At 49.9% G+C, this 57671-nt stretch carries 26 protein-coding genes and 2 pseudogenes (1 of these 28 running past the window's edge); 27 read left to right on the top strand and 1 reads right to left on the bottom strand.

Annotated features, from left to right (window positions below):
* The 19 genes and pseudogenes from KXG62_RS23565 to KXG62_RS23475 form a co-directional block, all read left to right on the top strand.
* Positions 1-3795 carry the 3' portion of a PA14 domain-containing protein gene (locus KXG62_RS23565; RefSeq protein ID WP_218094471.1) on the top strand. It extends 1704 nt beyond the left edge of the window, so 3795 of the gene's 5499 nt are visible here — the last part of the coding sequence; its start codon lies off the left edge, out of view; it ends in the stop codon at positions 3793-3795.
* Between the two features lie 77 nt (positions 3796-3872).
* Entirely contained in the window at positions 3873-7040 is a 3168-nt protein-coding gene (locus tag KXG62_RS23560; protein ID WP_425517372.1) for a fibronectin type III domain-containing protein, read from the top strand.
* A gap of 28 nt (positions 7041-7068) precedes the next feature.
* On the top strand, positions 7069-8013 hold the full coding sequence (locus KXG62_RS23555; protein WP_218094469.1) for a hypothetical protein: 945 nt from the start codon (positions 7069-7071) through the stop codon (positions 8011-8013).
* 16 nt (positions 8014-8029) lie between these two features.
* Positions 8030-8986, top strand: coding sequence for a hypothetical protein (locus KXG62_RS23550; protein ID WP_218094468.1), 957 nt, complete (start codon positions 8030-8032; stop codon positions 8984-8986).
* A 49-nt stretch (positions 8987-9035) separates the two neighbouring features.
* Entirely contained in the window at positions 9036-18941 is a 9906-nt protein-coding gene (locus KXG62_RS23545) for an RHS repeat-associated core domain-containing protein (RefSeq protein WP_218094467.1), read from the top strand.
* A gap of 2 nt (positions 18942-18943) precedes the next feature.
* A complete protein-coding gene (locus KXG62_RS23540; protein WP_218094466.1) occupies positions 18944-19267 on the top strand; it encodes a hypothetical protein in 324 nt (107 codons plus the stop codon).
* A gap of 415 nt (positions 19268-19682) precedes the next feature.
* Positions 19683-20462: pseudogene (locus tag KXG62_RS23535) on the top strand (recombinase family protein).
* A 414-nt stretch (positions 20463-20876) separates the two neighbouring features.
* The gene (locus KXG62_RS34190) at positions 20877-21155 is read left to right on the top strand and encodes an IS110 family transposase (protein WP_246627608.1); all 279 of its coding nucleotides are present in this window, start codon (positions 20877-20879) and stop codon (positions 21153-21155) included.
* A 973-nt stretch (positions 21156-22128) separates the two neighbouring features.
* Entirely contained in the window at positions 22129-22974 is an 846-nt protein-coding gene (locus KXG62_RS23525; RefSeq protein WP_218094465.1) for a hypothetical protein, read from the top strand.
* Between the two features lie 85 nt (positions 22975-23059).
* Positions 23060-24004 carry a helix-turn-helix transcriptional regulator gene (locus KXG62_RS23520; protein ID WP_218094464.1) on the top strand — a complete coding sequence of 315 codons (945 nt, stop codon included), beginning with the start codon at positions 23060-23062 and terminating at the stop codon, positions 24002-24004.
* A 79-nt stretch (positions 24005-24083) separates the two neighbouring features.
* A complete protein-coding gene (locus tag KXG62_RS23515; RefSeq protein WP_218094463.1) occupies positions 24084-24389 on the top strand; it encodes a hypothetical protein in 306 nt (101 codons plus the stop codon).
* A gap of 57 nt (positions 24390-24446) precedes the next feature.
* On the top strand, positions 24447-24821 hold the full coding sequence (locus KXG62_RS23510) for a hypothetical protein (protein WP_218094462.1): 375 nt from the start codon (positions 24447-24449) through the stop codon (positions 24819-24821).
* Positions 24818-25294, top strand: a complete 477-nt coding sequence (locus KXG62_RS23505) for a hypothetical protein (RefSeq protein ID WP_218094461.1) — start codon at positions 24818-24820, stop codon at positions 25292-25294. The genes KXG62_RS23510 and KXG62_RS23505 overlap by 4 nt, the downstream gene beginning before the upstream one ends.
* A 168-nt stretch (positions 25295-25462) precedes the next feature.
* Positions 25463-26386: an ankyrin repeat domain-containing protein gene (locus KXG62_RS23500; RefSeq protein WP_218094460.1), complete on the top strand. Its 924-nt coding sequence runs from the start codon at positions 25463-25465 to the stop codon at positions 26384-26386.
* A 6-nt stretch (positions 26387-26392) separates the two neighbouring features.
* Positions 26393-26587 (top strand): hypothetical protein, encoded by a 195-nt coding sequence (locus KXG62_RS23495; RefSeq protein WP_218094459.1) that lies wholly within the window; start codon positions 26393-26395, stop codon positions 26585-26587.
* Positions 26588-26692: 105 nt separating this feature from the next.
* Complete coding sequence (locus KXG62_RS23490) at positions 26693-28240, top strand: Sir2 family NAD-dependent protein deacetylase (RefSeq protein WP_218094458.1); 1548 nt, start codon at positions 26693-26695, stop codon at positions 28238-28240.
* The gene (locus KXG62_RS23485) at positions 28237-29421 is read left to right on the top strand and encodes a WG repeat-containing protein (RefSeq protein WP_218094457.1); all 1185 of its coding nucleotides are present in this window, start codon (positions 28237-28239) and stop codon (positions 29419-29421) included. The genes KXG62_RS23490 and KXG62_RS23485 overlap by 4 nt, the downstream gene beginning before the upstream one ends.
* Positions 29422-29523: 102 nt before the next feature.
* Complete coding sequence (locus KXG62_RS23480; protein ID WP_218094456.1) at positions 29524-30237, top strand: hypothetical protein; 714 nt, start codon at positions 29524-29526, stop codon at positions 30235-30237.
* Between the two features lie 128 nt (positions 30238-30365).
* Entirely contained in the window at positions 30366-31256 is an 891-nt protein-coding gene (locus KXG62_RS23475; protein ID WP_218094455.1) for a hypothetical protein, read from the top strand.
* 209 nt (positions 31257-31465) lie between these two features.
* On the opposite strand, the gene KXG62_RS23470 is transcribed toward KXG62_RS23475, so the two are convergent.
* Complete coding sequence (locus KXG62_RS23470) at positions 31466-31753, bottom strand: hypothetical protein (protein ID WP_218094454.1); 288 nt, start codon at positions 31751-31753, stop codon at positions 31466-31468.
* A 148-nt stretch (positions 31754-31901) separates the two neighbouring features.
* Between KXG62_RS23470 and cysD the strand changes: the two genes are divergently transcribed.
* From cysD to KXG62_RS23430, 8 genes and pseudogenes are all read left to right on the top strand, one after another.
* Positions 31902-32834 (top strand): sulfate adenylyltransferase subunit CysD, encoded by a 933-nt coding sequence (cysD, locus tag KXG62_RS23465; protein ID WP_218094453.1) that lies wholly within the window; start codon positions 31902-31904, stop codon positions 32832-32834.
* Position 32835: 1 nt separating this feature from the next.
* Complete coding sequence (locus tag KXG62_RS23460) at positions 32836-34548, top strand: GTP-binding protein (RefSeq protein ID WP_218094452.1); 1713 nt, start codon at positions 32836-32838, stop codon at positions 34546-34548.
* Between the two features lie 394 nt (positions 34549-34942).
* A complete protein-coding gene (locus tag KXG62_RS23455) occupies positions 34943-42730 on the top strand; it encodes a SpvB/TcaC N-terminal domain-containing protein (protein WP_218094451.1) in 7788 nt (2595 codons plus the stop codon).
* A gap of 120 nt (positions 42731-42850) precedes the next feature.
* Positions 42851-49774 (top strand): neuraminidase-like domain-containing protein, encoded by a 6924-nt coding sequence (locus KXG62_RS23450; protein WP_218094450.1) that lies wholly within the window; start codon positions 42851-42853, stop codon positions 49772-49774.
* 13 nt (positions 49775-49787) lie between these two features.
* Positions 49788-53030, top strand: coding sequence for a Tc toxin subunit A-related protein (locus KXG62_RS23445; RefSeq protein WP_218094449.1), 3243 nt, complete (start codon positions 49788-49790; stop codon positions 53028-53030).
* 505 nt (positions 53031-53535) lie between these two features.
* Entirely contained in the window at positions 53536-57078 is a 3543-nt protein-coding gene (locus tag KXG62_RS23440) for an NACHT domain-containing protein (RefSeq protein ID WP_218094448.1), read from the top strand.
* A gap of 33 nt (positions 57079-57111) precedes the next feature.
* Positions 57112-57402: a transposase gene (locus KXG62_RS23435; protein WP_218094447.1), complete on the top strand. Its 291-nt coding sequence runs from the start codon at positions 57112-57114 to the stop codon at positions 57400-57402.
* A 59-nt stretch (positions 57403-57461) separates the two neighbouring features.
* Positions 57462-57671 (top strand): annotated as a pseudogene (locus KXG62_RS23430) (IS3 family transposase); the annotation flags it as partial.

The raw sequence follows: 57671 nt of genomic DNA, 5'->3' as shown, positions 1-57671 counted from the left end.
CTGGAATACAAAGATAACCAGGGAGCCGCCAAAATCACGCTGCTATGGTCCAGCGCGAGTCAGACTAAAGAGGTTATTCCAAAGAGTCAGTTGTATCCACCCTTTATTCCTGGAGTTCCAACGAATGTACAGTATTCATCTAACAGCAGCTCCATTACGATAGCATGGGATGCAGTTCCAGGAGCGTCAGGATATGACGTCGAGGCAGACGGACAGATTGTCGATATCGCATCGGGATTAACTTATGTGCACCAGCCGCTTGCCGCCGATTCAGCCCATACCTATCGCGTGCGGGCGAAAGTGCCTGAGATTACGGGAGATTGGAGTTCTGTACTGAACGCAACAACATTAGGAGGCGTTCCTGCGAATTTTCAAGCGAATGCAGTCGATCGGACGGTAAACGTAACGTGGGATCCTGTACCCGGTGCTCTAGGATACGAACTTGAGGTGGATGGAAATATCATCGATCTTGGGACAGCCACGAAATACGAGCATGCCGATTTAATGTCCGGTACTACGCATTCATATAGGGTGCGCGCTATTAATGAACAGGGAGCAGGCGATTGGACAAGCCTCATCAGCCTCACAGTTCAGTCTGAAATACCAACGAACCTAAAGGCAACCAGTACGGCGAGAAGCATAACCTTGTCTTGGGATGGAGTTCCCGGGGCCTTGAACTACGAGATCGAAGCGGATAATACAGTCATTGCAAGTGAAACGGAAACCGTCTTTACCCACAATCCATTGGAGCCGAATACAGGACATAGTTATAGAGTGAGAGCTATTCTGCCTGGAGGGCCAAGACCTTGGAGTCCAGTCATTTATAAATCGACTTTGCCCGAAGCCGGAAATGGGACCGGATTGAAAGGCGATTATTTTGCGCAGATAACATTGGTGGGCCTTAAGCATACCCGCGTCGATGGTCAAGTCGATTTTAATTGGAACCATGCTTCTCCTGCACCTGGCGTTCAAGGTGACAAATTCTCTGTAAGATGGACCGGACAAATCGAACCGCTCTATTCCGAAACCTATACGCTCATCACCGAATCGCATGGGGGAGTGAGGCTCTGGGTTAACGAAAATCTGATCATCGATGATTGGGATGCACATAATTCTAGCGTTAAGCAAGCGACCATCCCATTTGAAGCAGGGAAACGATACGATATACGGCTTGAATACCGCGAGACAAACGGTACTTCACGTATCCAATTATCTTGGAAGAGCACATCACAACCACTAGGCGTTGTACCGAAATCACTTTTGTATCCAATCGGCGTACCGCAACAGGTCGGTACTTCTTCTACGGAAACGACCGTCACGGTTCAATGGAACCCTGTCTCTTATGCCGCAGGATATGATGTGGAGATCGACGGAACCACCGTTGTCAGTGTGATCGATCCGATCTTCGTGCACCAAGAGGTTATGCCTGGAACGTTGCATAATTATCGGATAAGGGCAACGAACGGAATGGTTATTGGCGAATGGAGTTCTTCCATATCCGAAATTACAAAACTTGGACGCACGACCATCCTAGAGATTACGCCAACGGAGACTTCGCAAGGCATACTGTGGGAACCTGTGTACGGCGCTGCCGGTTACGACATCGAGGTGGACGGAGTAATCGTGAATAATGATAGCCGCACAACCTATCTTCACGAGCCGCTGCTCTCTGGTACCGAACACAGCTATCGGGTCAGAGCTAAGACACCGTATCGAATCGGGGATTGGTCGGAATGGAGCAGGAAATGGACGCTGCCCGGCTTGCCGGAGGGCATTACGGCTACAGCTATAAGCACTTCTGTGACGGTGGTATGGATGCCCGTAAGAGGGGCTACAGGCTACGACATCGAGACGGCCGGGACGATTATAGACAATGGAACTACAACCCGCTATGAAGAAACCGGATTAAACCCGAATACGCAGCACATCTATAAAATCAGGGCGAAAAATAGTAGCGGTGTCGGTAAATGGAGCTCTGTCATCGCGAAATCTACGCTAACGGGGGCTCCGGCCAGTTTGCGCGGGGAGGCAACTGAAACCTCCATTGGTCTATTTTGGGATGCTGTCGCCGGAGCTACTGCTTATGAGCTTGAAATCGACGGAACAGCGATTCAGGCTGTTGATAACGCGAAGTATATCCATACCGGATTGCAGCCCAACGAGACGCATCGTTATAGCGTTAGATCAAAAAATGCGGAAGGTGTTAGCCCGTGGAGTTCAGCGATAGAAGTGACAACACTTCCAACGATCCCTACCGGATTATATGCTGCAGCAGATACGCAAAGCGTACATGTACAGTGGGATCAAGTACAGGGGGCAGCAGGGTATGACATAGAAGTGGACGGAACTGTGATTTCGACCGGAACGGTAAGTGCGTATTTACATACGGGACTTGTGCCGAATTCCGAACATACATACCGAGTTCGAGCAAAAACCGCTAAAGCTACGGGGCGCTGGAGCGAGAAGTTAACCCAATATACACGGCTATCCGCTCCAACAAACATACACGCGTCGTCCACCGGCAGAGCGATTACACTGACTTGGGACCCCATTGCCGGAGTAAGCGGTTATGAGGTGGAAGTGGACGGAAGTCTTATCCAAACGGGTCCAACTCCCATGTTTGAGCACAGGGATCTTGCTCCATATACTACGCATCAATATCGCGTCAGGGCACAAAGTGCTGGCGGAGCGGGTGACTGGAGCTCTATCGTGTCGGTGAAGACGATGCTAGGTACAGCGGGGTTGGCGGTTGATTCCGTCACCGTCTCATCGATATCGATTCGATGGAATGCAGTTGCCGGAGCCGAAGGATATGACTTATTTATCGATGGTGAAGTCGTTGATGCAGGAACCGGTACAAGTTATACGCATACGGGTCTTACGCCGTACTCCTGGCATGTATACAGAGTTCGGGCTAGAGCCTTGGATTCAATAGGTGAATGGAGTGAGGCTTTAAGTAAATCAACGTTACTGGGAATTCCGGGAAATATTCGGGCCTCGACCACGAGCTCTGAAATAACCGTTAGCTGGGATGAGGTGTCTGGGGCTATGGGATACGATATCGAAGCGGACGGTACCGTCATAGATAATAGCCCGGATACAGTGTTTGTTCATCGGGGTCTGGCGCCGAACAGCCAGCACACGTACCGCATTCGGGCCAAGAATGAAAATGGGGCTGGCGAATGGAGCGAACTACTGAGCAGTTGGAGCGAATCCGTTATCGTTATAACGGCCCCAGATAAACCGCAAAATGTGAAGGCAACGGCTACTACGGGCTCCATTACGTTAACTTGGGATTCATCCGCATTTGCGAACGGATATGATATCGAAATCGATGGTCAGGTGCTCGAGGGCATCGCAGGAACCAGCTATACGCATGGCGGTCTGGAGCCGAATACGATGCACGTTTACCGAGTGAGGGCCACGAATGGTCTGGCGTCCAGCGAATGGACAGACATGGTGCAGAAAGTCACGACCCCTGAGTTAACGGTAACCGTGGAGAAGGATACGATGTTTAACTTTGTTGTGGTGGCTCCCAAGAAAAATGGCGTAACCGAGCGCAAGGTGACGGTTTCGTACCGGCCGAATGAGTTGGAAGTGCTCGATTTAAGCGCTATTACTCCGGAATTGGAGCTGTCTTCTGGGGACATTACTGGAACGAATATAACGGTAGAGGAGGTTACCCCGGGAAAAATCATCTTCCGGATCCGCAACGCGGACAAGACGGTTGTGAATAGCATTAAATTCATTTCCAAAACAAGTGAATATTCGAAGATTACTTATACCATAGAGTAGGGCTAAAGATTCCGGCGGGGGTATGATGCTTCCCGCCGGGTTTATCCGAAGCGAGTTGGGAGTCGATTTACGTGCGTATGCTTCTTAGAAAAGTTTGGTTGCTCATTTTGTGTTTGATAATGATACATATACCCACGTTTCAGGCGAAGGCGGCACCCGCTTACTATCAATATGATCGGCATTACTCTGTCAGCGGATGGGCAGACACGGCTTCCTGGGAATACGAAAATGGTGGTCCTTCAGTCAGTAGTGGATCATCTTCCTACAACTATGATCCCTATACGAACACATATTCGGAATCTGGACCCGGTGCGGGATGGGGGGACTGGTATTTTGTTGAAAACGGAAACTTGCATATGTTTAACACCGAGCCTTACTGTACTGACTGCGAGTCGGGGGATACTATAACAACTTATCTTGGGACGAAATATCCTTGGAAAAACGAGCAAGCTCAGTTAAGAGGAGAGTTTATAGAAACCATAATCGCGATCGATGGCACCCACCCGAACGATGGTATAGATTCTGACGGCTACTGGTACGTTAAAAAGAACAGTTACTGGAATCCGCTTCAAATCATATCACCTATTTCGAATCAAAAAATAAGCGAGGTTACTTCTGTCATTCCGACGGTAACGGCAATGGATGACGGGGGACGCCCTCTTAGCTTGGCCTATTATATCGATTCCGAGATGACACCAAGGGATACGAAAACCATCTCGAATACGGCCACAGCGCAAACAGTGAGTTTTAGTGCACTCGACATTGGTGGGTTATCGGAAGGAACTCATACGGTCCGATTTACGGCCGGTGACGGTATTCATTCCGTAACACTGACAGTAAACGTAATTGTAGACAAATCGCCTCCTGTAATTGGTGAAGTCAATTTTACGTCTACCGATACAAGTATCCGCATAACAGGGGCGGCATCGGATGCCATTTCCGGATTGGATAGCGCTCCTTACCGCTATACCGTCGGCTCAGATATGAGTCCATGGACTGAGGATACCTCTTTTGAAAAGTATGGGTTAACGCCTAACACGGGCTATTTTGCAAAGTTTGAGGCAAGAGACGCCCTTATGCATATCGCTGCCCGGGAGCAGCAAATTTATACGAAAGCGCAGAAGCCGACGGTACTATTGAACCATACGGGTGAAGCGGAACTAAATCTGTCGATTAACGACGGCAACCCTGCGAATACCCGATACCAAATCGTATCAAATGGCCTCTATGTCGATGAATCGGGAAATCTGACGGCAATCCCTTCGTGGGTTACCCTAACAAATAAGAACGTAACGGTCGGAGGGTTAGCTTCAAATACGCAGTACTCGTTTCAAGCCAAAGCCCAAAATGAGATTGGCGAAGAAACAGCTTTCAGCCAGGCGATCTACGCGACTACGTTAGCAAAACCGCCGGCCCAGCTTTCTGCAGAGCCGTCCCAAAGATCGATCAAAGTCACATGGCCGGTGACTGCCGGAGCCAGCTATGATATCGAAGTGGACGGCATGCTGATCGATAACGGTACATCAGCTGCTTACCTTCATATCGGTCTTGGACCCGTTACACAGCACAGTTACCGGGTAAGGGTGCGAAATGCCGGAGGATCAGGCGAATGGAGCCAGCTTATTACTCCGTTCACCTTGCCGGATCCTCCACCGATTCCCGGAAACATTCAAGTTTCTCCACTGCAGACGGAAATGACGGTCACATGGGATACCGTCGCTCAAGCCACAAGCTACGATGTGGAAGCCGGCGACACTGTATATGAGAACCTTACACAGACCTCATTCGTACACCGGGGACTACAGCCAATGACGGAGTATACGTACAAGGTTCGATCCAAAAATCCGGGCGGAAGCAGCAATTGGAGCCCACTCGTCATGGGCAGGACGTTGCCTTACCCACCATCGACGCCCGCGAACGTTGACGCACAGCCCTCCATTCGTACGGTCACCGTTACATGGGCCGTGACAGAAGGGGCATCTGCTTATGAGATCGAAGCAGACGGACTCATTATCGATAACGGCGCTGCAACGACATACATTCATGAAGGGCTGGATCCGCTCACCGGGCATACGTACCGGGTTCGGGCTACAAATGCCGGGGGGAAAAGTGCATGGAGCAAACCGGTCGATGTCACCACGCACCCGGAGAAGCCAATCACTCCGAATAATGTCATGGCCACCTCGGATGAAACGGAAATCACCGTTATGTGGTACAAAGTACCTCATGCGGACAATTACGATATCGAGATTGACGGGCAAACGATTGAACCCGTGTCCGGAAATTCATACATCCATACCGGACTCAGTCCCGAGAGTAAGCATACGTACCGGATTCGCGCCAAAAATATTAGTGGGGAGAGTGCCTGGAGTACAACGGCTTCGATGGTAACCCTTCCCCGGGGCAGCGGAGAAAGCTTCTCCTTAACCAATATGGCGGCCATTGTAACGAACCGGTTCATCACGATTTCGTGGGATACGGTTGCGCCAAAGGCACAGTACGATATCGAAGTGGACGGTGAGCTCCGCAACAATGGAAAAGACACCATATTCCAGCATACCGGATTAAGAGCTAATGAATTTCATACATATAAAATCAGGCTCCGAAACGAAGATAAGCCCGGCGAGTGGGTTGCGATTCTCTCCTTATCTACACTGCCGGATCCGCCGGACGCTCCCGAAGGCATAGAAGCATTCGCGACGAACAGCTCAATTGAAGTGCGGTGGACGAAAACGCCGGGAGCCGACGGATACGAGATAGAGATCGACGGAAAAACGATAAGCGTTGGGGCCAATACCAATTACCTCGATGTTCCACTGGCACCGGGAACTGCTCATACATATCGTGTACGAGCCGGTAACATCACTGGCGTTACGGCATGGAGCCCAGCTTTGGTCAAGAGCACGACAAGCCCTACCTACATCGTGCAAGGCAAGAAAGACAAAACATTCGATTTATCCTTGATCGCATCGAATGTTCAAGATTTCAGCGAGCGCACTTTTGAAGTGACCTATAATCCGGAGCAGCTCGAGGCGGTTGACCTGTACAACTATACGCCCAAGGCCGACATCACTTCAGGGAAAATACCGGGCTCAAATCTGGAGGTCGAGTATGCTTCCGGGAAAATTATTTATCGCGTGAAGCAAAACATCGTGCCGGGTACATCCTGGTCTGGTGAAATTACGGGGATCTTATTCAAATCGAAAATCGACGGACAAGCTCTGATCGATGTCGTGGTGAAATAAGGGCCTTATAAATATGAGGTGAATTGCATTGAGACAACGTTTATCCAAGTCACAAAAGATCATTATCATCATCCTCGGAGTGACACTTGTTACGCAAATCTTTTTTGTAGCTCCTTTTCTGACTGCGAATACGCAAGGCGCACCATCAAGCGATGATGCAAAAGCGGCGGCGGAAATTTCCAATCTGACCGGGGTGAAAGCAGAAGAAGTCATCCGGATCAAACAAGCGGTGGGAAGCTGGAATGCGGCTCTGGAAGTATTAAAGAGCCGGCATCCGGGCGGAATCGAAGCGCAGAAGGAGCAGCGCAGCATGCTGCTGGCACAAGCCGGAACCGGGGAGGAGCTCGTTCAGCAGCTAACGGCACAGGGGTACACCCGCGATGAGATCATGCAAGCGAAGCTGCTTGCGGAGCGTGTCCAGTCTCAGCTGCAAGAGCTGACCGATAGCAAGCGGCAGCCGTTAGTGGAACAGCCATCCATGGAGCTGCTTTCCGGGAAGAAAGGAAAGGACAGGGAAGAGGCCTACCGGAAGCTCGCCGAAAGCTTTCAGGCTCAAAAGGCGATCGCATTTATGCTTCAGCTGAAGAAAGAGTTCGGAAGCCTGGAGGCCGTACTGGACGAATATTTGCTAAGCCTTCAGGCGGAGCTAGATCTAGGTCAGTATGTTAACGATAAAGAAGCTTATTTGAAAGCGAAGAACAATGCAATGGCGGGATTAACGCCGGATCGCATCGTCACGTTGTCTGTTATGGAACAGGATCTGCTGGAAAAAATCAAGACAGATAACCATAAGAGCGTTAAGGAAGATCCTTTGAATACCGACCTATCATCTGTGCGCAACCAAGAATCCAAAGAAAAATTATCACCTCTTCCGGAAGTGCCGTCTCCTGCGGTGAAGGATGTCAAGCCGATGAATCCGGCGGACCAAATCCGGAATGAATTGAATGCGATCAATCCGAACAAGCCTTTTTAGAAAGGGACAATAACCGATGAACATGCGAAAAATATCACATTGGGTGGTTGTAATTCTGGGGCTGGGCATCACGCTGCAAATGGGGCTGGAAGTGTATTCCGGATTCCCAAAGCCCACTTTTCTCGGATCGACAACGTCCGATTCCGCGAATCCCGGTTCAACAGATACGAGCGGTGCCGTCAATACAGCCACAAGAGCCTCAACGGCCGAAACAACCTTATCGGGCATTACTGCTACGACTGCCGCGAATCAGCCTGCGCCGACAAGCGAGATCGTGATCTCTCAAGAAGTGCTGGATCGAATCAGACAATCCGACCCTGCGAATTCCGATCGCAATATAGCGAACTATAAAAATCTGCTCATCAAACGGGACGTTCATCCCAAATTCAAGGAAGAGGTGGAACGGCTTGTTCTGCTCAATCATCGAATTTCCGACTTGCTCATCGCTTATGAATTTCTGTACCAGGCTTACGGTCAAAAACAGGATTTGGAGGCTTTCGTCCGGCAAAAGGAAGCGGGCAAGGCTTGGGACATTATTTTCCAAGAATACAAGAGCAGTCATGAGGAGTTTCGGCCGCGGACCTTCGATTCCGGGGAGCTGGAGAGCCTGATGGCCATAGCAGGCATCACTTCCGACGACATTATGATCGCAGACCGCGTTTCTTTCGTCACCGCCGTACCGTTCAAGGATCTGATCAAAGGCAAGCTTGAATCCTCGAAGTCGTGGAAGGAAGCGAACGCCGGACTAGATATTGTGAACAGTGCCGGAGCGCTCCCCCGCGTGCAAATATCGGCGGAGCAAATAAACCGGTACACGCAAACGGCGAAGCTGTCGGAGCAGCAGGTGGCGGAAGCTTTCGTCCTTGCGACCAAGGTGGATGAGAAGCCGGAGATCGTTATCGAAAAGCTGCGAACCGGCGTATCTCAGGAAACCATTATGTCCGAATATTGGCAGCAAAAATATAACGGATAATCGCCCTTCGATTTCGGAAAAACGATGGATACACGCTGGAGGCGGAAAAGTGAAACGGATTAGAACAATCATGGCGCTCTGCTTTCTGTTATGGGTCGGCTTTGCACGGTTGGCGCATGCCGAAACGCTGGAGGAGCAGCTCAACAATTTGACCGGGCCGAAGCAGCAATACAATACGATGCTATCGCCGGTTTATTTAAGGAACAACGAGACGGCTGAACGAATCAACCCGCAAAGCGGCGAACTGACTTTGACCCAGACGGACTACGTGCTGCCGGGAAGAAACGGTCTGGACCTGGAAATCAAGCGTATTTACAAAAGCGGGATTTCCAACGTTCAGGAAATGAGAGCCGCGTATGTCAACGGTGCATGGGTCGATTACGTACAGTCCGATCCGAAGACGTCGTCCTTCTATGAAGACAGATATAATCTGGGCATCGGGATGCGTTTTTCGTTTCCGTCCATAGAGGTAAGAAAGAACGGGGACGGAACAAGCCACAATTTTCTCCATACGGATAGCGGGGATGTGTACCGGCTTAAGCCCACGACGTTGGACGGACAGTCTGTTTATCTCATCGAGGGACAGACGATCAAAGACGTCATCGTCAAAGAAACGAGCGAATATAGCAACGGGCAAGCGGATGGGACTTCAATGTTTGTCATGACCGGCAAGGACGGGAAGAAGACGTATTTTGCCGAGGATGGCCGGGTACTTGGGATCGTTGACCGTTACGGCAACGCGATCAAGTTTGAATATAATATATTGACCTATACGATAGATAGCCAGGAAATTACCAAGAAGCTCATCTCACGGGTTACGGATACGGTGGGCCGCGTGACGACGATCGAGTACAAGGAAGATCCGTCGTTTACAGTCGGTCCGGCGGGCAGCGAGACATATGGGGCGGAGGACAGCTATAAAGCGACGCAAAACCCGAATCCGGTCGATTCCGGGGAATTACAGGGCAAATTTCAGGTGATTATTCTTCTGCCGGGGGATAAGCAGCTTATTTACGACAAGTCGGCTGTGCTCGTCAGCCCCTCCAAGCACGTATTGCGAACACGGCTTCAACGCGTATCCGACGTGGACGGAAAGCCGAAGGTCCATCTCTGGTATGAGCAGCCGGATCTTGGTTTTTCATACAACAACAGCGGGTCATATTCCGTTTATAACCGTCATGAGAATTTGGTTCAGATCGATTATGTCAAGACAAACCGGATTAAGCGCTACGTGTATAACAGCTATACAAAGCGTTTAAACAGCGGCAGCATGCAATACCGGAAAATTTTTGAACAGAAGGAGCTTGTTAAAAAGAACTTTGATTCGGAACAAACACAATTTTTGGATAAATTTATAACCGAAACAAAGGACAAGACGCAGTATACATATACAAATGAAGCGGACGGGTATGGTGTTGATGGATATAAAGCCGACGATGATGCCTATCTCAAAGACACATTCCGTTATTACACTGATCTCACAGATTTTCGTGGCAATTTGACTAAATATACGTATGACGGTATTCATCAGCTGATCGTTACGGAGAAGCAGGGGACCGACCACAAGGAAGTCATTACAGCCGAACATGATGAGATGAAGCTGATCAAGAAGCAGGAAATCGCCATGTTCCCGACGGTGAACGGACAAAGCTTGGGCCAACCGGTGAAAAAAATCGAGAACTACCGCTATGACGAATATGGCAACCTGACGAACTATACCGGACCGGAAGCCGTACGCAACGGGCAGGGCTATCCGGTAGATACCGAGCGTACGGTCATTTACGCTTATGCTTACGACAAGTTCCATGTCCTGACGCAGAAAACGTGGAAGCAAGATAAGGATCAAACGAGCCAAATTATCTACACAGTGGATGCAAGGGGGGACGTCATTAAGGAAACGAAGGTTAACCCCCCCGAACTGGGCGGCTCCGTTATAACCGACTACGAATATGACGGCTACGGGAACATGACCCGCAAATCGGTTCAATCGGGCGGGCAAGCTTTTGAAACGCGTTATGAGTACGGCGTCGATGCAGACGGAACGGATACCCAAGGTGCTTATTTGACCAAAGAGTACAGCATCCTGGATGGTAAGCAGCTTGCCAAGACGTATGCCTATGATATTCGGACGGGGCAGAGAACGGCAGAAATCGACCCGCGCGGCAATCGAACGGCACATGAGTACGACCGGCTCGGCCGTTTGCAGAAAACTACAATGCCGGACAACAGCTTTAAGCAATTCCGCTATGAAGAAAATCCGTTCGCGAATTTGAAAATCGTGTATACCGATCCGGAGAACAACAGCTTCCGGAACGAATATGACATTAAGGGCGATCTAGTCAAAGCGGAGGCCTTGCTGGGTGACGATTGGCGCGTTCTTCGCACCATCGAATACGACGCCAAAGGGAACAAGTCCAAAGAAACGGATTCGAACGGACACAGCATCCGCTTTGAATACGACAGCCGCTACCGGCTGACGGGCAAGACGTACTTCGAGAACGATCAGGCAGCCAGAGGTACCGTCTCGATTCGCTACGCGATCGGCACCGATGCCGATACGCCGCTTCTCGTAACCGTGACGGACGAGGAAGGCTATGAGAAGCGAATGTACTACGACTTCTCGGATCGTCTTCGCAAGACGGAAGTTACGCCGGATAAAAACAAATTCATTGCGACGACGTTCGGCTACGATTATATCGGCAACAAGCGGTCCGAAACGGACGGCAAGGGGAATACAACGGAGTATAGCTATGACTTCCTGGGCCGGTTGCTATTGAAACGGAACGCCCTCGGCTACGAAACGGAGTACAGCTATAGTGCGCTCAACAAGCTCACCATGCAAAAGGAACCCGGTGGCAAGGTCACGCAATATGTCTTAGATCCGCTAGGTCGGGTTTCTCGAAAAAAGACATATCAGCTTGGAGCGGAATCAGACTACACGTATACCGATTACTTATACGACGCCGCCGGCAATGTGGAACGGATGAAGCAAGGAAGGTTTACGGCCGGAGAGGACCGGATCGCCTCAGATACGTCGTATCTCTACGATGTGATGAATCGGGTTTCGGAAGAAACGGGCAAGCTCGACGATACTCGGAGCAGCCTCACCACTTACAGCTACGATCGTAACGGAAACAGGATCAAAATGATACAGTATGCCGATGCGGGACGAACACGGTTCAGGGTATTCACCTATTTTTATGATTATGTAGGCAGAATGACGGAAGAAAGCGGGGCGTACCGCGAGCCGGATGGTGCAGAAGGTATTGCTGAATACGGCACTTATCTTCTGAAAAACGAATATGATCTTGAAGGCAACGTTAAGAAGGAACGCGTATATAACGGCAGTGTCTATGATGTGACGGAATATGCCTATAATTATCGGAACAAGCCGATGGACAAAAACGGGCCGTATACCGAAGGCCAGGAGAACGCGAAGCGAACGCAGTATACTTACGATAAAAAGGGCAGCGTGCTGACGGAAACGATAAACGTACAAGGCGTTCCTCAGACGGTCTCTTACGTATACGACGGGTTGGCCCGCGTGGTACAAAAGATCGATCCGCTGGGACAAATGACGAGATACGCCTACGACGCGAACGGTAACCGGGTCAAAGAAGTCGATCCGCGATTTGCGACGGAAGACTTCGAGCAGGCCGCAGGGAAGGAATACGAATACGATAAGCTGAACCGGTTGGTGAAAAGCAGCGTATTCGACGGAAAAGCGAGGGAAGTGACGGCATACAAGGCGTATGACGGCCGAGGCAACCTTCTGCTCGAAGTGGACGGAGAAGGCTATAATGCACAACAGCCGGGAATGTCGATCGGCAACGTATTTACTTACGACTATAACGACAGGAAGATGACGGCGATTTCCGCCGAGACGTTGGCACAAAACCGTAAGAATGGCACGAAGCATATGACGGCCCGTTACCAATATGATGCGTTAGGTAATGTCATAGAGGAAACGGATGCACTGGGACGAACAACCCGCTACACGTATTTCAAGAATGGTCTTCCCAAGGATAGGACGTATCCCGATGAGGTTGTGGAAAGCATAGACTACGATCTGACCGGAAAATCTAAGATCGTGCTTAAGGATCGGATGGGGCGGACCACCACGAATTACATGACCGTTTTTAATAAGCCCTATTTGACTGAATACCCAGATGGAACGAACGAGAGCTTCCGCTATTCGACTAAAGGAGAAATGATCGAAAGCAAGGATCGGGAAGGAAATGCGAAAACGTTTGTTTACGATCCTTCCGGCAATATGATCCGCAAGACGGAATATATCCGTACGGATGGCGGTATTGTGTATCGGAAGCTAACGAAATCGCAGTATGACGAGGCAAACCGGCAGATCAGCAGCGAAACATTCTCTGTACAGAACGAGGCCGAAACTTCTGCCTTGGACCGTGTGGAACTCACATTTGACAAAGCAGGAAGGTTGGTAAAAGTAGCCGGACCGAATGGAAGGGAAACAACGCAGGAGTATGACCGGGCAGGGAACCTGATCGCTAAGCTGCAAAAGGTAGCTGAAGGTGACGACGAGGTACGCCGATACGAATATGACGTTCAATCGCGTCTGATTCACGAAACGCTACTGGTGAGAACCTCCGAGTTGAGTAGCGAGCAGCTAGCCGGAGCTTCCTTCGATAACGTCTACTTCGACAGGGTGAGGAGTACGACCGGGTACAGTTATTACAAGAACGGAAAGCTGAAAAGCCAAACCGATCCGCTTGGCCGCGTCACGCAGTTCGAATACGATTACGATCTTCGACCGACCAAGAAAATCGATCCATTGAAAGCGGCAACCATATACCGCTATGACTTAAAAGGCAATCTGATTGAGCAGACGAATGCCGGTAACGTGTCTACTCGCTTCGAGTACGATGACTTGGATCGGATCATTCGCAAAAAGTCTCCAGCGGCGAGCGGCGGTGTTGCGGTAACTCGTTACCAGTACGATGCTGCAGGGAATCTGATCAAGCAAATTACACCGAACGATTACGATCAGGCGAAGGATACGCCGCAGCAGCTAAATGCGATGCCGGGAATGACGTACGCTTACGATGCATTAAACCGTCGTATTTCCACTACGGATCCGGACGGTACGGGGGTCGAATATATCACGTACACCCCGCGTGGACAAGTGAAGAAGCAGGTGAACGGGGTCCAATATACCGGCGATACGAATACCTCGAAGGGAACGGAATATGCATACGACGGGCTCGGCCGGATTGTTCGCTCCACCAATGCGCTCGGGTACAATACTTTATTCGAATATGATGTACTGGGCCATGTCCTCAAGCTGACGGATGCCCGCGGCAACACGACACGCTATGCATATGATCCGGACGGTACGCTTACCAAGCTCACCTTCGCCGATGGCGGAACGGTCACGTACACTTACGATAAGCTGGGACGCAAAACGTCGGAAACGAACCAGCTCGGCCATACGATTGCGTTCGAATATAACGCGTTTGGCAAGGAAAAAGCGATAAAGGATGCCGAAGAAAATACTGTTGAATCCAAATACGATTTGGCGGGCAACCCGGTCTCGCTGAAGGACAAGCGGGGAAGCGTCACGCTGCTGAAATACGACGCGGCGAACCGGCTGACCGAGAGGCGGACTCCGCTGGAGCTCGACGCGAGCGGTACCACCGTCTACGCGGTCGAAGGGTATGCGTACGATGCCGTCGGCAACGTCCTTAAGAAGAGCTTGAGCGGCTCGAAGGACAAGAGCTTTTATCGGGAGGTAGTCTACACCTATTACGATAATAACCTTGTCAACACCGTATTGGATAACAGCGGCACATTTGCCAAAAGTGAATACGACCGAAACGGGAATCTCGTGAAGCAAGAGAAGCTCAAGGACACGGACCAATACGATACTGAGAAATATGAGTACGACAGGATGAACCGCTTGATTCAGCGGATTCGGTTCATAGACGAGAGTAGTCTGGATGCGGATGTAGGATATACCGCGGCTGCCGAGTTAAAGGATGCGGAATATCCGGGCAAAATTCGGCAGATCACCGGGTATGCCTACGATGCGGCAGGCAACCGGACAAAGGAGATCGACCCGCGCGCATATGCTCTTGCCGCCTCCGATACGGGGAACCGCGCCGCTTTCACAATCGAATATGCTTACGATGCGTTAAACCGTTTGGAGAAGGTGACGCGTTGGGTGAACGGAATCGCCGTCTTCAAGCATTACGGCTACGACGAGAACGGCAATAAAGTGTCCGAACGGAACGAGCGCGGTTACGAGACGAAATATGTCTATGACGTGCTGAACCGTGTGAAGACGGTGACCGATGCGGCCCAGCATACGTTTACCTACGGGTATGATCTCGCCGGCAATAAAATAAGCGAGACGAATGCCAAAGGTGACAGTATGACCTATGCGTACGATAAGTTGAACCGACTATCCACTGTAACCGACCCGTATAACGTTATTGTCAGGAAGAACATTTATGACGCGAGCAGCAACGTCGTTAAGAAAATCGATGCCAAAGGCTATCTGTCAGCCGATACGGACGATAAGCGGTATGGCATGCGTTACACGTACGATTTGGCCAATCGACTGGTGCTGACCATCGATCCGGAAATCGCAGAGAAGAACAACCCGGCGCAGTTCACCAGGAAGGCGGAATACAATCCGGCCGGACAAAAGACGAAGGAAACGGACGCGCTCGGCAACGAACAGAAATACGAATACGACGCTGCGGGCAAGCTGCGCAAGGTAACGGACCCGCTTGGCGTAGAAACGACTTACGGCTATGATAAAGTCGGCAACAAGCTGTACATGACCGACGGCCGTGGGAAGGTGACGCGATACGGCTACGGCGCATTCGGTTTGCTGAAGGAAGCGATTGACGCAGCGAACCGGAAGACGGAGTACCGCTATGACCTAGCACTGAACGTGGCGGTCATGTCGGACCGGAACGGACGAAACACCCGCTACGCCTATGATTCTCGCAACTTGTTGCTCAGCAAGACTGTCGCGGAAACCGAGGAAACCATCAGCTACACGTATGATGCCACAGGCAACCGGATCGGCATGACGGACGAGAGCGGGGTCAGCACGTACACGTATGACGAGAAGAACCAATTGGTGAAGGTTGCCAAAGACGGCGCGGCGCGGATGGAGTACACGTACGACGCGATCGGCAACATTGAGTCGATCAAAGATAAGACCGGTGCAACCACATCGTACACATATGATAAAGCAAGCCGAATGGAAACGGTAGCTTTCAAAGGCAAAACTACCACGTACCACTACGAAGCGAACGGAAACCGTGAAGCCATTGTATATGAGGGCGGTGTGCAGGAAACATACGTCTACGACAAAAACGACAAGCTGCTGAAGCTGACGAACAAGAAGCCGAACGGCGACGAAATCTCGTCCTACAGCTACTCCTACGACGCGGCCGGGAGACACACCACGAAAATCGACAGTTTTGGCACGACGAACTACAGCTACGACGCGGCGGGGCGGATCGAGAGGGTCGAAGCGCCGGGGAAGACGACTGTTTTCGCGTACGACCGCGCAGGCAACCGCCAATCGCTCAGCGAGACGTATACCTCCGAACAACCAAGCGGTTATATCGACCCGATGGATAAGACGGAAGTGCAGTATATGGTCAAGAAGAGCGAGTACGTGTATTCGAATACGAACGAGCTGATGCAGCTTGGCGAGACGATGTTTGATGCCGCGGGCACGAAGCTGCTGGAGAAGACGATCAGCTATCTGTACGACGATAACGGGAACGAGCTGCGTCAGAAGACAAGCTACCTGCGCCCACACAATCGTAGCATGCGCCAAGTCACCGGCGGCAACCTGTACGGCGATGGGATCGATGACAAACTGAACACCTTGATCGAGAAGGTGAGCAGCACGTTCGACGGCTTCAACCGCCTGAAGCAGATAGAGAAGGTGAAAGACGGCGAGCGCTTCACTGTGGAATTCGTCTACGACGGCGACGGCCTGAGGACGCGCAAAACCGTACGCAGCTCCAAAGACGATTATAAGGATAAGGTGACGAACTACCTTTATGACCGCCAGCATGTCATTCTGGAGACGGACGGGTCCGACCAGCTTGCTGTCCGCTATGTGCGCGGTCTGAATTATATCGCTCGTATCGATAGTACGGATAAGCTGTCGTACTTCTTGTACAACGGCCACGGCGACGTCGTTCAGACGGTTAATGAATCTGGAGTCGTCGAGAACCAGTACGACTACGATATTTTTGGAAGCCCGATATTAGCGGTGGAAGAAGGATATTCGAGTGCGATCCGTTACGCAGGGGAATTCCTTGACGCAGAGACGGGACTATACTACTTGCGTGCGAGGTATTACAATCCATACACTGGGAGATTCCTTTCACAGGATAGCTATTGGGGAGAGGAAACGAACCCGCTTAGCTTGAATTTGTATACGTATGCGCATAACAATCCGTTGATGTTTGTTGATCCGACGGGGCATTCGGTAGAAGATCAAATCAATACGCTCATTGAACAGATTGACTACCAGAAACAAATCTGGTGGGAAGAAGAAATAAATAAATCAGAGGGTGATGATGAATGGACAGAGGCACAGCAGAGAGTCCATGATCACGCTAATTACCTACGTGAAGAACTCGCAAAGCTAGAGAGTGACAATGTGCAGGTTCAAGAATTGTTGGAAGATCAGGGGAACGAAGAAGCGGGTGATTGGGAAACTTATAAGAGGGATCATGCGGCGGAGGAGATTGAAAGGAAAATTAATAATGGGGAGCCTGTGAGCGCCGAAGAAGTCTATGAGTACCAGGAGCTCAACGCCGCTATTAACGTTGCTCAAATTTTAGGCCGAGATGTAGTGAATAATGATAAGGATAATCGCATGGTTCAAAGACAGCTCGAACTTGATCTCGGTCTGGAACTATATCCAAAAGTTGCTTCTATAGATTTTGGGGACGTGAAGGAAGCAGTGATCGAAGGAGCAAAGATAAGTGCGCATTTTGGTATTGGAGCATGGCATGGCATTAGGAGTAATATTACAGAATCTTGGGAATTAATCAAGAACTATGATCAGACTGCAGAATCAATAAAATTGATGGGTGAAACTCTCTGGGATTTCATGAAGACTGGTGATTCAAAATATCTGTTACCATTCGGCACAGCATTAGGGGAAAAGGTATTAGAGCAGGTAGAACGTTGGAATGAGGGGGATCGATACGAAAGAGCAGAACAAATTGGTGAATTTGTTGGCGGCGCCCTACTCGCGGCTGCAGGGACAAAAGGAATCGGGACAATTTTAAAAACTTTAAATACAACTGATAAAATAATTGGTGGTACAGCCACGATCTCTGAGATCACGAACATTTTAGAAGATACTTCATCAACAGCGATAAAAAGTCAGATTATCTCTGCTGCTAGAGAAGGAGCAGAAAAGACCGGGAATTATAGTCTGAAACTAGATCTAGAGTTATTTTCTAAGGGTACGGGTAAAGCTGTTGGTAGTGCTTATGATCATGTATACTCCTCTACCAAACCGCTTGACAATGTGTTTCCCGAGCTTAAGGGAGTAAATCCACATTATAATGAAGGTGCTGGACCAGGAGTAAATACAAACTGTGTGTCATGTGCCAATGCCGCTACAGCAAGATTAACCGGCGCTGATGCTTCTGCTGTCGCTAGTCCTTCAAAAGGATATGGTACACCAAACGATTTAGCACCTTCTGCTCCTTGGGGATTTTATAACAAGGATTTATCTGTAGAAGAAGTTACGAAAATAATGACTGAAGCTGGAGATGGAACTGTTAGGGCTGTTATTATTAAACAAGGTAGTATTGACCACGTAATTAACGCGATCAATAAAAACGGAGATATCTACTTTGTTGATACGCAGATTGGTAAAATAGTCGAGCTTAATCCAAATGTTAAACTCGATGTAGGGAGACCATAACAATGGTAGAGTACATTAAAAAAATTACGTATGAAGAAGCAAGAGAAATTGCGGAAGAAAATGCACTTAAAAATTTAAAACCTTATATGACAAGTCAAGCAATTCCAGTTTTACGAGAGCAGTACGAAGAAGCGGAATGTTGCTGGTTTTTTTTCAGAAATAAACAAATAGAAGGACCTTCAGAAGAAGCTCTTAAATGGGCATGGGCTTATGCTATTAGTAAAAAGGGAGAAGTTAGTATTATTGCGGACTATTCAGATGAACCGGAAAAGCTAAAAGAATATCTGCAAAAAATGTCCGATTACTTTAAAAAGCGTAATATATAAATCAAATACAACTTGAACATTGTAATTGTCGACCTTGATTGAGTGTTCGTCACTCAGTCAAGGTTTTTCTTTTACCCAATTCTCCTATTTCCTGAAGATTAGAAAGTCCTAAAATCGAATCTCATGCGCTAAAAATGCATATTAAATCAGCAAGTTAACAAATAGATCGTTTTTGAATACAGGCAGCTCATGCAAGTTATTTGGTTACGAATTCAGATACCTCATGTACAAATGCTTATTTCAAATTCAGTAGCTCATGCAAATAGATTGGGTATGAAAACCACCCTCATGCAAATAATTTGGAACCCTCTTGTCAGCAAGCGGCCATTCTCATACAATCTCACAGAAGCAGACGACATGCTGAATAGCAAGGGTTACAGCAACTTGAAATGCTGTAACCGGGGGGAGGAAATCGATGCTAAATGTCGTTAGTTATGTCCGGGTTTCAACTCAAGGACAAGTCAAAGATGGCTACAGTCTGCAATATCAGGTTGATGAAATAAACCGATATTGCCAGGAAAACAACTGGAATCTGCTCCGAATTTACTAAGATCGGGGAATAAGCGGAGTGAAAGTCGATGAGGAAGGATTGACCGTTGAACGAGATGGTTTGCAGAACATGCTTGCTGATATCAGCCAGTTGAATATTCATGGAGTAATCGTCTTGAATACTTCGCGTCTTTGGCGTTCAGACATGGCGAAAGTCTTGATTCAGCGGGAACTAAAGCGGCATCAAGTGGATGTAAAGGCGATAGAGCAACCGAATTACAGCATTTATGCGTATGACCCAAACGATTTCTTGGTCAACGGTATGCTGGAACTGCTTGATCAGTATCAACAGCTTGAGATCGCTTTGAAGCTTGGCAGAGGAAGAAGAAAAAAGGCGGAACAAGGCGGCTACGCGGGTGGAGGAATCCCCTTCGGATACAAAGTGATCAAGGGCAATAAGCTGCTGATTGTCGATGATCGAAAAGCCGAGATTGTTAGAAGGTTGTTTGAACTGAAGCAACAGAATCCTCATTGGATATTGGCTCATTACGCAGACCAGCTGAACAAGGAAGGTTACACAACTGACCAAGGCAAAAGCTTCACCAAAGTGCAGATCAAACGGATTTTTGATCATGAACCCATATACCGGGGGACATATTCATTCGGCAATATTGAAGCGGTTGGTCAACATCAAGCCATCATCTAAAAAAAGATTTATTGTCTGCTTAAAAAATGAGCGGACTATTCTATATGTCAATTGAACCGAAAGAATGGATTGGCTGGCGTCTCAATGCGGGTCTTATGACTAACGCTCGAGCTGAGGTTGCCGACATTCTTTCCATCTCAATTGACATGGAGGGATTCAATGCGACATTACAAGGAAAAGCACATTTATGTTGGCGTGGATTTGCATAAGCATACTCATACCGCCGTCATTATCAACTGCTGAAATGAAAAGCTTGGAGAGATTCAATTCGACAACATACCCAATGCGTTCCCCGACTTTCTTCAGCAAGTAAAGAGCTTTGCTAAAAGAGGCGTAACCCCTCTTTTTTGGTCTTGAAGTTGTCGGTGGGTACGGGAGGTCTCTTGCCGTTTATCTGCTTGAAGAAAAGCAGAGGTGAAAGAAGTCAATACAGCACTGTCCTTTGCCGAACGAAAAAGCTACCCGACCACGCAGAAAAGCGATAGTTGGGATGCCGAATGTTTGGCAAAAATCCTTCTGAACAAGCTAGACATCCTGCCGGATGCCAATGTTCAAGATGTATATTGGACAATTGGTCAGTTCGTATCCCGAAGAACAGGTTTGATTAAGTCGCAAATCTCGTTGAAAAATCAGCTTCATGCCCGGCTCAGCCAACCACTATCCGAGCTACAAGAAGTTTTTCAGCGATATTGATGGCAAATGTGCGCTCGTCTTTTGGCATACCTCCCCTTCGCCGCAACTGCTCGAAGATATGACAGCGGAGGAATTGGCAAAAGTGTTGCGGAAGGCAAGCCATAATACCTGCTCCACGAAGAAGGCGGAGGAAATCATGGCATTAGTGAACCTGAGATTATCAGCATTACCGGGATTTCTTGGTTCAAAGCTTTGTGCGTTGGTGGAAACTTGGTGAAAAAACCAGTCCAAGGCCTCCCAAAATGAGAATAAGCGAACGTAATGCGAACGACAAAAATCCAGTAAAATCAAGGCTCCAGCCGACTATAACAGCCTCTATTATTCTCGCTTTTTGACCCGCATACGGTGCATGTGGAATGCTGTGTGTCGCTCGTAAGGAAGTAGTTGTAGACAGCAAAAATAGTCTGCCACTGAACACTTAAAGTCTGGCACTAAGCAAAATATGTTTGCCGCTGAGCCGGCCGGAATCAGGCATTTACCAATCCGATCCCCAATCACTCTTCTCAAGCTGTTTGAACGCTCTTTCCAATCGGTTTAACTCAATGAATTTCCCTCCCAACCTTGGTCTTCCCCTGTATTTTTCCCTGCCCTTTACATCAAACTTACTTTGCATTTTTTGTACTGTTTTCTGGTAATTTTTCTGGATTTTATCCTGTAGATCTCCGGTTTCAGCGGCAAACTTATTTGAATGAGGACAAATGGAATCATACCGAGTCATTTCTTTTTTAAAAAAGAGGTCAGTTTCCCCAACGAAACTGACTTTTATTATCGACAATTCCCGGTTTCTGTCGTATTATTCGATTACAGTCGGCATGGAATGGGTCCAATGAACTGTAAATATAGGTGTAATCTGTGGGTCTAAAGCACTCATTATGATCACCGGGCTGCAGCACCATCGTTACCGCTCCCTAATTACATGTCTAGGGGATTAAGATTTGATTGCAAATAACCACAGCACTGGAGTGAGCTTCTTATGTACTTAAGTGAAGAACAGATCGATTCATTGCTCTCTTATGTAGGTTATGGTGATTTTTCAAGACCGGACATCATTTTTCTTGCGAATGAGGGTGGACTTGGCGACAGGTCTGTCGAAGCGAATATTATGGACATTTGCGGACCGTTTAAGGCCAAACCGGAGTGTTGGGTCAATGGGGATGGGGCGAATGGATATTGGAAGGTGGGAGAGTGGGAGCCCGGAAGCATCGAGAGGGTGCCCGTCAGTCCTTTTCTTAGATTATGTTCCCGAATGGTTTTGGCATTGGAAGACAAGGATTCGTCGCCGCAAAAGTGGTTTCAACGCGGAGATCGTTCCGTAATCAATCATGTTAGGCGGTTCCTAAGCGAAGGTGGCCTGTATTCGAATCGCCCGGGTATCCGGACGGCTCTTTTGGACTGGAGACCGCTACCGCGAAATAATGAAAGATCCCCTTTACCTTATGAGAATGTGGAACAAAATCTTTATTTAAAAGCATTCAACTTCTCCGACAACGGGTCTGATAATCCTTACATAAGCTGGAGAGAGAAACGAATTAAAATTTTTAACGATTTGTTTCATATTTACCCCGTGCCTTTGGTGCTCTGTGTCGGCGATATCCCGGCTAAGAAACGACTTGCCGAGCATATATGGGGAATCCGGGAGTTCGATGAGATCGTATTGTCGCCCAGCGGCAAAAAGATATTCGTTTCAAAACAGAAGGTCGGTTTGGGGACGAAAATTATCTTAAGTCCCTTTTTCGGTTATGAGCATATGGGGTACGCAGGAGTACGCGACCTGACGGCGTATATTAGGGAAAATCTGATGAACGAGAATCGTTCCTGATGACGATGCAGATAAAGCCGGATACAGTCCGAGGCTTTATCTTTTTTATGTAACTGCAGTGGAGCAACGAAGGGGCCTATCCTAGATGAACTCAATCACTCGTGTATTAAGCATATGGAAGCAGTTGTCTTCGGGAATCTTTTTAAGCGTGGAACAGCTGTGTCATGAATACAATTGCAGCAAAGATACGATTCAGCGGGATATCCGGTATATCCGCGACGTGTTTGGCGTGTCGGTCGAATACGATTCCGTACGGAAGTCGTATGTGCTGACGGACAAAGAAAGCCTGCTTACCGTAGGCGAAGTCTTCTTCATTATCCTGATGCTGTACAACAGCCGAAGCTTGAACCGCGACGAGTGCACCGGGACGGTCGACCGTCTTATTCGAAGATTTTCTGCGGAAGAACAGTCGAAATTACGAAGGTTCTTTAACAGCTTTAATTATTACTATGAAGAAGTAACGACCGTCCCTCTACTGAAGAGCATTCAGATCTTATTCGAAAGCATTATGGAGCAAACGAAGGTGACGTTTCGGTATCCGCACCCGGCGAACAGGCGGCAGCTTGTATTAAGAGAGCTTTCCCCGGTCACGATCACCTACCATAAAGGCAGCTTTTTCTTGTTAGGCAAGCGGGAGGATCATATGTTGCGGCACTACCGGGTCGATCGGATGACGGACCTGCGGAAGACCGAAACGAAGTTTTATGTCGAGCAAGGAGCGGATTTTTTCCGGGTCGGGGAATACCACAATCGGTCGTTTAACATGTTCAGCGGGGAGGAGAAGAAGGTCCGGCTTCGCATTCCCTCTAACGTGGAGGAATATTTACGCCGAGAGTGTCCGGAGCTGCGGGTTGTTAGCCGGTCCGAGGACGGCGCTTCGCTCACGGTCGAGGTGACCGTTTTGGGCTATGAAGGCATTTTATTTTGGATCTTCTCACAGCAGGAATGGGTCGAGGTTCTCGCCCCGGAGGAGCTTCGGACGATCATGAGAGAGAAGCTTCGGCAAATGAATCATTTATATGAAAAATAATTATTGCAGCCGCATATGGTGCGGCACCCCCCTTCTATAATGAGTGAGTAAACAAACGACGTGGAAGGGGTTATGTGGATTGGATAAAAATTTGGTTGAGATTGTTGGGATGGTTCGGAAAGGGAAGATGGAGAGTTTGAACAGACTCATTGGATTCCGTAAAGACCGGCTCTACTATCAAAATCAAATGCTCCGCCATTTATCTCGAAAGCTGCAAGGGGAATTTTTATCCGAGCTCGGAGAGAAACCGTTCAATCAAAGGCTGCTTCAATCCGTTTATGACGTGATTATAGCATATTCGAAAGTTAATAGGGCAACGAATGAAATGCTGATTCGTGAAATCGAAATGCGGTTCAGAGCGTTTTGCTCGCTCAAAGCTTCATAGAGCGGTCTTCCCATCGCTCTTCTTCTCTTCACACCAATGGAAAGCGGGGAAACATAGATGACAAAACAATTGACGATTCGTCCGGCGGCTGTCGGGAAAGTAGAGGCCAATGTATACCTTAACCAGACCGCGAAGGGGTATTATGACAAGTTGGCCAAGCGGAGGCAGATGCTGATTGTGCTGCCCGGTTCGATGTTTACGGACAAGCATGCGGGCGGATGGATCCCGGATAATCTGGATGTGCTGACGCGCGAAGGATACCTTGAAAAGAAGGCCAACGGTTACCTGGTTCTGAAGCCGGTGTGCGGAAGTCCGAGCGGGACGGCAGCGGCCATACTGGGGAAAGACGGTCCTGGGAAGCCTAGCGGTTTTTTGCTCTGGACATTCCCGGACGGCAGAACGATTGCGGAAGCCGGTGAAAAACCGAAATGAGCGCCCGCTATGAGCTTGCGTGCGAATGCGGTTGGCATCGCAGCTATTGGTTGGGTGGGGACACATTCCTACGCGACGCCTACTCCGACCTTGAGCGGGAGCTGGCGTCTGAACAGCATCCCGAAGTAAGGCGGATGTGGGAAGCGCTCTTAAACAGCCCGCAGCTGCAGTTGGAGAAGCAGCGCCCTGACCGGAGCAAGCCGTATGTTCCCGCATTCCTTCACGGGAGAAGGGGGCTGCAAGCTTCGAGCAAGCCTTTTGTGTATTCGGGCTGGGAGCTGGGCGTTTGCCGGGAATGTGCGCAGGTCGAACGGTATCTGCACATTGTGACGGCCCAGACACCGGAGCAGGAGAAACTCCATCCTTCTTTATGCAGGGCGTGTGCGAATGAGGTGACGATCGTAACTGTGAACGATGTTCATTGTCCTGCGTGTTCTCGCCCGGTCGCAAGCAGAAGAAAAGCGATTGAATAACAAATGTGAAGCATGCGCCGGAAACGGCGCTTTTTGTATCTCGATTTGCTATGACAGACGAACAGAGAAGGAGAGATCGATATATCCGTTCACAATGGATTGAACGATGCGCTCCCCAGCCTTCTCATGAAGGCGGCGAGCGAAAGGCGTGTGGAGCTCGCCTCCAGGATGCTTGAGCATTCATCGGGGGATTTGACGGTGATGGTATGGGAAGCCATGCGCATGGCACCTTGGACGGATGACGAAATGGTGCGGCTGCTTCGGCGGCTTCCTATCGATCTCAACCAACCGCTGCCCAATCGGGCAACTTGGCTGACGCTGGCTGCATCTCAAGGGAAGTACGAAGCCGCCCAATATATGCTGCGGCAAGGGGCCGATCCCGAGCTTCCGAACGGACGCGGAGAAACGCCGCTGCTCAGCGCCATCCAAAGCAACAGCATCGAAATGATCGATATGCTGATTCGAAGCGGTGCGGACCCTCAGGCGAGGGATCGTCAAGGCCGGACGCCGCTCATGCTGGCGGCAGCCAGAGGAGCGCTAGCCCTTGTCCGATATTTTGCGGACATAGGCAATGGCCTGGAAGATCAAGACAAATTCCGGGGAACTCCATTAGCGCATGCAGCTAAAACAGCGAGTGTAGATACCGTGAAGTATTTGCTCGATAGGGGCTGCCGCCCCTGCGGCCTGCTGAAAGCATATATCATACGACGGCGATACGGCGCCATTCAGCTGCTGTTAGCGCGCGGCGCGGATCCGAATGAGCCCGACGCCAAATCCGGTGGCACGCCGCTGATGTATGCTTGCTGCGAGGGGGATGCAAGGATCGTAACGCTGCTGCTCTTATACGGTGCCGATCCGCATTTTATAACGAAGGAAGGGCAAACGGCGCTAATGTGTGCGGCGGAATTCGGTCATGAAGCGGTCATCGATATATTGCTGTCGAATGGAATAGCGCTATCTGCGCGGGATTCCGAGGGAAAGACCGCCGTAGATTACGCCGAGATGCAAGGCCACACCACTATCAAACGAAAGCTGCAAGCGTTGGGAGCTCGAAAGGGTGACGAGCGAATCGTTTATTTTACGAGGAGATGAGCCTGCATGGGATATTTGGTCTGGCGCGGCATGGAATGCTGTGCAACGTGCATTTATTGGGGCGGAAGAAGAAAGCTCGTACCGTACAACAAGGAGGAGGTTGAGGTTCAAGCGGAACAAGGTGCATGCAACGTAGATGGCGTCAATGGCCTAGCAGATACGTTCGCAAGCGCCTGCTGTACGTTCTGGGAGAAGATGTAGTATTAGAACGATAGGGCCGAATCAATGCGCAGCTTACGACACTGCAACGTGGCAGGGACCCGAGGAGCCTGACGCTTTACGATAAAATCATATGAGAGGGGTTCGATGGAATTGAAAACAAACGGCCGATTCGAGGTGCTGCATACGCTGGTGTTTTGGAAAAAAACATTGCATCGCCATGATTATCTGGGCTTTGTCTTAAAGGATCATAAAACTGGAGAAACCGCAGGTTATACGTTCGATGAAGCGTGGGAGCGGATCCGTTCGGAGGGGGGGACTAACGCGGTCGCCGAACAATCCGCTGACGGCAGCAGCAAGCGGCTGGAGCCCCGTCAAGACCTTCCGATCCCGCCGCTTCCGCGATTTAACGACGCGTCGTGGCATCTTTCCGTGTTTACAGCCGACCTGCAGCATCCGTATCCATTCTCGGATCAGCTGAAGAAGGCCGTCGACCGGGCAGTGGACGCGGATATCCGGTGGAATCTGGAGGTGCGCAAACGGAGATGGAAGCAGCAGGAGCGGTATCTTTACGACCATATGCATTCGGCGCCGGAGAAGGAGAAGCGGAAGACGGCGAAGGATTGGATTCGAAATGCCGCCCATATTGTCGTTCTCACCGGTGCGGGAATAAGCACGGAATCCGGCGTACCGGACTTCCGCTCGGGAGCGGGCGCGATTTCGGCGAACCCGTCGTACCTTGTGACAATGAGCGCGCCATACCGCGATGCGAATCCCGAGCAATTTTGGAAGAGCTTCACGCAACTATTAACGGATGCTATGGAAGAAATAATTCCAAACCATTCAAGAGCAGTGCTAAGCCGGGCTATAGGCTTCATTCAGCCGAATGCCGGTCATACCTTTTTTTCGCGATTGGAGAATATGGGCAAACAAATCTCCATAATCACCCAAAATGTCGACGATCTGCACGAGAAAGCAGGCAGCTTGGCCGTGATTCATCCGCACGGCGCCCTGCTGCGTTCCCGCTGTTCGGTATGCGGCGCAGAAGCGAATACGCTCGATATCATGAACCAGCCCGATGCGCCGGGGCTTCACTTTCGCGAAGGAAAGCGCTGTGAGGGGATTCTTCTTCCGGATGTCGTGTTGTTCGGCGATCCGGTGAAGCATTGGGAGCATGTGGGCGAGCTGGCGGAAAGCGCCGATCTGCTGATCGTTGCCGGGACCTCGCTTCAAGTGTCCCCGATGAACGAATTGCCGTGCCTTGCAAAGCATGCAAGGAAAATCATCATCAATCATGAACCGACGCCGCATGACGATCTATTTGATCTTGTCCTGAGCGGGCCGATCGGCGGCATATTGAAGGAGATCGAAGCGGCCATGGATCTGGAGTCAAGGCGCAAACCGGCGCCGCTGACGTGCGATGTATGCCGGACGAACGCCGCAGAAGGGGTGTATTCGTCAAGGATCGCACCCGTCTCCGCAGCATACTGCCAGCCGTGCATGAACCGCGGGGCGGAGCCCTATGGCATCCTCGTCACCAAGCTGGCCCTATTGCCGGATGCCGGGCGGAGTCCGAGACTAACGGCCGTTATCGAGTCGTCGCTTGAGATTGCGGGAAAAACGGGAGAACAACTCATGAACGACGTAACGCTGAGAAGGCAGCAAATGGAGAAAGAAAGGGACCGCAGCCATTGAAAAATAACAGATTCCAATCCAGGGTTATTTTGCCGCTTATGTATGACAGTCTTCAATTTCCAGGCGACGACGAGCTTCTGCTGGCCAAGCTCCATGATTTGTGGGGCTTTGTCAACCGGGACAACGAGGTGGTCATCCCCTTTCAGTTTGACGAAATCGAAGTCGCGCCCGGCGATACTTTTGTCCACGGGATGGTCCCCATTAGCAGGCATGGCAAGTGGGGGTTCATTAACCGCTTCGGGGAAACAATCATTCCGTTTCTGTACGACGAAACCCGCTATCCGTTTGAAACCATGATATGCGCCAAACGGTCGGGTAAATGGGGAGCCATGGATTTGAACGGGAAACCGCTGGTTCCTTATTCCTATGACGATTTGGCGGAAAGCGGTTTGGCGGATTGCCTGGCGGCCGAGCTGAATGGAAAGCTGGGAGTGATTCATACCCGGGGTGAAGTCGTGATTCCGTTCGCTTATGACGAGCTTCGATTCGAGGAGAATATGACGGTCGGGACGGCCAACCGTAACGGACGAAGCATGCTCGTGGATCGTTTCGGCCGGCCCATCGGCGGCGGCACGTTCGATGTGCTCGGTTATTTCAGCGAAGGACTTTGTCATGCCGCCCGGGACGGCCGATGGGGATATATCGACAGTAAGGGAGAGACGGTTCTGCCGTTCCAATACGATAAGGTGATGGGCGGATTTCATAACGGCTTTGCCAAGGTGATGCTCCAAGGCAAGTGGGGGATCGTCAATCCGTCGGGAGAACATATCCTATCCCCGATTTATGATGAAATCCGGTGGAACGACAAGGACGATCATATGGCGGCAAGGCTTCACGGGAAGTGGGGGGTGATCGACAGGCAAGCGAGGCCGATCCTTCCCTATAAGTATGATGCGGTCAGTCTCATCTATGATGGGATGGTTGCCGTCAAGCAGGAAGGGAAATACAGTCTGATCGATCTGCAAGGAAGCGAGCGGCTCCCGCGGAAATATGATCAGTTAGCCTTATTTCCGAATGGGTTATTGACCGCAAGCATTGGCGGCAAAACCGGTCTGATCGATACAACCGGTTATGAAATATTGCCTTGCGTCTACGATAACCTCTTCTGCCCGGGGCAAACCGTCATCGCCGCTATGGACATCCATTCCCGTCTGAAATATGGGGTGTTTGAGCTTTATTAAGAATTGCGAGGATCTCGGCCTATGATTAAGTTCCCGGTAAGTATGTGGAAGTATGCTGCGATGCAGTTATAAAACAGGGTTATCTACGAGGGAGGTATGAGCTTGACAACGATCATCGTGAATCATGACGTTTTACCGAAGCCTAGTACAGGGTTGATCAAGCTGGATGGCGAGTGCTACCGAATTGTCGATGAGAATTATGAGGATGAACTAGGGAGCGGCGCGCTGCTGGTACGCTGCTTGTCAGACAAGGATAAGTTGGATCGGAAAAGAACCGTATACCTGCTCCCGGAGGACTTACCCGAGTGGATTAAAGAAGGGGACCTTATACACTATATAGAGGGTGTTTGGTTGGTTGAAACCAATGCGCACGAAAACTTGTATGGCACATTTATCGCTTTGGTACCGATTGAGGATCCAGCATTTTATGAGCTCGAGCGTAAATGGCAAACAACGCCTGGCGTATCTCCGAATGAGGAGAATGGAAACGAAATCGTGAAGAGCCTTATGATCCAAGACCGAAGAGGCAATCCCAACGTAGTTGGTTACCTGTTGAAAAACAAGCAAACGGGAAAAGTAGAAGCCCTTTCTTACAGTGAAGCCTGGGACAAGGTCTATCAGGAGGGAGCTGTGAACGCGTATGCAACCATCAGCAAGCTGGGGGCGTTTCAGACCAAGCTACTGGATTCGGCGGAAGGGCTTCCTCCGTTTGACAGTAAGTTCTGGTTAACGGAGGCGCTCGATGCGAATGGATTGCCGAGATATGATTTTTCACAAAGTCTACAGATGGACATCAAAAAAATGATAAAAAAATAGCATCGCAGGCTAAATCCCTGACCGGTCCGGAAGTGGAATCAACATGAATGCAATTTATGCATCGAGACGATTACAGCGCGGCTTAATGCCTTGGCATTAAATTCATAACAATCATGGGGGGCCATCATATGAAATCTGTTCATGAGGATTTTATGAAGCTGATAGAAACGATTCTGGGTATTAAGGATGCCGGCGATAGAGTGGACAATATTCGTGAACCGTTAATGAATGTGGTAGGCAAATTAAATAACCTATTAAAACTATCAGGTAAGCCATCGGAATTCGTTGCCGAGACGGAGGGACAGCTGATCGGTCCGTTGCCGTTTCATTCTACCGCTCAGCCGTTCCGCTTCGTCTTTTTCGGATTAAATCCGAAGTATGCAGGGGATGTCACTGTGCGAGAAAAGCGAGCCGCTAAGAATGAATGGACATCGTACACTCATTTTTACAATAACAATTCGAAGCCTGAGCAGATCGCGCCGTTTCATCGAAACATCACCATGCTTATTCACTCCATATTAAGCAAAAAATTTATCGGGTGGGGTGATTTTAAAAAAGGTCTGAATAAAGAAGATACGATTCGGCATTATGTGGACTTTATTGGAAAATACCCTTTCGCTGTAGGGGAGTTTATTCCTTTTTACTCGGACAATACGGATGCTGTGAATTATGAGAGGCTGCAGGAAATATATAACGAAATGCCTGAACTGAAAGCGTATCATACGCTGCTAATTGAATCATTAAGTGCGCATATGGCGGATGATTGTTGCGTAGTGACGAATGGAAAAGGGATAACGGATATGTTTCTTAATGCTGAGGAAAAGAATTTGATTAAATTAGGTGGGGATAAAAAGCTAGGCTATACATTGCACAATTGGAGAGGTAGACCCTTAATCGCGCTGCATCAATTTCTACGTGTACAAGGTGGTCTATTAAATCGCTATGAGGACATAGCGCGAATGGTGGATAATGTTAGGGATACGTTCAAGGACAACGGTATAAGCTTGCCGCGGCTTTAGTAAGAAATGCTACTTTGATAAATGACTTTTGTGTTACAAACAAGTGTTCTATGATAATGTATTGTCAAATCAATCCGCAAATGGATAGGATACAACTCGGCATTAGAAAAGCGATAGAGCAGTTACGTCTTAGTAACGCGTATTTTTCGGAAATAACCATGCAGCACATAGATTCGGTGAACAGAGGCTTACTTGAGGTAACAAAAAGATTATTTGAAGATCATCGACAATTCCGTATGACATGATTCAGATCGTTCATTGGTCTGCTGTTTGCTCTTAATCAAAAGACGGCTTAAAACACATTCGATCAGGTTAGACGTTTCGTAGGCGGCAAGGTAATCCACGGTCTCCCGGTCCGTGTGCTCGTTCATGTAACCCGCAGACAGGTTCACGGAAGGAATGCTGAACATTTGCGACAAAATTTTGGCATCGCTGGAGCCGCCGGCGGTGACCTTCCAATCCACCATGCCGGTTAGCGGACCCGCTTCCTCAAGCAACCGCCCGTAGCCTTCGGTGACCTCCCACTTGCTGAATCATAGAAAAATAAAGAATTTTAGATTATTCCACTTTGCATTTAAGCCATAATCTGATAGGATATAAGAAATACGATAGATTTAGTAGGGATTAAAGAGGAGGCACCTTTCCATGCAAAAACTGACGCATCGGGATCAGCTTGATTCCCATGAAATGACGCATCTGGATCAGCTGGAGGCTGAAGCGATTTATATTATACGGGAAGTAGCGGCGGAATGTGAAAATCCCGTGATGCTGTATTCGATCGGGAAGGATAGCTCCGTGATGCTGCATTTGGCGCTGAAAGCTTTTTATCCCGAGAAGCCGCCATTCCCTTTCATGCATATTGATACAACGTGGAAGTTTAAAGAAATGATCGAATTCCGCGACCGCAAAGCGAAAGAATTTGGGATCGAAATGATCGTTCATTCCAATCAGGAAGGTATTGAACAAGGGATCAACCCGTTCGATCATGGCTCCGCGTATACGGATATTATGAAAACCCAGGCGTTAAAACAGGGATTGGACAAATACGGATTTACGGCTGCATTCGGCGGGGGAAGACGCGACGAGGAAAAATCGCGCGCGAAAGAGCGGATTTTTTCATTCCGGAATAAAAATCATGCATGGGATCCGAAAAACCAACGGCCGGAAATGTGGAAGCTTTTTAACACAAGAATCAATAAGGGAGAAAGCATTCGCGTCTTCCCGTTATCCAATTGGACGGAAAAAGATATATGGCAGTACATTCGAAGAGAGAACATTGATATTGTCCCTCTCTATTTTGCAAAAGAAAGACCGGTCCTCCAGCGCGATGGACATCTCATTATGGTGGATGACGATCGCTTGAAGCTCGAGCCCCATGAAAAAGTAGAGATGAAGAAGATGCGGTTCCGCACATTAGGCTGCTATCCTCTGACAGGCGGGATCGAGTCGGACGCCAATTCGCTGGACGCCATCATCGAAGAAACGCTTGGCGCGGTTTCATCCGAACGGACAAGCCGGGTTATCGACCAAGAGGCGGCTGGAAGTATGGAAAGACGTAAACGGGAGGGCTATTTCTAAAATGAAAAGTCTGCTTAAATTTATTACATGCGGAAGCGTGGACGACGGAAAGTCCACTTTAATTGGACATATGCTTTATGATGCGAAGCTCTTGTTCGCCGATCAAGAAAGAGCATTGGAACTGGATAGCAGACTGGGCAGCCGCGGCGGCAAAATTGACTACTCCCTGCTTCTTGACGGATTGCTGGCCGAGCGCGAACAAGGGATTACGATCGATGTGGCATACCGGTATTTCACGACGGATCACCGTTCCTTCATTGTAGCGGATACGCCGGGACATGAAGAATACACACGGAACATGGCAGTAGGCGCATCCTTTGCGGATCTGGCCGTCATTCTTGTGGACGCAACCAAAGGGGTCATTACCCAAACCAAGCGCCATGCCCGGATTTGTTCGCTCATGGGCATCAAACATCTTGTACTAGCCGTGAATAAAATGGATTTGGTCGGATTTGATCAAAGGAAATTCGAGCATATTAAAGAAGATTTCTTCCGAACGACCGCCGAATTCCGCCTTCAAAGCATCCAGGTGATCCCGGTTTCCGCTACGGAAGGGGATAACATTACCAAGAAATCGGAGAATACACCTTGGTATGAAGGCCTTCCATTGTTGTCGTATTTGGAACAAGTGGATGTTCATCAAACGGATGAAGCGAAGTCGTTTTTGATGCCGATTCAGCGCGTATGCCGACCGGATCATACGTTTCGCGGGTTTCAAGGCCAGATTGAGGCTGGGAGCATTGCGGTCGGCGATGAGGTGACGACGCTGCCAAGTCGTGAGAAGGCGAAGGTCAAACGGATCTTAGTGACGGACCAAGAAAGGGATTCAGCTTATGCGGGACAACCCGTAACGATTCAGTTGGATCGTGAGGTTGACGTTTCGCGGGGCTGTGTATTCACGACAGATCATCAAGTTAAAGAAGCGGATAGTTTTAGCGCCACGATTCTTTGGATGGATGATTCCGTACTGACGCCAGGTAAAAATTATTTGGTAAAGGTAGGGACGAAAATCCTGCCCGGCACCGTGACGGCCATTACGCATAAGATCGATATTAATACTGGAAATACGGTTCCGGCAGATCATATTGTCAAAAATGAATTGGCAACATGCGAGTTTTCTTTAACGGATAACATCGTATTTGATTCCTTTGAACAATATAAGAGCATCGGCGGGTTTATTCTGATCGATCGCGTAACCAATATGACATCGGCCTGTGGGGTCATTGACCAAGCCCTTCAAAGCTCCGACAGATCGTTACGGCTGGATACGGAAGTCACCAGAGATGTTCGCGCTGAGCAAAAGGGACAAAATCCGTTAACCCTTTGGTTCAACGGTGCGGTTTCGGAGCATGCTACCCTTGTGAAGGAAGTCGAGAAACGTCTGGTGTCGACAGGCTACCATACCATGTTGCTCGAGAATGGCCAGGGAGAATCGCCGCGGCGCTTGGCGGAGGTTGCCAAATTGATGAACGATGCGGGGCTTATTGCCTTAGTGTCGAATGATTCCCTGCTAGATACCGACAGCGTAATTGCGCGAGACATCATTGGCAAAGAATATATTGAAGTTTACGTCAACGGACCTGTTGCAGGCAGCTCGAGCACAAACGATGCCCATGGGAACCGGAAAATCGAAATCGATACAAGCCGGTCTTCCGTTGAAGAAGCGGCAAATGACGTAGTGAAACGAATTGTGAAATATTTAATTAATCAGTAGCAATAACAAGCTTGCAGTTGTACGATTCTTTTATTGATAATGCGAATCGCCGCGTCACAATAGTCTTGAAAAAAATAGTATCCCTGTATCATCGTGAATCGTGATGCAGGGATATTTTTCTTGTGTCCGCGGCACTGGGCATAGGGATTGATGAATTGAGCCAAAGGAACAAAGCCGTTCTCTCCCCAGAGGTCTGTATATCTCTTTCGAATCAATTTCCCCCATCATAAGTACTAGGCTGACAATAATCGACAGACATTTTTATTCCCCGCTTCTATACTATATTTGTTCTGCGCATGGCCTCCCCTACAAAGAAAGACTACCTTGCTTGATTCACCTACACTTCACATATCACATACATGCTCAAAGAGACCCTGAAGGAGTGACGACCACCATGTCCTTGCAGGACAAGGAAGCAAGTCCAAGTAAAGAAGAGCACGCGCTAACGGCACCTTCGATCTCGCTGCCCAAAGGAGGCGGGGCGATCCGCAGCATCGGCGAGAAGTTCGCATCCAATCCGGTCACGGGGACCGGTTCCATGACCGTTCCAATAGCCACCAGCCCAGGCCGCTCGGGCTTCGGCCCGCAGCTTTCCCTATCGTATGACTCTGGGGCGGGCAATGGGCCGTTTGGCATCGGGTGGGGTCTGTCGCTTCCCTCCATCACGCGCAAAACCGATAAGGGGTTGCCTCAGTACCGGGATGACCGGGATCAGGAGTCGGATGTGTTCATTTTGTCCGGTGCCGAAGATCTGGTGCCCGTGCTCGGACAGGATGCTCAGGGAAGCTGGAAGCGAGAGGAGCTGCCGCCGCGTACGGTAGACGGGACAAGCTATCTCATTCACCGCTATCGCCCGCGTGTTGAAGGACTGTTCGCCCGGATTGAGCGATGGACCAATGCGTCTAGGCCGGAGGATGTCTTTTGGCGTTCGATTTCGAAGGATAATGTCACCACCTGGTACGGCAGAAGCGAGCATTCGCGCATCGCCGATCCGGAGCATCCGGAACGCATTTTCAGCTGGCTCATCAGCGAGAGCTACGATGATAAGGGAAATGCGATCACCTATCGATACAAATCGGAAAATGGCGAAAATATCGATCTTTCGCTAGCTCACCAGCGAAATCGCGGCGATCGCTCGGATCCTCGCCGTACCGTCAACAAATACCTCAAGAATATCCGCTATGGGAATCATACGCCTTATTTTCCCGACCTCTTGTCAGACCGACCGTGGCCGGAGCCGCCGGACGATCATCATTGGTATTTTGAAATCGTGTTCGATTATGGCGAGCACGATGCGACCACCCCCACACCTCAAGAGACCGGCATATGGTCGTCTCGCCCGGACCCCTTCTCAGTTTACCGCTCAACGTTCGAAATACGTACCCACCGCCTATGTCAGCGCATACTGATGTTTCATCATATCCCGGATGATCCGGAAGGACAGAAAGGTTATGACGGTCTTGTTCGTTCGACGGATTTCACTTACCAGGCAGACAAAGAACGTTCCAATTCGCCTACACCGGTTTATTCCAAACTCATCAAAGTGACGCAAAACAGCTATCAGCTTACGGCAGACGGAAGCTATCTGACCGCGGCGCTGCCACCGGTGGAGTTCACCTACAGCGAAGCCGTCATTCAGGCGGAAGTGCATGAGATAGGCGACGATAGCCTCGCAAATGTACCGGTCGGGATCGACGGTACCAACTATTTGTTCGTCGACCTCGATGGCGAAGGGATGTCCGGCGTACTGACAGAGCAGGCGAATGCCTGGTTCTACAAACGCAACCTCAGCCCGACCAACCTGGTTGTCCGTGAGGATGGAGAACGCTTGGAGGCGAAGCTCGCGCCGATGGAGCTGGTGTCGCTGAAGCCTGAGATGTCGTTGGCGGGGCAAGCGCAGCTCCTCGATCTGGCAGGGAACGGCTGTCCGGATTTGGTGCAATATGCAGGCCCGACGTCAGGGTTTTACGAACGAACGATGGACGGGAAGTGGGAGCCGTTCGTACCGTTCGCCTCTACGCCCCATGTGAACTGGAGCGACCCAAATCTGAAGTTCATCGATCTGGACGGCGACGGACAAGCGGATATCTTGATCAGCGAGGACGACGCATTCATGTGGCATCGCTCGCTCGGCGAAGAAGGCTTTGAGGCGGCGCGGCGCAAGAGCAGACCGTGGGATGAAGAAAAGGGGCCGCACATCGTTTTTGCCGATGAAGAGCAATCCATTTACTTAGCGGATATGTCGGGCGACGGACTCACAGATATTGTGCGGATTCGTAACAAGGAGGTGTGCTATTGGTCTAATCTCGGCTATGGCTGCTTCGGTGCAAAGGTGACGATGGATCACGCGCCCCGGTTCGACCATGACGATCAATTCGATCCCGGCCGCATCCGGCTGGCCGATATCGACGGCTCGGGGACGACGGACATCGTATACCTAAGTTCCGGCGGGATTTATGTATATTTCAATCAGTGCGGTAACAGCTGGAGCGATCCGACAATGATCGGACATTTCCTCGCGCCCGATGATTTCACTCAGGTGCAAGTGGCGGATCTCCTCGGCAATGGAACGGCGTGCCTCGTCTGGTCATCCTCTTTGCCGTGCGATGCGCGAAGTCCGCTTCGTTACCTCAACCTGATTGGCGGGCAAAAGCCGCACCTGCTTGTAAAAACGGTCAACAACCTGGGCGCGGAGACGACGGTGGAGTATGCGCCTTCGACCAAGTTCTACCTGCTGGATAAGCAGGCCGGGAAGCCTTGGATCACCAAACTGCCCAGCCTGGTGCATTGCGTGGAGAAAGTGACGGTGCATGACAAGTGGCGCCAAACCACATTCACAACCACTTACAGTTACCACCACGGATACTTTGACGGGCCGGAGCGCGAGTTTCGCGGTTTTGGCCGCGTGGAACAGGTCGATGTGGAGAGCTACGGCAAGTTTGCCGGGGGCAACGCAAGCAGTCCCTACATCACCGGCGACCAGACGCTGTATCAGCCGCCTGTCAAAACGGTGACCTGGTATCATACCGGGGCTTTTTTCGAAGACCGACGCATACTTGAACAGTTTAAAGAAGAGTATTTTCCAAACGGCATTCAAAATGAGCATACGGGTGCGCAATTGCTTGGTGCATTCCAAGAGAATGTATTGCCCGAGCCTGACCTTGATGCACTGAACCTGAATGCCGACGAATGGCGCGAAGCGCTGCGCGCCTGCAAGGGCATGATGCTCCGGCAAGAGGTATATGAGCTTGACGTGGACTTGCTGGCCGCCGGCACGCATAAACCGGTCAAGCTATTCACGGCTGCCTGCCGTAACGCTCACATTCATCTCGTACAGCCGAAAGCAGCCAATCCGCATGCGGTGTTTCACGTCACCGAGAGCGAAGCGATCACTTACCACTATGAGCTGGACATGCGCGATGAACAGCTGAAGCCGGATCCGCGCATCGTTCATACGCTCAACTTGAGCGTTGACGAATACGGCAACGTCCGGCAATCGGTCACGGCGGTCTATCCTCGCCTGGGCGAGTATGCGGATGCCGCCTTGAAGGCCGATGCACTGGAGCTGATCCGGCACGTGCAGTCCGAACGGCATATGTCCTATACCGAGACGCGTTACACCAACGACGTGCTCGATCCGGACAGCTGCCGGCTGCGACTGCCCTGCGAGGTGATGACGTATGAGGTTACCAGCATCCCGGTCACGGATCGCTACTTTACGCTCCATAAGCTGCGCGCCTGCAAATTGAGCGACCACTACCAGGACAGCGGCATGGAAGTTGAAGAGATCGCCTACCATAGGTTGCCGGACGGCGTCTCGCCGCAAAAGCGCATCGTGGAGCATACCCGCACGCTGTTCTTTGACACTGCGCTGGATAGGCCGCTGATGCTGGGGCAGTTGAATGCGCTCGCTTTGACGTATGAAACCTACAAGCTCGCACATACCGATGACCTACTGGGCATCGTGTTTGGGAACAAGATCGGCACGGACGTCCTAGCGGCGCTGACGGACAAGAAGACAAGCGGCTACCTAAACGGTGCCGACTTGGCTGTACGTTTCGGCGAGAATTCGACCGGTCAGTATTGGATGTGCTCGGGTGTAGCCGGCTTTCACGCAGACGCCCCACAGCACTTCTTTTTGCCTGAGCGGTTCACCGATCCCTTTGGGAATCTGACGACATTGACTTATGACCCGCGGGATCTTTACATCCAGTCCAGCACCGACGCGCTGGGCAGCCGGACCGAGGTTGTCGAGTTCGACTTCCGCGTGCTAGCCGCATGTCGGATGAAGGATGCAAACGATAATGTTTCGGAAGTGCGGTTCGATATTTTGGGCATGCCCGCCGTAATGGCGGTAATGGGCAAGGGCACGGAAGCCGACAGTCTGAACGGCTTTGATGACGCAAACCTGAACTTGGACTCGGATACTCTGCAAAAGTTTTTCATCTTACAAGACTATGACGAGGCTTATGCGAAACAGCTGCTGAAGCGTGCAAGCATGCGGCATGTGTATTATTTCGGCGAAAATGTCCAAAACGGCGTGGTCGTCTGGGGGCAGCAGCCTGCCTGCGCTTGCACCATCCAGCGTGAGCGGCACGCGGCTGACGAACCGGACAGCCCGGTGCAGTGCGGCTTTGAGTACTCGGACGGGACGGGCAGCGTGCTGGTGAACAAGGTGCAAGCCGAGCCGAAACAGCCCGGCGGGACTTTGCGTTGGGTCGCCAGCGGCAAAACGATCCTTAACAACAAAGGGAAGCCGGTTAAACAGTATGAGCCGTATTTCAGCCCGCCGGCGGTCGGACATCGCTTCGAGGAGCCTATCGAAGTAGGCGTGACACCGGTGGTCTATTATGACGCGATCGGAAGGACGATACGTACGGAAGCGCCGGACGGTTCCTACAGCCGTGTTGAGTTTTCACCGTGGTATGCGGCCCATTACGATGCCAACGACACGGTAAAGGAAGCCGGCAACGCCTGGTTTGCCGCGATGAGTGCGCCCACCGCCTCCACGGAGGAGCGGCGCGCTGCCCGGCTCGCCGCCGAGCATGCGGATACGCCTGCGGTGACGATACTCGACAGTCTCGGGCGCGAGGTGGTCACGATCGCTCACAACCGGGTGATATCGAATGATGCAACGGTGGACGAGAAATATGTGACGTTCACCAAGCTGGATGCCGAAGGCAAGCCGCTGTGGGTGCAAGACGCGCGTGGCAACCGGGTGATGCAATACATTACGCCGCAGCTGCAGGGCGGTTTTCACCCGTTCAATGACTCGAACAATTTGCATCCGCAAGGCTTTTCGCCGTGCTACGACTTGGCAGGCCGGCCGCTGTTTCAGCACAGCATGGATGCGGGCGACCGCTGGATGCTGAATGATGCGGCGGGTAAGCCGATGTTCGTCTGGAACAGCCGCTTGTTCCTAACCAGGATGACTTACGATGAATTGCAGCGTCCGATCGGCTCCTTCGTCACTGGTGCCGATCCTGCGCGGGAAATTCAATTTGCAAGGCTTGTATACGGCGAAGGGCAGGAGAACGATAAGCAGCACAACCTGCGCGGCAAGCTGTACAAGCAATACGACACGGCGGGTTTGGTTACCAGCGAGGCTTATGACTTCAAGGGGAATCCGCTGCGCATGGTGCGCCAGATGACGGCGGATTACAAATCGACCCCGGATTGGTCGCGGAATCCGGCATTGGAAGCGGAAGCGTTTACTACTGGCACTCGTTACGACTCGCTGAACCGGCCGGTCCAAATCATCGCGCCGCACAGTACAGCGGCCCCTATGCAGCGCATCAACATCACCCAGCCGGTCTACAATGAGGCCGGGCTGCTGGAGCGGGTGGACGTGTGGCTTAGTCAACCGGTCGAACCGACAGCGCTGCTTGCCGCTCCTACGGCAAGCCAGCAGCCGGTGAAGAACATAGCCTACAACGCCAAAGGGCAGCGTGTGCTTTTGCGATACGGCAACGGTTCGGAGACCGGTTACGACTATGATACGAGGACCTCTCGGCTAAAGCGGCTGAAGACCACTCGCGCGAGTGACGGCGCGCTATTGCAGGACCTGAATTACATCTACGACCCGGTAGGCAACGTCACTCGGATTCGCGACAACGCCCAGGATCTTGTGTTTCATAGCAACCAGTGTGTGCTTCCGGGAGCGGAATACCGCTACAATGCGTTGTATAGGCTGATCGCAGCCAGCGGACGCGAGCACAAGGGCAATGGCCGGCCATATGATGGGGACGAAAGCTCCCGCTTTGTGCCCAAGCTGCCTAATGACTGCCAGGCGCTGCAGAATTACGTCGAGACGTATCACTATGACGAGGTCGGTAACATCATGCAAATGGTTCATCGCGCAGGAAGCAGCCCGGAGCAGCCGGGGCAGGTGATTTGGAACCGGCGTTACCAATATGCATGGGACAGCAACCGCTTGCTCGCCACCAGCGTGCCTGACGATTCTGACAACTTGCCGGGCTATGTCGCATCACCAGGCGGATACAGCGCTAAATATGCTTATGACTTGCATGGCAACATGACGGCGATGCCGCACTTGCAACAAATGAATTGGGACTTCAAAGACCAGTTAAGCTCAACGACGAGGATGGTTACCAGCGACAACCCGCCATCCGGTACTGCACCCGCAGCTACTTACTATGTCTATGATGCGGCGGGCCAGCGCGTCCGTAAAGTGACCGAAACGCAAGCCGGCACACGAAGCAAGCAGCGCCTTTATCTCGGCGGGTATGAGGTGTATCGCGAATACAGCGGCGGCACGGTCGAGTTGGAGCGCGAAACGCTGCATGTGATGGACGATAAGCAGCGAGTGGCTTTGATTGAGTCACAGACGATCAAAGATCAAACTCTGATCGTTAGCCCACAGCCCCTTGTTCGCTACCAGCTCGGCAACCATCTCGGCTCTGCAAGCCTGGAATTGGATGAGAACGCTGCCGTGATTACCTATGAGGAGTACACGCCCTATGGCAGCACCGCTTACTGTGCCGGACGAAGCGCCGCCGAGGTGAGTTTGAAACGTTACCGCTACACTGGCAAGGAGCGGGACGAGGAGACGGGGTTTAGCTATCACGGCGCGAGGTATTACGCTCCTTGGGTGGGGAGGTGGACGAGCTGTGATCCGATTGGGATTAGGGACGGGACCAACATATACCAATACGTTCAGAGCAACCCTGTTCGATGGGTGGATCCTAAAGGTACGCAAACGCAATCTAAGAGTGCCGAACATTTCGCTGCCGGAAAAGCATGGGAGAGAAAGGTTCTGGACTTAGTCAAAGAGAGAATACCGACGGTAGAGCAAGTCACGGTCAAGGCTACAATTGACGGAAAGGAAGTCGAGTCCGTTCTTGACGGCCTCGGGTTAGATAAAAAAGGCTGGATCGTGATCGAATCGAAACTGAGTGCGGAAACGGAGCTTACCGAATCGCAGAAGAAGATAAGAGACCACCTGTTGTCCGGTAAGGCCGTAACCATATCGGCAACCGATAAAGCGAAGGTCGCTGAGATTGCAGATAAGCTCAAGGTAAGTCCGAATACTCAAATATCAACATCACGATATGAGATCATTCGAAGAGGGAATGTAGGTAAAGTTCTTTCGGAACTGGAAGTTATTCCGAAAGGGTACGGAACCATTCTGCACTCTTCGGGAGAAGTATCCGTACATTCGCAAGGGGAGATGCAAATCATAGCAACCGTCATGCGGAACCATCCCGGTATGGATACCAAAACCGCTGTCAAATTGGTGCAAAGGGCGATGAAAGAACAAGAGCTGGCGAACAACAACGTTCATCGTGTGCAGCAAATGCTGAAGACGAACATTAATCAGAATGCGGAAGCCCAGGCTCATGGCGAAGTAAGAATGAGCATCGCTGCAGGAGGCACCATCAATACGTTGGCCGCGTTCGGCCAAATCCTTAATCTTGGAGGCGGTATGTTTTACGGTGCTTTCGGTGGAGTTGCTAAAGCTGGGGGGGCGACTGCAACGAACGGCGTAGGTACCACTGCATCGACCGTTGTACGCGTACGAATCGCTGAAGGTGTGGGTGTAGAAACAACCGGCGTACGCATAGGAGGCGTACGAATCGCCGAGGGAGTCGGTGTAGAAGCGGTTGAGGAGGAAATTACGCAACAAGTGTTAAAACGCATGATCATCCCACCTCCGCAATGACAGGAGCTTTGCAGCGAATATGGCCGATCCGGATACCTATCGTTAAAAAAAACGGGCAAGGATACAGCGGCACGGTGAAAAATACAGGAACACAAGTGAGTGTACCAAGGAGGCCCATCCATGAACAAAATCACGTTCCCGTTCGATACGCGGAACAAAGAGCACGTAACCGATCTCCAGAACGGTTTGATCTGGCTGCTGGAGAGAAACATGTTTCGGTTCGATGAATCGGACCGTCGGTTTTTCGTGGAAGGGCTGCGTTCCGAACAAGCGGAAAGCTCCTTTTCAGATATAACCAAGAAGCTGGTCGCCATATTCCAGGAGGAACGTGGCCTTCCGGGTACCGGGACAGTGGATGAGCGTACGGCCGTCATGCTGAACTCCGTATTGGAGGAAGCCGGGGCGTTCGGCGAGAGTCAGGCCTACCAAACCGGCGGCCGCGTCACAAGCCATGTCAGCACGGCTGTCGGCGGGTTGAAGGTACAGATCGTGGATAAAAACGTCGGCCGTGACGATGCGCCTATTGTCGAGACGTTTACCGACGAGAACGGCAGCTATCAAGTCTCGTTCACGGAGACGGATCTTCTTCGGCACGATATCCGTAAATCGCTTCCCGACCTGCAAGCCAAAGTGTTCGGGGAAGACAATGCGTTCCTCGGGGCTTCGGAAGTTCAGTACAATGTCGCCATCGCAAAACAAGTGACGTTGGACGTGCAACTGGGTGATGAAGCGGTTTCCGCAATGAAGTCCGAATATGAGACGATGCTCCGGAGCTTATCCGGACACTTCGGCGGGCGGCTGCGCGATTTGAATGAAAAGGACGGCCGTCAGGATATAACGTATTTGGCGAATAAGACAGGCTGGGACGCCCGTGCGGTTGCGCTGGCCTCATTGGCCGACCAATTCAGCGCCGATACGGTGGAAGGGAATGCGTATGCAATCGACCCCGCCTATTTCTACGCGCTCTTTCGGGCGGGAGTTCCGGCACAAGCGGAATCGATCTACCAGATCGGCTTATCGACAGTGGAGCAGGTGTGGAAGCAGGCGTTAACTGAAGGCATGATCCCGAGCTATTTGGAAGGACAATTGCCTACCGCGTTGGAGCGGTTTCAACAGCTCTCTCGGAATAAAATGTTGGACAGAAATGCCTCGATCGGTCTATCTCCGCTTAAGGAAATCGTATCGGTTTCGCTCGGCACGGATGAGGGCCCATTGAACCAATTTGCAAGCCTTTACACAGAGCATTCGGGTGATGAGGAGCGGTTCTGGGAATCGGTAAAAGCGACGTTCGGAGAAACGCTCGAGAAGCGGTTGAAGCTGGACGGACAATTAGCCGGCCTCACCTATAACAACGCTCCGCTGATGCGTACATTGCACGAAACCGTTCACGCCGACAATGGAATCTCCGATATCCGGCAGTTGATGGATCAAGGCTTTTATCGAAAGGATGCATGGATGCGTGCGATTGGGGCGAGTCCGGTCCCTTCGGAAATTTCCGGAGAAGGCGAGCTCCAGCGCCGCGAACGATATGCCGAGCTGTTAGCGGTGAGGATGCAAATGAGCTTTCCGACAGATGTCGTCGCCGGTATGATCCGAAACGACGAAACACCCTTGGCTGATATTCGGCTCAAGGATGAGATTCATGCCTTCTTTAACGAACAAGCGGGAAAATTCGAGCTTGCGATGCATCCCATAGAGAAATATATTGAGCAGCACGATATTCGGCTTTCGGAGAGTGCGACGAAGGAAATATTACGTATACAGCGGGTCAATCAGATCGCACCGACTTATGAATCGATGAACAGGATGCTGGCTAAGGGATTCGATTCCGCCCGCTCGGTCGTTCAATACAAAAAGGATGATTTTGTCCAAATGTTCATGAACGATTTGGGCGGCGAGCGGGATGCCCTGAAGATTTATGAAAGAGCGATGCAGGTGAATCATACGGTTGTGAACATGATATTATCTTATGCCACAACCCGGAATGCGCCCGGGATCGGCGCACACAGCGAGCCGCGGTATATTAATCCGAATCCAAATGCATCCGACGTTCTTGCGTATCCTGCGCTGGAAGCTCTATTCGGCAATATGGATTATTTCGCTTGCGAGCAGTGCAGATCGATTCACGGTCCGGCCGCCTACTTGGTGGAGCTGCTGCGTTTTCTGGATCGTTCCGTTGTGCCGGGAGGGTTCCACAATCCCCAGACGGTTCTGCTGGAACGCCGCCCGGAGATCGAGCATATCCCGCTGGACTGCGAAAATACGAACACAACGATTCCGTATATCGATCTTGTCATTGAAACACTGGAATTTTATATCGTACACGGACTGAATTTGACGGACTTTACCGGAAACGGTCCGCAAACGCAGATGATCAGCGACAAGGCCTATGAGATTGTGGCCGGCAAGCCTGTTCTTGAGGGTGGAGCAGCGCCGCTTCTCCCGCCTTCGCTGCCGTTCCATCAGCCTCTGGAAAATCTGCGCTGTCATTTGGAAAAGTTTGAGCTGTCGCTACAGGAAGTGATGGAAGCTTTGCGGACAAGCGATAGTCTGGAGCGTGCAGATGAAGATGCATTCGGCTGGAGAGACATATGGATGGAGGAGCTTCGGCTATCCCGTGCGGAATATGCACGTCTCACTGATCGGACGTTGTCGTTGAGTGCGGACAATACGTTGAATTTGAGACTTCTGTACGGGTATTCGGAGGCCGTAACGGATCAAGAGATGATGGCGGAGCTGTCGAATCCGTTGCAATTTACGCGCCGTCTTGGGCTTACCTACGAAGAGCTGAACGAGCTGCTGATGTGCCGGTTTATTAATCCGTCTCTTGCGATCATCCCTAAGCTGGAGCGGCTGGGAGTTTCTTTTGACACGATAAAAAAGTTTAAGGAAGGGCTGCTCACGGACGAACAGTTCGAGCAGCAATTGGCGCCGGCACTTGACGTATCCGAATATGGCGGCGATATGAAGGCATGGGTCCGTACCCATTACGATAGCATCATGGGACTGATTACGCTGATGAACGAGGAAGGCAAGGAAGATTTATCCGATTACGGTAAAATGGCGTTCCGATACACCGATCCCGGCAAACAGAACATAACGGATTTCATCCGGCCGTTCGAATTTATTCGCATGATCCGGTTCATCCGGTTGTGGCGGAAGCTGGGCTGGTCGATGGAACAGACGGATAAGGCGATTGCGGCGCTGTACCCGGCGCATTTGACGCCAAACGATCCCGACGACCTGCTGAATTTGCAAAAGCTCGACGAAGGCTTTCTCGTACTGCTGCCGCGCCTTGGTATCGTAAAGCGAGTCATGAATACACTTAATCTCAATGCAAGCAAAGATCTGCTGCCTTTACTGGCATGCTTTGCTTCGATCGATACGTACGGATCGTCTTCGCTTTACCGGAATTTGTTTCTCAGCCCGAGTAAGGTAAGGCAGGACGTGGCGTTCACCGACAACGGGTACGGCGGTTATTTAACCGGTTCGGAAAAGCTGCTTGCGCATCGGGAAGCGCTGCGGGCAGCGTGTCAGCTTACGGATGATGAGTTTGTGCTTATTGTGGGGGCGCTTGGCTACGATGCCGACACCCCGTTGAATCTGGTGAACGTCTCCTCCGTGTACCGGAGAGGGTGGCTGGCTCGCAAGCTGAGACTTAGCGTGCAGGAGCTGCTGCTGCTCATTCAGTGTACAGGCACCGACCCGTTCGCTGCACCTGATCCGGTACATCCGCAAATGCTGCAGCTTATCGGGCTCATCGAGCGTCTGCGCGAGGCTCCCCTTAAGCCGTCCCAAGCATTGTATTTGATTTGGAATCGGGATATCGGCGGTTTGCAATCGCCCGCAGCCAGTGAAATGACGGCGATCGCCCGTACCCTCCGTAACGGGTATGCCTCGATAGACAACGAGTTTAACATCGCCGGGGACCCTGACGGCCAAATAGCAAAATCCAAGATGGCGCTTGTATACGGCATCGAAGCGGTAGACTGCTTCTTCGGAATTATTGACAACACCGCCGTTACGAAAATCAGCTACTCCCACGACACGACAGTATTGCAGCAGGACATAATCGATACCGCGGCCGGACATTTGGCTTATGACCCTCTTCGCAAGCAGCTTGCATTTAACGCAGGCGTCATGCCTGACGACATGCGTGATGAGCTTAAAAGTTTGCCGGACGCAAGCGATCGTTTCAAGAAGGCGATCGATGAAATTCACCACAATTCTAGAGTTTTGTTCAAACGCTATCCTGAGCTTTACAGACGATATAACGAGTATGTCTCGAGCTCATATCCCCTTGAGATCAGAACCGCCGAATTATTCGCCAGCTTGATGCTCGATCTCAAGCCCGTTTATAAGCGTCAATACGCCCTTCAGACCGTAGCTACGGTTGCAGGCTCCGATTCCGATACGGCAGCTGCCCTGCTGGATCATGCTTCCGTTCTGCATGCAGCCGACGATGTTGGAGCATCTGCGTTACAAGACTTTATCGCGATGGAGACGCCGGGCTTGTCGGTCCAGTTTTACCATCGGGAGACGATTGGCGAAAACGACGAGGCGGATCATATCAGCCCGGCCGAGGGTGTGCTGGATTTGGCGTTCACCGCTGCGGATGGCAGCCGCATTTCGGCAAAGCCGACGCCGGCGTCCGTTATTTCAGGTATCTGGAGCGGCTACTTGGAAGCGCCGGCAGCCGGTTTTTACAATTTTCTCATTGAAGCCGACGCGGACGCTATGGTCACCCTTACGATTAGCGGCGAGAAGATAGCGCTTGATTTGGATCAAGACGGCGTGACCCGATTTAACAGCGAGCCCATCGAATTCAAGGGCGGAGCATGGGTTGAAATTTCTCTCAAAGTAGAGAAAGTGAAGGACCGGCTGCGGGTACGATGGGAAACCAGTGACAAAGGCAGAGAGATCATTCCGGCCCCCTATTTATACCCGCAGGCTTTGGTCGATCGCATGCAGGCCGATTATGTTCGATTCCTTAAAGCCAACGCGCTGATGTCTGTCCTGAAGCTTACTACGGCGGAGTTCGCCTGGATCGCCGCTAGTGCGGAATATCGGATCGAGGAGCGGGTTGGAGACCTGCCGGAGAAGACCGGCTGGCTGAACAGCTTGCCGGTTACGGGGAACCCGGACTCCGAGACCTCGGCATCGCTTCTTGACGTTGTGCACGGACTCCTTGATTACTCCGTTCTTAAAGCCGAGCTTTCGCCGGGCGATGAACGGCTCTTATCCGTACTGAAAGAGGTCGAGGAGGGCAAGCCCGGTGCTGGCTCACGTTACCCGGACAGCTTGCTCTATAAGCTGGCTCGCTGGGAGAAGGACTCACTCGATGCATTGCTTACACGATTCAACCTCACCTTAAACGAGCTGTCTCGATTTGATCATTTTCGAACCATTTATGATGCCTATCAGCTTCTAAAAAAGCTTCGTGTTCCGGCATCGACGCTGATCCATGCAGCAACGAACGAGCCGGACGGGACCGTCGTGCGCAATCTGAACGCCGCGCTTCGAGCCCGATACGACGAGGAGGAATGGACAAATGCCATTCAGTCGGTAAACGACAAGATGCGGAAGTCGCAGCGCGATGCGCTTGTTGCCTATATTCTCCACCAGATGATTCAGAAGAAGGACTCGGAACATATCGACACGCCGGAGAAACTGTTCGAATACTTCCTCATGGACGTAGAGATGGAGCCCTGCATGCAAACGACACGAATCTTGTTTGCGACCGCGGCGGTGCAGCTGTTCACGGAACGGAGTTCGATGAACCTGGAGGAACGCGTGTCCCCGTCATCGATAGATGCCAAGCTGTGGGAATGGATGAAGCGGTACCGGGTGTGGGAAGCGAACCGCAAGGTATTCCTCTATCCGGAAAATTGGCTGGAGCCCGAACTGTTAATGGATGCATCTTCGCTCTACAAGGAGGCGCTTAGCGGACTGCTGCAGCGGGATATTACGGAAGAAGCGGCCCAAGCCGTCTATTTGAACTATTTGCAGCAGCTCGATGATTTATCTCAGCTGGAGCCGTGCGGCATGCATTATGTTGAAAACAATCCGGATCAAGGCAGCGGTGATATCATTCATGTTGTCGCCCGCACGTCGGATGCAAGCCGCAAACACTATTACCGCCGCAAAGAGCACCGTGCTTGGACATACTGGGAGGAAATTCCGTTTAACATTCAAGGCGCTTCTCCCTTGCCTGTCGTGTGGAACGACCGTCTGCTGCTCGTTTGGCTGGAGCTCCAAAATATTTCCGGTCAAGATGGAGGCGTATATCCTGAGATCCTATTGTGCTTAAGCGAGTTTTATAACGGAAAATGGCTGCCTGAACGAAAAATAACCGCGAAAAAGCTCGGCAAGCATTCCGGACCGCTATCTCCATCCTTTTTTCCTTCATCGATGCAGTGGCGAAAGGATACCGATCTCGTATTTCGCATCCGTTATCTCGGCGATTGGCTGATCCGATTGCGCAGCGTAACCGGTCAACCCAATACAATAGAAATCGGTGAGTCGGAGTCGAAAAAATTCAACATAACACGTACCGTTCATCATACTAGCGACGGGCTGGAAGTATGGTATTTTGCCCTATACGGGGATAAACCGTACTCTGTGGTGCCCAATCCGTTTGGCGGAGCCGGAGGGAGTAATGCGATTTCCAGAACGGATACGATCCTTAAGATGGGGGAGAGCCAGGGAGGTCCATATCCAAACGATAATGGGTCTCTTCAGGCTTACAATGAAATGGACGGGCAGCTTGCTTCATGGACGGCGCCATATTTTGTCTGGGATACCCGTCACGTTTTCCTGGTTCATCCGGAATGGAAGCCTGCTTCCAAATTTCTTCCTTCTAACGTTTTCACACCTAAAGTATTGCCCAAATTAATATTTGACGATGCAAATACGATTCCTGCCAAACGGTTCAAGCTGCCCGACATGGCTTTACAAATAGATCCGGCGTGGACCATCCGATTCGGAGACCAAGAGATTGGCCCCCTCGGAACCTTGGTAACGAATTTAACCCGGAGTCGATAGGAGGGAGACGTCCATGCCTAATCTGAAAGATCTGTATTCCGAGATGCTTCAACAGGGGATTTGGAAATATATAGGGGAACAAGCGCTTCAAGTGGCTGCAAAGTCTGCGCTAAAAGACTCGCAAATTACATATACGTTTGAACATTTTTTTCATCCTTTTGTCGGCAAGCTGAAGGAGAAGCTGCTTCAAGACTCGGTCGCCGGCATGCTCGATCCGAATTTTCTGCAATCGCTGCATGTTGACGATTTTGAACAAACGTATAAGCCGGTAAATAAAATCGGAGTAAGCAGCGTGAAAAGCTTTCCGAAAAGCATCGATGTTCGTGCAGGCGGTCCGTACGCGAACTATAACTGGGAGTTATTGTTTCATATTCCGCTTGCGATTGCCGTGCATCTAAGCAAAAATCAGCGGTTCGCCGAAGCGCAAAGCTGGTTTCATTTGATCTTCGACCCTACCGACCGTGAGCCGGATGCCAAGAAGAAGTATTGGAAATTTATCGGTTTCCGGCCGGAGAACGATCCTACCGACATTTATAACGTGATTAATCTCTTTTCCAGTACCGATCCGGAACATCAGGAGCTGAAGGAGTCCATCCTTGACGGCTACAAAGATATGCTGCAGAAACCGTTTCAGCCGCACGTGATTGCAAGAACAAGATACGTCGCCTATAAGTACAATGTGGTCATGAAATATTTGGACAATGTAATTGCATGGGGAGATTCGTTATTTTTACAAGATACGCGCGAGTCCGTCCAGGAAGCAATGATGCTGTATGTCATGGCGGTCCATATTCTTGGAAAACGTCCGCAGCGCAAGCCTTCGCAGGGTCATGTTCCTCCATTGACGTTTAAACAGCTCAAGGACCGGCAGGGTGGCTTTGACGCGATGGGCAATATGGCGGTCGAGATGGAAGGGAAGATCCCGTTCAACTTTGGCAGCCGGAATATCAAGGGCGCTGATCCCGACGCTTTAGAAGCTCTATTCGGTACGGGGCGAGCCATGTATTTCTGTTTCCCGCCGAATGATAAGATGCTTCGCTATTGGGATACGGTAGCCGATCGGCTCTTCAAGATTCGCCATTGCATGAATATGGAAGGCGTGGAGCATCAACTGGCTTTGTTCGATCCGCCGATCGATCCGGGCTTGCTTGTGAAAGCGGCGGCGGCCGGATTAAGCCTCAGCTCGGTGATCGGCGGACTGAATCAGCCGATGGGGCCCGTTCGCGCTTTGCCGCTCATGCAGAAAGCGCTGGAGCTTTGCGCCGAGGTGCGAAATTTCGGCAATGCGCTGCAAACCGCTATTGAAAAAGGCGACGGGGAGAAGCTTGTCTTTCTTCGGCAAGAACACGAGGTCAAGATTCATCGGATGTCGAAAGACGTTCGATTCCTGCAGTGGAAGCAAGCGGAGGAGGCCACTGTCGCTCTGCAAAGAAGCAGTAAGATCGCGTTAGAGAAATTCCGCTATTATAACCGGCTGATTCAATCAGGTCTCGATGCGAACGAGATCGAAGCCAAAGGATTCGATCAAGACGTAACCGAGGATAACTACACAGGGCAATGGATCGCGCAAGTCTTAAAGAACGGAATGCCCGTCAAGGTGCCCGATTATTTGGACACGGCCATCAAAGGCGACGGCAAGTTAGGCCTGCTGGTTGGAGAATACGATTCGTTAAATACGTACAGCGAATGGTCGAAGGGATTGAAGCTTGCAGCCGCAGGTACGGCGGCCGTAACTTCGGGGCTTTCCATGATACCCAACATTTATATGGGTACTGCATTTAATAGTGTGGAAATGACGGGAGGAGCTTTTATAGCGGAATCCGGCAAGTTTGCCATGGCTGGAATCCATATCGCAGAGGCGATCAACGATCAGAAAGCGCACGATGCCATGAAGAAAGCTGAATACGAGCGCCGCGCCAACGAGTGGGTGTTCGCGGCCAGAACGGCCGCTCTGGAATTGGAGCACATCGGAAGACAAATGATTAGCTCCGCCATCTCCGAGCAGTATGCCAAACATGAATATAACAATACGGATGAGCAGATCAAATCGCAAGAAAACATTAAAAATGAACTCGCGAGCAAGTTTACCAATGAGCAGCTATACGTATGGATGCAAGGCGAGCTCACCCGCCTCTATTACGAGTATTACCGGTTCGCCTTCGACATCGCCCGCAAGGCGGAAAAGACGATGAAGCATGAATTGATGCGTCCGGAAGTGGATGCCATCGATTACATCAAGTTCAACTATTGGGACGGCGGACATAAAGGGCTGCTATCCGGAGAAGCGCTATATCTAGATTTGAAGCGGATGGAGACGGCATACCACGAGAACGACAAGCGTGAGTACGAATTGACGAAGCACGTTTCGCTGCGGCAGCTTGATCCAATGAAGCTGCTTGAATTGAAAACGACCGGCCGCTGCGAGGTCGTCGTCATTCCCGAGTGGTTGTACGACCTCGATGGCGCGGGGCATTACATGCGACGGATCAAATACGTCAGCTTGTCCATTCCGTCCGTATCCGGGCCGTATACCAATGTAACTTGCACGTTAACGCTGCTCAGAAGCACGATTCGAACCTCTCCACTGCTGCAGGACGACAGTTATGCTCGCCAGGGCAGCGAGGATACGCGGTTTACGGACTATTTCGGAGCGGCCCAATCGATCGTGACCAGCAGCGGTACGAACGATAGCGGCATGTTTGAAACGAATTTGCGCGACGAGCGATTTTTACCGTTTGAAGGGGCCGGCGCGTTGAGTACTTGGAAGCTGGAACTGCCGCCCGAGTTCCGTCAATTCGATTACAACACCATCTCCGACGTCATACTGCATATCCGGTACATGGCAAGACAAGGCGGAGGGCTGCTTCGCAATAAAGCTTATGAGGATCTGAGAGACAAGGTAAGCGAGGCCAATACGTCGGGGCTGGTGCTAATGCTCAGCCTAAGGCATGATTTCCCGAGCGAATGGCACCTGTTCACCACGCCCGGAAGTACAGCCAAGTTTAAGGGAACGATACGTAGGAATTATTTTCCCTACTTCACAAGTGGTAAGACGATCCATATCGACGAAATACGTCTCGCGTTGATCGATGTCGACGAGGTAAAGTCGTCCAAAGCGGATGAACTCAACTTGACCCAGTTGACCACGGAGTTAACGGACCATGGGAAATTCGATATGTCATTGGATGAAAGCGACGTCTTGAAACGTGAAGCACAAAGTAATGTATTCGTGTTGATTAAATATTCGTTGCAGTAAGCTTATTGTTGGCATTGAGGAATAGATGTGACGGATTTGAGAATGCTTATATATAGATGCCAATGTCAGCTTCAGCCAATGTATCTGAATTTTCCTTGAAGTCATGATGGCCAGCGAAGCGGAAGTATATGTTTATTTACGCTTCATTTGCCTGAGTATGAAGCGCTTGAGCGATTCCCTTTACTGGATCTAGTTGATTTAGAAGTCATTGATAATCGGCGAATACTATTACATCTAGCGATTGTCAAATTTACTTATTCCACACATGTAGAATCGTTAATATTGATGGTTCGAAAATGAGATGTGGCAGGTTCGCTTATAGTATTGAAAAATCGTTTGTCTATATAGTACGTGAATTACTTGTTTTATAGAGTAGCATTGGGAAGAATATGCTATAGATTTATTCTATATAAGCACCCAACTGGTGCTTATTTTTCTCGTGGAAAAAAGCAGGGGAATTTTCGTATTCGGACGAATAAGTTATTAATTATTGGAGGTGGTTCTCTTGAACGATAAAACTTTTTCTTGGAAAAGATTCTGGTGTCCTCGAACAGGTACAATCAATTTATCCGATGGAGGTTACCTCTACAATCCTGATTCGGAGTTTGGGCATATTTATAATGAGCATGTTGTTCCTTTCGATAAAATATCAGAGGTTCCTTGTTTAATTTTATTGGGGGAACCGGGCATCGGTAAAACCGAGGCTTTACGAAGTATTGAGAATTCGGAAGAAAATCTTACTCTCAAGATTGATCTTCGTTCGTATGGAACGGAAGACCGCTTAGTCCGAAATATATTTGAAAACCCTTTGTTTGAGGCATGCCTGAAAGGAGAGCATAATCTACATCTTTTTTTGGATAGTTTGGATGAATGCTTACTGCGGATAGATTATGTAGCGGTTTTGTTGGCAGAAGAGTTAAAAAAATATAAGACCAATCCAAACCTAAAGAATCTTTTTCTAAGAATCGCCTGTCGAACAGCCGACTGGCCGAGTCTACTTGAGCGAGAGTTATCGGATTTATGGGGAAATGATTGCATCCAGATTATGGAGTTGGCACCATTACGAAGAGTGGATGTTCATAATGCAGCAATTGAACTAGGTATAGATGCTGATAGGTTCATGAATGAAATATTGGAGAAGGAAGTAATTCCACTTGCAATTAAGCCGATCACGTTAAAGTTTCTTTTTAATCTTTATATACGACATGGTAACTTTCCATCTACACAAAAGGAACTGTATTTGCAAGGCTGTGAGCTTCTCTGTGAAGAAACAAATGAAAGCAGAGTTGCATCTCGGAATACAGGGAGTATGAGAGCCAAGGATCGTTTGAAAGTAGCCTCGCGGATTGCAGCCTTGATGGTGTTCTCTAATAAATTCGCTGTGTGGCGTGATATTAATTTTGGCGATGTTCCTGAGGAAGATATAACCATAAGTGATATTTCGGGTGAACATCCGCAGCAAAGAGATGCTTCATTAACAATTCCTGAATCAGAAATTCAGGAGACTCTTTCTACAGGTTTATTCTCTTCAAGAGGTTTGAATCGTTTTGGTTGGGCTCATCAAACGTATGCGGAGTTTTTGGCAGCTTTATACGTCTCTCAAAGTGAACTGTCTCCTGTACAAATTATGAGTTTGATTGAACATCCTCTTGATTCAGAACAAAAGCTTATTCCACAACTCCATGAAGTCTCAGCTTGGATAGCAACTATGAATGTAGACGTGTTTCGTCAAATCATAAAACGTGATCCACAGGTGCTTCTTCGAAGTGATGTGGGAAGTGCAGATACTGAGGATAAAAAATCTTTGGTGGATGGTCTTTTAGAGCTATATAATGCAGAAAAAATTAGAGACTGGGATTTTGATGAATATTTCTATAAATTGAATAACCCTATTCTTGAACAAGAAATTAAACCGTATGTGTTAGACCAACAGCGTAGTTATGTGGCACGGCGTGCTGCCATTCGAATAGCAAGAGCATGTAAACTAAGCGGATTACAGGATGATTTACTGAAAGTTGCGTTAGATCAGGATGAGGATTATCAAGTTCGAATCCAAGCAGGGTATGCACTGTGTGAGTTAGCAGATGAAGATACTAAAAGGCAACTGCTTCCATTAGCCAAATCGGAGGTGGGAGAAGATGCTGATGATCAATTGAAAGGTGCAGCACTAAGTGCACTTTGGCCTCAGTATATATCCGGTGAAGAACTATTTTCCATACTTACTATTCCTAAGCGTAGAAATTTCACTGGATCATACAGAATGTTTTTAAACTATGAAGTTCTCGATAAGATACAAATTAAGGACATGTCGGCTGCATTAAGATGGGTTCTAAAATATGCTGTCAATGATCGATTTGATTCTCAAATTGATGATCTAGTGTATGGGATTCTGAACAAAGCAGGTCAGTATTTGGATGTACATGACGTTCGTATAGCATTTACTGATATTATACGTGCAAGATTGGTACATTTCGATAACTTAAGTTACATCAAAGATTTGTTACAAAATCAGATTATACGCCGAACACTTCTTCTTTCATTATTGAACACAGAAGCTGAACAAGAAGTTATTCATTCATCCGCATTTTCTTGGCTCATTAAGTCAGAGGATTTCCCGTGGATGATTGAACAGCTACAGAATGATGTCATCCCGGAGCTTCAACAAAAATTGGTTACCTTGATAAAAAGGACATTTAATACGTCTAATTCCGAGCATGTGGAGTTGCTTTATTGTGCTGTTCAGAATAATAGAATGTTAGCTGAAAACTGCCAAGTTTTTTTTCAAAGTATCCTTTTAGACTCTGAACAAGCTCGTGAGTTAAAAGAGAGTTACATGAGGATAGCAAAATGGCAAGAGCCGAAAGATAAGTATCCACCAATTCATCCACCTGTTGATGAAAGAATCAGCCTGCGTTTGAATGAATTCGAGGCAGGGAATTTAGATGCTTGGTGGCGATTAAATTGGGATTTAGGAATTAAAGAAGAGAATAGATGTGTGAAGGAATATGAGCCTAATATAAAAGCATTACCAAACTGGAATAAGGTTAACGCTTATGATGAAGAGCGTATCGTGTCCGCTGCAAGGAAATATTTGTTTGAGAAAAATTCGGAAGCCGCCAACTGGTTTGGAACGGATACTTGGCATAGACCAGCTATGGCAGGATATAAAGCTTTAAGGTTGGTTTATGAGCAAGATTATGAATTTTTGCTATCTTTGACGTCGTCTCATTGGGAAAACTGGTCTCCAGTTATCTTTACGCAGTGGGTAACGTCAGAACTTGACGAAAGAACGATACATGATCAATTAGTCAAGTTAGCTTACATCAATGCACCTGATAGAGTAATTTCAGATTTGATGCAACTAATAGATAAAGAGAATCAACAGCATTCTAATGTGTTTATTATTAGATCAATGAAGGAATGCTGGGGTGCTCGATTAGGTGAAGTGGTTTTAAATAAGTTAAAGACTCAGAGTTTAATGCCCGAATCTATAAAGTGCTTACTAGATGATTTGCTACGACATCAAATAGACGGAGCAGAGGAATATGCTAAGTCTTTAATCAAGCCCGAATTATTAGTTGCTGAAGAATCTCGTAAGCTAGCCATAATTGCTGCTGCTGTGTTATTGAACAACTCTCGGAACATCGGCTGGGATACTGTATGGCCACTTAAAGAGTCTTATCCCGATTTTGTTCAAGATATTTTTCTTTCTTTTTCAAGTAGATTTGAAGGACACAAATTACTTCAAGCTTTGTCAGAGACGGTACTTGCTGATTTTTATATCTGGTTGGTAAAAAGATTTTCACATAAAGAAGATCCGAATCATGATGATGACGAAATGGCACATTGGGTGGGACCACGTGAAGAGATAGCTGATTTCAGGGACGGAATTTTACGCTACTTGTCAAACAAAGGGACATTAGAATCTTGCAATCAGATTGCACGGATAGTCTCGGAACTGCCAGAACTTCCGTGGTTAAAGTGGACACTACTTGAAGCACAATGGAGTGCTACTATAATTATGCAGTCGAAAAACACCCTCGTATGAAATAAAATGAAGATGACGAGGGGACGAGAGACAATGAAACGGTACGACAAAGTATTCAAAGATGAAGCAGTAAGATTGAGCGACGAGATTGGACCAAAGAAAGCTGCTGAGCAGTTAGGCGTAGCCTACCACACCTTGCAGGATTGGAGAAAGCGAAGAACTTTGCACGGCGACGGAGCGCATGTCGGAAGCGGACGTGCTTACCCATCTACCGAGAAGACTGCCCGTGAAATCGAATTGGAAAGAGAAATAGGCGAGTTGCGCCGCGCAAATGACATTCTCAAGGACGCACTCGGTTTTTTCGCATTAGACCGGAAGCGGTAAAGGCGTGCCAGCTCTATGCTTACATCCGTGAACGACGTGGCCGTTGGACCGTCAAGGAGATGTGCGAAGTACTGGCTGTCAGCGAATCGGGCTATTATCGTAGCTTGAAGCCAAGACCCAAACAAGAGCGGCAAGAACGCCTTCTGGTCAACATTAAAGAAATCATCGGGGAACATGAAGACAACAATAATTACGGTGTCCAGCGTATTTTGCTGGCGCTGTCACAAATAGATATTAAGACCAGCTACAGTACCGTCCGTCGGATTATG

Source organism: Paenibacillus solanacearum (assembly GCF_910593845.1).
Classification (GTDB): domain Bacteria; phylum Bacillota; class Bacilli; order Paenibacillales; family NBRC-103111; genus Paenibacillus_G; species Paenibacillus_G solanacearum.
Note: the sequence above shows the minus strand (reverse complement) of the source record. Positions and strands in the feature narration are given on the sequence as shown.

Bases quoted from the DNA above. Each gene is read 5' to 3' on its own strand.
- KXG62_RS23475 (WP_218094455.1), top strand. From the start codon at position 30,366: ATGAAATCTGTTCATGAGGATTTTATGAAGCTGATAGAAACGATTCTG.
- KXG62_RS23490 (WP_218094458.1), top strand. From the start codon at position 26,693: ATGGAATTGAAAACAAACGGCCGATTCGAGGTGCTGCATACGCTGGTG.
- KXG62_RS23525 (WP_218094465.1), top strand. From the start codon at position 22,129: ATGTACTTAAGTGAAGAACAGATCGATTCATTGCTCTCTTATGTAGGT.
- KXG62_RS23510 (WP_218094462.1), top strand. From the start codon at position 24,447: ATGACAAAACAATTGACGATTCGTCCGGCGGCTGTCGGGAAAGTAGAG.
- KXG62_RS23550 (WP_218094468.1), top strand. From the start codon at position 8,030: ATGAACATGCGAAAAATATCACATTGGGTGGTTGTAATTCTGGGGCTG.
- KXG62_RS23495 (WP_218094459.1), top strand. From the start codon at position 26,393: ATGGGATATTTGGTCTGGCGCGGCATGGAATGCTGTGCAACGTGCATT.
- cysD (WP_218094453.1), top strand. From the start codon at position 31,902: ATGCAAAAACTGACGCATCGGGATCAGCTTGATTCCCATGAAATGACG.
- KXG62_RS23435 (WP_218094447.1), top strand. From the start codon at position 57,112: ATGAAACGGTACGACAAAGTATTCAAAGATGAAGCAGTAAGATTGAGC.
- KXG62_RS23560 (WP_425517372.1), top strand. From the start codon at position 3,873: ATGCTTCTTAGAAAAGTTTGGTTGCTCATTTTGTGTTTGATAATGATA.
- KXG62_RS23500 (WP_218094460.1), top strand. From the start codon at position 25,463: ATGCTTGAGCATTCATCGGGGGATTTGACGGTGATGGTATGGGAAGCC.
- KXG62_RS23505 (WP_218094461.1), top strand. From the start codon at position 24,818: ATGAGCGCCCGCTATGAGCTTGCGTGCGAATGCGGTTGGCATCGCAGC.
- KXG62_RS23450 (WP_218094450.1), top strand. From the start codon at position 42,851: ATGAACAAAATCACGTTCCCGTTCGATACGCGGAACAAAGAGCACGTA.
- KXG62_RS23520 (WP_218094464.1), top strand. From the start codon at position 23,060: ATGAACTCAATCACTCGTGTATTAAGCATATGGAAGCAGTTGTCTTCG.
- KXG62_RS23460 (WP_218094452.1), top strand. From the start codon at position 32,836: ATGAAAAGTCTGCTTAAATTTATTACATGCGGAAGCGTGGACGACGGA.
- KXG62_RS23455 (WP_218094451.1), top strand. From the start codon at position 34,943: ATGTCCTTGCAGGACAAGGAAGCAAGTCCAAGTAAAGAAGAGCACGCG.
- KXG62_RS23445 (WP_218094449.1), top strand. From the start codon at position 49,788: ATGCCTAATCTGAAAGATCTGTATTCCGAGATGCTTCAACAGGGGATT.
- KXG62_RS23540 (WP_218094466.1), top strand. From the start codon at position 18,944: ATGGTAGAGTACATTAAAAAAATTACGTATGAAGAAGCAAGAGAAATT.